Origin of the sequence: uncultured Vagococcus sp. (assembly GCF_963518325.1) — a bacterium.
Lineage (GTDB): Bacteria > Bacillota > Bacilli > Lactobacillales > Vagococcaceae > Vagococcus_D.
This window is the reverse complement of sequence record NZ_CAUQJB010000038.1, coordinates 1-45,059: the sequence shown is the minus strand read 5'-3', so window position 1 is coordinate 45,059 and position 45,059 is coordinate 1. Positions and strand designations below refer to the sequence as shown.

Sequence of the window (45,059 nt, the reverse complement as noted above, 5' to 3'; positions counted from 1 at the left end):
CTCAGATAAGCGCCATTAACATCTTGAAGTTCGAAGATCGCTCCCATTAGTTTTTTAGCTGTTTTTTGATCTAGCTTCTCCAATATGACAGAACCTGGCGTTTCTTGATTAGTTTTACTAACCTTAAGAGCTACTTTTTGATTTTTAACAATTTCAAATTTCACCGGGGTGGTATCTAAGTCATAACCTGTTGGAGCCTGAGTTTCCACTAATTGGTAGTGGCCTGGTAATAAGCCATCAATTGCTAGAAGGCCATCTTCCCCTGTTTCATAAGGGCCGCTCAGATAAGCGCCATTAACATCTTGAAGTTCGAAGATCGCTCCCATTAGTTTTTCAGATGTTTTAGCATCTGTTTTAGTCAATTCCACCTGACCTTTTAACAACTCATTTACCACATTGATTTCAATACCAGTAGTAGTTTGGGCGGTCATGCTGAAACGCTCACTAGGGGTATATATCGGCTCTCCATAACCATTTAGACCTTTAGTTTCGACAACCTGATACTCGCCATAAGTTAAACGCTTATAGGTCACAGTACCATCAGTCCCTGTTATTCTTTCAATGCCGCCTAAATTATCTTGCGGGAGATAATCTAAAAACTGATTTGTTTCCGTATTTAATTTTTGCAATTTAAATGACACGCCTTCTAAAGGAGTTAGTTTTTCATCAGTCTTCTTTATTACAACACTTCCAGGTTCGTTAGTTTCGGCCCCACCGTTAATATCATTGAATTCAATTTGCGTCCCTGAACTGGCAATTTCACTGTCGTTATACGTTAATGTAGCCGTGTTATTATAGGTATCTGATCCACCAACTACCTGTGTCGGGATCGTCACAACCCAACCGATGATTTCAGGATTAGTCGCATATTTTTGCTGTGTTTCATCGGCTTGTTTTTGACTAATTTTGTTCTCATCAACTAGCTCTTGTAACTTCTCCTTAATCCACTGACCATTGTTTGCTGTAACGTAAGCTGGGTATTTAATATTAGAACCAGGAAGATTCCCAAAATTAATCATCACTTTCCGATTCGCGTAAATACCATAGGCTGGATTAGGTGAGGTTTTTACCGCCAGTTCAAACTGGCTTTCACTCATCCCTTCAACATATGGAATCGGTACAAATAATTCCTTAAATGAGAACCAATCTAATGAGAGATTGGTCATTCGTCCCTCTTCATTAGCAACGTAAATAGAGGCCTCAATTCTCAGTTCACTGTCCTTAACTACCATGCCTGTGTCGATCTCATCTGTTAGTACAACATTATTAAAGGCTACAACGCTCTCATTATTAAACTGTTTACGAAAATTATCGTAATTAACAAAAATTCGCCATTCAAGATCGCCTTTCTCCTCAAACTTTGCACCAGACTTGAATAAATCACCAAAATCTTCTATCTCTTCACTTCCTGAAGAGCCCCCTGGATCAATCGTGATAGGTGGTAGCATAATCCCACCGGTCGAGAGGGTAATTTCATCTCCCTCAAGGACCGTATAGCCAATCCCTGATAAAAAGCCGTTTCTAATTTCATTTTTTGATGTTCCAAGTTCATTTAATGTCGAGACAATTTTATTATCCTTGACTGTAAAGTTACCAATAACTGCCCCATTTTGATCTTTCAAGTCATAGCTAATGAGGGTATCGTGAAATTGAAAGTAGGTATCTGGTAAACTCACTTCGAAAAAATCACCCGGTTGAAACTGACTCAAGTTCTCACTTGAAATATCCCAGGAATACTCAAACTTAATTCTCATCCCCTTGCTAAAAGATGGGATGTCAGGTTGCAACAAGTTATCTTTAATGATATAAACCCATTTACCACCAATATCTACTAACATATTAACACCCGTAATAACAACTAAATCACTGCGATTAACTGGTGCCGTTGATACGAGAGGAGCAGTCTCTTCTGTCTCTCCCCCTTGGTTCTCCTCAGTATCAATCTCGTCGGTCATTTCAGTTATTAAACTATCAGACTGGACTTCAGTTAAATTAGGAATATTCTCGGATTCCTCTGTTTCCTGCTGGCTCTGCTCAGTTTCTATGACTTGTCCCAGCTCTCCTTTATCACCTATTTCGGCAATTGCCGCCAGCGGTAAAACATTAACAACCATCATAATTGTAAGTAATAATGATACTATCTTTATTTTACATTGCGTCAGTTTCAACATATCTTCTCTCCTATTCCTAGCTAATAACGAGTGTCTCACTTTAATTACTACCACCAATCATAAAACTCACCTCAGGCCCCTTTATTGAAACCATCTCACTAAAAAATGTATTGAACAGGCATAAACGAACTGTTTTTTAACTATTGAGCACAACATGTCCGGATATAAGTTCCCATCAGCAAAACTACTTTAAAATGACCTAATGGTGCCTTTATTCACTATTGTATAATTAAGACAGCATATTCTTTAAAATGCTTCACCTGCCCTTCAGAAAGACTCTTTTTCAACAATAGAGTCATGTAGTTAAACCAATAATAAATGTTTAGTCTACTTAAATATCGGTCTAAGAAAAAGATTAAAATAACAAAAAAATAGTGTTAATAACATTAATCCCATTTTTTAAGACAACTATCTATAAATAGTCCGAAATTATATATTTATTATTGTACCATATCTCTGATTATTTTCATCATTTTTTTAAAAACAATAGAACTAATATCAAAAATAAGTCTAATAAAAACATTATAATAGAGCTTTACATCAGTTAGTGTACAGTTTTACTGCTTTATTGTGACAACAGAAAAATTATCACTTAACAAAGGTATATTAATCGTTCATTTTTCCCTGTATTTAATGACTTTTCCACAAAAAAGAGCGAGAGGACTTTCCTTAAGGGAAGGCCTCTCACTCTAAAATTTTAATCAGGACAGATAATCGGCTTAATTAAATAACACTAAAATAAATTAATACCATTCAAAACATTAATAGCTATGACTACTATCACAACTGTAATAAATATTTTCGAGACAACTTTGTCTGAGACCTTACCACTAACTCCCCCACCTAAATAACCACCTAATAAAGCCGCGGGAATAATCGCCAAAAGGATCGTTAAATCATACGATTCAAAGCCTGTCGAAAAAGCGATTTCGATTAATTTAGCTAATTGGGAGAAAAAAATCGTAATAATTGAATAAACGGTTGCATCTTTCATACTTAAGCCAAAACAAAAAACCAGTAAAGAAACATTTATCGGTCCACCACCGATCCCCAACAACGTTGAGAATCCGCCTAAAAACAAACCAACCAATAAATAAACAAAGGGGCTTTTTAAGTGCAGCATTTTAGGATTTCCAAGTGTATAGATGAGAACTAAGACCAATGAGACAATCGTAAGGACAATTTGAATCAGCTGAACCTGTTGTTCGCTGCCATAAAACTCCAGTAAGTAGCCAAATAATCGATTGCCAACAATCCCACCAATTATTGAACCGATTGAAATAAACAGTGCCTGTATCCAATTGACTTTTACGCCATTTTTTAATTGTTTATAGGTAGAAGAAATCGACATCGTAAAGACAGCTACACTGGAATAAAAAGTGATAGCAGCTAACGAATGAAACGCAAACGTATCAAAAACCGGTTTGATAATAACACCACCGCCCATTCCCGATACGGCCCCGACTGTATTAGAAAGTACGATGATGATAAAGTAAATTAAATAGACTCCCACTGACTGACCTCCTACTCTAGCAATTCTAGATCATAAATAGTATAATCACAACGATAAATAAAGAGGTAACTACCATCAATTAAAATTCCTGTACTTTTTGGGACATCTGTTTTGTATAAGGAGACCTTATCTCCCGCATATGTTGCCAATGGATAACCCCGTTGGCTGCGAATTAAGACAACTTTTTTCTTACCTGTAAAGGAATTTTTGAACTCGTCAACCATTTTATTGACAATCGGAATCGAACGATCCTGGTCAGCTAAGTCATATTTTTGGGCATAATCATCAAAAACATTTTCCAAGCCATTTTCTGCTACAACCATTGAAGAGCCCACGTGATGTAGCTCTTTTCCCCCAACACTAACTCGTAAAACAGAAGAATCTGCGCTATCTTCTTCGGAATCAAAATCTGTATCCCGTTCAATCGAAACCGACTTTCCAGTAATTTCATCTATAATTTGACTCTCATCATCATACGTCCGAATGGTCATGTTTAACCCCTTAAAGGATTGTTCAAAATCTTTAAACCACATCTGGGCATTTTGGCAGCCACTTAGGCCAATAACAGCAATCATTAATAGACTTATAATGATTATTTTCTTATTATGTTTGGTCATCTTAGTTCCCTCATTTCTCTATTATGTTCAATTTTACCTTTATTTTCTGACATTTCCTAGTCTATTTGCAAATTACCATTAATGTCCTCAGACTAGTCAGGCGCGAACATTGTTCAGGTATATCTTTTTAATATGATATCATTAATTTAAGAGTTACTCTATTTATTAAATATAACTAGGAGGCTGTTTCATGAGACAACTACTTTTTAACCTATATAATTTCCACGAGAAATGGGCTTATAAGGCTGTTTCCGCTTATATTAAATCCAATATGACGGTTACCATTCTCCCTTTTTCTTTTGCCGACGGTGAGATTCCCCTGGCTAATTGGAACTCTTTTTATGGGAACAACGGTCGCTTTTACCCTGAATTGATCGCACCATTCCAAACCTTTGGCCTCTCTGAAGCTGACATTGAGCATTCAATCGAACAACATCGTTCTATCTATCGGGTCCTAACTGAAACAGAAGTGCCCTTCCTTTATGCTATGGAAGATCAAGGTGGACTAATTGTTGATAACCAGACCGTCACCCCTCTGGGTAAGGTTCATTTGTATCAACGATAGCATTATTTTTCTTTATAAACTTGACCTTAACGTTACGTCATAGTTTATAGTAAACTTGTCAGCAACCATAAGGGAGGAAAAAGAATTGGAATATACTATTAATAAATTGGCAAAATTAGCTGGTGTCACCACACGAACCTTGCGCTATTATGATCAAATAGCTTTATTGACGCCTAGTTATACGACCCAATCAGGTTACCGCATCTACGGACAAGAGGAAGTCGACAAACTGCAGCAAATCCTTTTTTACCGTGAGCTTGACTTGACCCTCGAACAAATTGCCACCATTCTCAATCAGCCTAATTTGGATTATCTGACATTATTAGAAAGCCACCGGGAAGCTCTCGTTCTTAAAAATCAGCGCTTAAGCGCCTTGATTCATACGATTGATTCCACGATTTCGGCTCAAAAAGGAGAAATAACGATGACAGATACACAAAAATTTGAAGCATTCAAACAGGATTTAATTAAGGAAAATGAAGCAAGCTACGGTGACGAAATTCGCAAAAAATATGGCGATGAACGAATTGATGCTTCCAATGCCGCTTTAATGACTATGACAGAAGTGGCGTATCAAGCTATGCAAACAAATGAACAGCGTCTGCTGGTACTACTAGCTGATCACGGAACTATCGAGGTGCCATCAGAAAAGGCGGCTGAAATTTTCAGTTTGCATAAAGAGTGGCTCACTCAAGCTTGGAGTAAGAAAAAGTATTCTGCTGAAGCCCATAAAGGTCTTGCTGAGATGTACATTACTACGCCTGATTTTACGGCTTATTATGATTCAAAAGTCGGTGAAGGGGCAACCCGTTTACTGAACGCTATTATCCAGTACTACGCGTAACGATCAGTTTCCTTTGTCAAGTTCGCTCTTTTTCGCTATACTAGACTGGTAAAGAAAGAGAGGAACATTTCAATGATTAATGTTAAGTATTTTGTCACAACAGGACCTGCAGCAGAAAACTGCTATTTGATTTACAATGAAGAAAATTTACTTGTGATTGATCCAGGCAACGATGCTGATTTAATTAAAAGCTTTATCACAGAGCTTGATAGAACACCTGTCGCCATTTTATTAACCCACACTCACTATGACCATATTGGGGCGGTTGAAGAAATTCGTCAGGCATATGATGTTCCCGTTTATGTCAGTCCATTAGAGCAAGAATGGTTAGGCAACCCCCAGTTAAACTTATCTGGAATGGGTGGACAACCAATTATTGTCTCACCAGCTGAACAGGAATTTACGATGAAAGAATACACACTTGGAGGGATGACCTTTGAAGTCGTTCCAACACCTGGTCATTCCATTGGAGGAGTCAGTTTCATTTTCCACAGTGATAACTTTGTAGTGACTGGTGATGCCTTATTCGCTGGAAGCATTGGTCGAACAGATCTATTTACTGGTAATATGGCACAATTACTGGAAAGTGTGCAAACACAGTTATTGACATTACCAGCTGATTACACCGCTTATCCAGGCCATCGTGAACCAACAACAATCGGTCAAGAAATCGCCACAAACCCTTTCTTCAACTAAAAAAGTGCTCCTGAAATGCTCGATGGCATAACAGGAGCGCTTTTTTTAAGCGGCTTTCTGAGCAAATTGACTGTAATAAATATCAGCGTATTCGCCATTTTGAATAAGCAACTCTTGATGGCTGCCCATTTCAACAATCTGCCCTTCTTTCATGACTAAAATTCGATCTGCATCGTAAATCGTTGAAAGACGATGAGCCACCACAAAACTAGTTCGTCCTTTCGTCAGTTCCTTCATGCCTTTTTGGATTAGTAGCTCTGTCCGACTGTCTACATTAGATGTTGCTTCATCTAAAATCAGTATTTCCGGATTAGCGACAAATGCCCGAGCAATCGTGATTAATTGTTTTTGTCCCTGAGATAAATTATTGACTTCCTCATTAAGGATGGTTTGATAACCGTCAGGTAACATTTGTATGAACTCATCTGCATAAGCGGCTTTCGCTGATTGCTTTAGCTCTTCAAAACTAGCTTGATTATTGCCATACTGCAAATTTTCTAGAATTGTGCCAGAAAACAACCACGTATCCTGAAGAACCATGCCTAAGCGTTGTCGTAAATCCTGGTAACTTAATTGACGAGTATCGACACCATCTATTCGAATGACCCCACCTTGCAACTCATAAAAGCGCTCCAATAAATTAATTAAAGTGGATTTCCCAGCCCCTGTATGCCCGACAATGGCAACCGTCTCCCCGGGAGTAACGGCTAAATTGAACCCCTTAAGTAAAGGTTGATCATAGCCAAACGTTACGTCTTCAAATTCAACCTTGGCTTGACTTTCTTTGGCCGCCAAGTAAGCTGGCTGATCGGGAACTTCCGTCTCATCTAAAATAGCAAAAACCCGTTTAGCCGAAGCCGTCGCTGACAATAAATCATTCCAAATTTGGCCAGTTTGAATCAATGGATGAGAAAACTCACCTGAATATTGTAGAAAAGCTTGCATATCACCAATGGTTATAGTCCCACTCATGACTTTCAGCCCGCCTAAAACCGCAATTAGAATATAAACCACATTTTGCAAACTCAACAAAGTTGGCATCATACTCCCGCCAAAACTTTGAGCTTTCCAGCCAGCAACGGCCATTTGGTTGTTGGTTGTTCTAAAAGTTGCCAATTCCGCTTCCTCATGATTGTAACTTTTAAGTAAGGCAAATCCCTGATAAGTTTCTTCAATGTGGGTATTTAAATCCCCTTGTTTTGCTAAGTAAGTTTGATTGTGTTTTTGAGTATGAGGGGTCAGCCCTTTCATCACAAGCAAACTTGCAGGAATCAATAATACCGCCACTACGGTTAACTGCCAGCTAATTGTCAGCATAAAGAAAAACACACCAATTAGCATCACAAAACTGCCAATCATCTCCGTTAAACCCGACTGTAGTGTGTTAACAATATTTTCTAAATCGTTGACAGCAATCGACATCAATTTACCTTTTGCTTGTTGTTCCAGGAAACTAACAGGCAAACGATTCATTTTTGCTTTTAACTGACTGCGTAATTTAACTATCACCCGTTGACTAATGACTAACATTAGCCGCTGATGAGCAAACGTTGTCAGAAAGACCCCTACCATTAAGCTACCAACCAATAATAACTGCCGTAATAAAGGCGTAAATGAAAAAACAGGATTTCCTAAACTATTAAAAATAAGTGTCGTGCTGTTCCCTAACATCTTCGGCATTAACACTTGACATAATGTCCCAATAATAGCCAAGCTCAACGCAAGGATTAATAGGTAACGACTGCCTTTCAAATAACTTAATAACCGTTTCAATGTTACACTAATATCCTTGGCTTTGGCTGTCTCTTTTACTTTGTTCATGCTGCCACCTCTTCTTGTTGTGATTTGACTATTTCTTGATAGACTTTATTCGTTGCCAGTAAGGCCTGATGAGTCCCTGTTCCGACGACTTTCCCTTGGTCGAGAACCACAATCACATCTGCTTCGATAATGGTGTTAATGCGTTGAGCCACAATAACCGTTAGTTTATTGGCCAACTTCACTTTTAAACTATGCCGAATGGCCCGATCTGTTTTAAAATCCAAGGCTGAGAATGAATCATCAAAGAGATAAACTTCAGCCTCTTTTAAAAGTGTGCGAGCAATACATAGTCTTTGTTTTTGGCCTCCAGAAAAATTATCCCCTCCAGCTTCAACTTGGCTATCTAACCCCTTTGGCAACTGTAAAACAAATTCATTAGCCTGAGCTAAGGCCAAAACCTGCCACAACTCAGCATCACTTGCTTTCTCATTAGCTAACAATAAATTAGAACGAATCGTGCCTCTAAACAACGTGGCTTTTTGAGGGGTGATACTCATCAGCTCATTTAAGCGATATTTTTCTAAGGTGGACAACACTTGCTTCTGCCAATATATCATGCCATTAGTTGGTTCATATTGACGATTCAACAGATTTAGCAAGGTGGATTTGCCACCGCCTGTCCCTCCAATAATCGCTAGAGTTTGACCCGCTTGCACCTTTAAACTAACTTGCTCGAGAACTCCTTTTGACGCCCCAGGGTAACTAAAATTAACCTTGTCCAACACTAGCCCCTCCGAAACATCTTGGTCAATAGCGTCCTTTTTTTCAGCCACCTCATTAGGCATTTGAAGCACATTATTTAGTCGCTTGGCAGATACTTGGCCCTTTGGTACTGCCAAAATAACACTTGTCAAGATTCCAAAGCCCATTAAAATTTGGCCAGAATAAGTTAAAACGGCCATAATTGACCCGATTTCACTGATACCATTGACAACATCATGACTGCCAACCCAAAGTACCACCAGCGTTGTCACATTCATTAATAAGCTAATGAAAGGGATAAATGCGCTCATAATCGTCCCGGCTTTAATTGAGTATGTTTGATAGGCTTCATTGCTTTCCTGATATTTTTGTTCCTCTAACTTCTCCTGGTTAAATGCCCGAATGACTTTCACTCCTGTGAGACCTTCACGGAATATCCCATTTAAGCGATCGATTGTTCTCTGCATCTTTTCATAAAGCGGGTTGGCAATCTTATGAACAACGATTGCCGCTACAAAAAGAAACGGTAAGACCGCTATAAAAATAAAGGCAAGTTTTGGACTTAGCATATACGTTAAAGTTATTCCGCCAATTAAGTACAAAGGAGCTAATACTAAAAATTTTAAAAACATTGACAATAAATTTTGAACTTGACTGACATCGGTAATATTACGGGTAATTAATGTGGAAGTCCCAAAATGGTCATAGTCTTCCTTTGAGAAGCTCAGTACTTTTTGATACATTAGCTCACGTAATCGATTGCCAAAATTAAAAGAGACTTTGGCCGCAATCACCGTATTTAGATAAGCTGCTATTAAACTGACTGCCGTTAAGCCAAGCATTAAGCGCCCTTGGCTCCAGATAAACCCAATATCCCCTTGAAGAATTCCTTGATTTACCATCTTCGCTGTTAAATAGGGCAAATACAAGGTACAGCCCACTTGAATCACTAAAAATACTAAGGCAGACACAACCGCCCCTTTCGACACATGTTTAACTAATTTCATCATTCTTCATCACTCATTTCAGATAACTTAGCCATTGCCAAATTATCAGGTAATTAGACAGGTACCTTACTGAATTGAATTGTAAAGGTACCTGTCTAATTTGTCAAGGCTATTTCGATAATTACCTGCTTTGCTCCTCAGTTTATGTCTTCCCCTCTGCAGAGTTCTTCTATTAATGGCTTCTAAAAAAGAGTTAAATAAATTTCAGTAACCATCTTCCCCCTTTTTACTGCTGATTAAACTTCTTGACAAATTAATCAGGTACCTTTATAATAACGGATAGACAGGTACCTGATTAATAATATTAGCTTTCTTCAAAACGCGTTTGAAGGTAGCTAATCGTAAACACACTTTTTACGTTAACTAAGTGTGACTTTCTAACATCAAGGAGGAAATTATATGTCTCAAGAAACTTTTACAAATGAAGAATTAGTCGAACGTTTTATTACACTAGAGTCGTTATTGCACCGCCACTTCCAAAAAAATCGCCAAGGTCGTGGTCCAGCCAGTAATCCCCATAAAGGACAAGGCCGCGTTTTATCCTTACTAAAACTCCAACCTGTTATCACCCAAAAAGAATTATCATTCTTGCTGGATATGCGCCCTCAATCTCTAGGAGAACTATTAGGAAAATTGGAAAATGCCGGCTTTATTACCCGCAAGCCTGCTGAGGAAGATCGTCGGATTATGACCATCACCTTAACTGATGCCGGTAAGAAAGCAGCTGATGAATTAGCTGAACCACAAACTGAAACCTCTATTTTTGATCATTTAACCGAACTTGAGCAACAACAGTTTGGTCAAACAATGACGAAGCTGATTGTCGAGTTGGAAAAAGAAATCCCTCAAGATACTCGTCGTGGTTTTGGCCGTCGTGGCAGACCTGGACATTTTGATCCTCGAACAATGGCTGGTTTTGGTGGTCACCGTGGTGGCAGACCACATCCTGAGGCTCCTTTTCCACCAAATTTTGATCCTCGTGATTTCCCTTTCAGTGGGCCAGGATATGATGGTGCCAATTTTAACGAACCAGAATCAGAATTTCCTCGTCCTAGCGAGGATGACTAATCTAAAAAACCTCACCAACTTAGCTAACTACTAAGTGGTGAGGTTTTTCTTATTTTAGTTGAACTTTTTTCTCGTAGTAAAGATAACCTGCTAAGCAAAATAAAAAACAAATCAAGATAAAGATAGGCACGTAAGTATAGTTGGAAATAATTCCTCCTACAACAATCACCAGACTTCCTAAAATACCGAAAACAGGTGCTATCAATCCTTTAAAAGTGCTTTTTATCTCACCTTTGCGTTTCATTTGAATGATTTTCACGTACAAAATAGGGTAGCACATGTAACCAAAAACAATCGCTATCTCACTAATATCTCCCCCAGCTAAAATGCCAGTTTTTTGAGTCAAATAATGAATCGCCATCCAAAATAAAGAACAGGCCAGAGACACTCTAAATGACGCAAAAGACAACTGTTTCTTTAAATCCATCTTAGCAATTTTCTCGGACTGAGGTATCATCCCTTTGCTGGCTAACGCCTGAGGCATCCTTAAATTCCCCAATGTGACACCATTAGTAACACCAAGGACAGAGACGATCACAAATAAGGTAATGATTGTTCCGCCACTTGGCCCCAATAACCATTCTCCCACAGCATAAACCGCTTGGTCACCAGCAGCTAAAATGTACTCTGAGCCAAGTAGTTTGTTCATGCCTAAGAAATAAGTCACGTAAACCGCTAAAACAATCAGAGGGCCTATGGTTAAGGCTAAAGGCATCGTTCGTTTAGGATTTTTAATTTCATTGGTAATACTCGTTGAAATCGGCCAACCATCATATGAAAAAGCAACTGGAGCTAATGCTGCTAACCAGCCCCAGCCGACATTGGTCAGAGGAACAGCTGTTAAATTAGCGGGTATGTCTGGATGCCCTTTAGTCCAAAAGAAACCAATTACTGCAATTCCGATTAAGGGAACCAATTTAACATAAGTTGAGATTACTTGAAAATAGCCACCTAACCTCAGTGAGATAAAATTCATACCATAAATAATCAACAGATAGATCACGCCTATTAGGATCTGCCATTCTAATATATTAGGTAATCCCAAGATGATCAACGTATAAATACCTGCGGCCCAGGCAACTACCACATTAATTGTTGGAAAGTACAAAAACGTTTGAAACCAACCAAAAGCACTGGCCATCTTAGGTGAAATAAATGCTTCAAAATAACCGACTAAGCCACCGCTTTTATCGGTTCTAATCGATAGTTCTGTTAAACTAATACTACCAAAAATAATACTGAATGCACCGATACATAAGACGAGAACGCCAAGAAGGACACTTCCTCCAGTCATCCTTAAAATATCATCTGCTTTAAAAAAAATACCTGAACCAATACAAATCCCCACAATCATGGTAATAGCTGTCATTAGTCCGTAATGTTGCTCTTTTTTCATTTGTTTGTCTTCCCTTATCCCTTTAATATCGTTTGATTATAGCACAATTCCTACCATTTAATAACATTATGGTATTTTTTCATCCTATTCTCTCATTAAAGTAACGTCAGATGAGGCTGTTTTCTGCACACTTCTCTTTCATTCATAGTATACTAATAACAAACACTCATTACGTAAAGGAGATCACCTATGACTCAACGTTATAATTCGGAAGATACTATTAACGACATTCTAAATGCGGCTGCCCATCTTTTTATCCAGAAAGGCTATGAAAAAACTAGTATTCAAGATATCGTCAACGAATTAGATGGCTTGACGCGAGGAGCAATTTATCACCATTTTAACTCGAAAGATGAGATTGTTGATGCCGTTGTAAAACGTCTAGTCCTGAATCCTAAATACATCGATGTCATCATTCAACGGCAAGATCTAAACGGATTAGAAAAACTACAGCATCTATTTTTAGAAGGGATTTCCAATGATGAATCTCTGACTAACTTTACTGCCAGTTTTCCCTTGCTGGACAATCCCAAACTATTTTTGATGCATGTCAATAATAATAACAAAATTCTAGTTCCTTACGTTGAACAGATGATTATTACCGGTAATCAAGATGGTTCAATCAATGTACCTTATCCAAAACAAATCGCAGAAGTAGTTATTTTACTCCTAGTTACCTGGTATACACATGCCCTTTTCCCCACCCCAACAGAGGAAATTTGGGATAAAAATGAGGCGGCAAAATATGTCCTTTCTTCTATTGGTCTGGATATTTTAAGTGATGATGTGATGGTGGAAATCAAGCGAAAAGTAGCTGAAGCACAAAAAAAACCTGATTAACTTTTGCTACGTTCAAAGTTAATCAGGTTTTTTACAGTAGAATTCTCTACAAATTAGCTATACATTATGGAATATCCCCTTAACTCTTAAATATTACTAACTACGACGAAAGCCTTCAATGATAGCTGCCGTTTCTTCCACAGCTTTATCATCCACGACTACCACTTGAGCGCTCAATTTTTTGAAAACATCTTCCGCATATTGAACTTCTTCTTTAATCCGTTCAATATTTGCATATTTAGACTCTCCACTTAACCCTAAACCATTCAGGCGGGATTGCCTAATTGTTAAAATCCGCTCAGGATCTGCCGTTAAGCCAATAATCCGCTCAGAGGAAATCTCCAAAAGTTCCTCTGGTAAGGGAACTTCAGGTATTAAAGGCAAGTTAGATACCTTGTAACTTTTATTGGCTAGATACATGCTTAGTGGTGTCTTTGATGTACGCGAGACACCTAAAATCACAAAGTCTGATTGCTTAAAACCTCGGGAATCCTTGCCATCATCGTATTTAATGGCAAATTCGATAGCTGCTACCCGATTAAAATATTCTTGATTTAACTTGTGCAAAGCTCCTGGCTCTTCTTTGGGAATAACACCAGTCTTACCTTGAATTAATTCTGTCAACGGTGTCATATAATCAACATAATCTAAACCTGTCCGTTCTGAGAACTCTTCTAAAACCTTGACTAAATCACGGCTAACAAGTGTTGCCACAACAACAGCTCGTTCCTTTAGGGCATCAGCTAAAATCTTGGTTAAATCGGCTTCATTATTGATAAAGGGAAAACGACGAATGTCTGTTTCATCAATATCTGGAAATTGTGCCATTACAGCTGAAATAACTTTTTGGGCAGTCTCGCCGACAGAGTCTGAGACAATAAATAAGTTTGCTTTGGTCATTTTTTCATTCCTCTTTTACTCTTCTTTATTTTTTTCCACTTCGTAACCCGCTGCCACAAAATGGCTCAATAACTTGCTTTTTGACACCTTGCCAATCACTTTTGAACTACCTTCTTCTTCCACTACAGGCAAGGAATCAACTTGCTGATGAATAATCAAATATCCAGCATCAATAATGCGCTCTTTTGATGTAATCGTGATAATATTAGGGACCCGAGTCATTATCATAGCAACAGGAGTTTGGCTAATATGGCTATTATTAACGGTTGCTCGCAATAAATCCTTACGAGACAATAATCCGACAAAATCCCCTTCATCATCGATTACGTAAAGGCTGCCTGTGTTGTGCATAAATAAATCCGTTATGGCATCTTGAATAGATGTCCCTTGTTTAATAAAGACTGGTGGAACCATGATTTCCTGAACTTTTAAATGAAACAATTCTTCGTAGAGAAGAGGTTCGATGGTTTGACCAGAGTAAATATAACCTACTCTTGGTCGAGCATCAAGTATTCCTGTCATAGTCAAAAGTGACAAATCACTCCGCAGGGTTGGCTTAGTTAACCCCAGCTGTTCCGCAATCTTATCGCCACTAATTGGTTCATTTTCCTTGACTATCTTAATAATTTTTTTCTGTCTTTCTGATAGCTCCATGTCAATCCCTCGTCTTATTAGTTAATATACTCATTATATAAGACGTCTCATTTAATTACAATAGGGTTCATTGGAAAGTTTTAAAGAATATAAAAGAGTCATAAAACTTTTAGGCAATCCCCGTGGCTTTCTTTGAGACAATATCTTTTGCTCATATAATTGCTTCTTTCTACTGATTGTTTGCCTTAATGGCCGCTTGAGCAACTGCTAATCGCGCAATTGGTACGCGATAGGCTGAACACGAAATATAATTTAACCCGATTGCTTGAAAGAATGCAATTGATTCAGGATCTCCCCCCACTTCACCACACACGCCGATTTTTAAATCAGGTTTGCTTTGACGCCCTTTTTCCATAGCCATTCTCATCAATTGACCAACCCCTTCCACATCAACTTGTTGGAAAGGATCAATTGGCAAAACACCTTCCCGCTGATAGTGAGTAATAAATTTACCTGCATCATCTCGTGAATAGCCGTAGGTCATTTGAGTTAAATCATTGGTTCCAAAACTGAAAAAATCGACTCGTTCTGCTAATTGATCCGCAATCAAGCACGCTCTTGGCAATTCAATCATCGTACCAATGGTATAACTAATGCTCACCTGTTCTTCTGCTAAGACCTCTTCAATCACCTTGACTAGCATCTCTTGCAAACGTACGAGCTCTTCCTTAACACCGACTAATGGAATCATGATTTCTGGTTCCACCTTAATTCCCTCTTTCGCTAGCTGACAGCTACTGCGGATAATTGCTTTGACCTGCATCTCATAGATATCAGGAAAGGTTATTCCCAAACGACAACCACGGTGGCCCAACATCGGATTAGTCTCATGCAATTCTCTGATTCTGCTTTGTAGCATGCTAACATCCATATCAAGTTCGCTCGCCAGTTCACACTCTTCTTTGAGAGAATGAGGCAAAAACTCATGCAAGGGCGGGTCCAATAAACGAATCACGATTCCTCGCTCCCTCGTCACTTCAAATATCGACTGAAAGTCCTCAGTTTGCGTCTTCAGTAACATCTGTAAAGGGTCAACTCGTTGCTGCATATTTTCAGCTAAGATTAATTGACGCATGGCTTTTAGACGTGGGCCTTCAAAAAACATATGCTCCGTACGCGCCAACCCAATGCCTGTAGCGCCAAAATTAAATGCTGCTCTAATTTCCTGTGGGGTTTCTGCATTCGCTCGAACTTTCATGACAGCAACCTCATCGGCCCAGTTCATAATCTTTTGAAATACTTGACTTTCTTCATTGCTCTCAGTGGCAATCTGGCCCAAGTATATAATACCAAGACTGCCATCTACCGAGATGATGTCCCCTTCCTTAATCGTGCCACCTTGATAACGAATCCTGCGAACCGTCTCATTGACTTCCAAATCACCACAACCAGCTACACAACAAGTGCCCATCCCTCGAGCAACAACTGCCGCATGAGATGTCATACCACCACGACTGGTTACAATCGCTTCACTAATACTCATAGCCTCCACATCTTCTGGTGACGTTTCTTGTCGCACTAAAATAACATTATGGCCATCGTCAACCAACGCTTTTGCCCGCTGAGTATCAAAAACAACCATTCCTGTTGCTGCACCTGGACTTGCAGGTAATCCACGACCAATTTCTTGTGCCTTTTGCAAACCCTCTAACGTAAAAACTGGGTGGATCAGTTGGTCAATCATGGTTGGATTCAATCTTAAGAGTGCTTCCTCTTTCGTAATCAGGCCTTCCATTACCATATCATAGGCTATCTGAAAAGCAGCTCGTGGTGTTCGTTTGCCATTGCGGGTTTGCAGAAAATACAAGGTGCCATCTTCAACAGTAAATTCGATGTCCTGCATCTCACTGTAGTGGTTTTCCAATAAGCTGGCGGTCTTTTTAAACTCGTGAAAAACTTTCGGCAAACGCTCTGCTAATTGATTAATCGGTTCTGGAGTCCTAATTCCAGCTACGACATCCTCTCCTTGAGCATTCAATAAAAATTCTCCAAAAAGTTGCCGATCACCTGTAGCTGGATTTCGTGTAAACGCCACCCCTGTTCCGCTTTCCTGACCACTATTGCCAAAAACCATCGACTGAATGTTAACAGCCGTCCCTAAATCATGAGGCAAATTATTCAAATTGCGATAAACAATCGCCCGATGATTATTCCATGACCTAAAAACCGCTTCGATAGCTAAAAAGAGCTGCTCCAAGGGGTCTTGTGGAAATTCCTGATGAATCGTTTCCCGATAAATATCTTGGTAGGCTTTAACCACCTGCTTCAAGTCTTCCGCTGTCAGCTCTGTATCGGATTGATAGTCATACTGATCCTTCAAATATGCTAAATATTGTTCAAAACGATTTTTATCAATACCAAAAACCACATCACCAAACATCTGCAACAACCGTCGATAACAATCATAAGCAAAACGCTGATCCCCTGTTTTTCGCCCAAGACTTTCCACCGTTTGATCATTAAGCCCAAGATTCAAGATGGTATCCATCATACCAGGCATTGAAAAGACTGAGCCACTGCGAACTGAAACCAATAAGGGATCAATCTCATCATTCAGTTTTTTGCCATGTCTGTTTTCTAAAAGTCTTAAGCCATTCAAGATTTCTTCCTTCAACTCCTGTGATAATTGTTCTTGATGATTAAGATAAGTCATACAAGCATCTGTACTAATAGTAAATCCTGGTGGAACTGGTAAACCAAGATTAACCATCTCTGCTAAATTAGCCCCTTTACCACCAAGAATTGCTTTCATATCAGCCTTTCCTTCATGAAATTGATACACGTTTTTGATCATTAATAACTCTCCATTCTCAAATAAGACGTATTATTCTCGCTAAACACACTATATATGACGTCTTATTAAAAATCAATAGCTTTTTAATATTTTAACAATTTTTAATCTTTAGAAAAATCGGTTTGGCACATCTGCTTTCTCTCAAAAATTTGACCACTTTGCCACTTCCTGCTAAAACAGTTAGAAATCTTTCCTTATTATGCTATAGTTATAGGGAAGGTTTTTGCAATAACAGTCAGATAACAAACAAAAGATAGGAGAATTAAATGACTTCTGAGACAGTTTTATATATCACGAGACATGGACAAACCATGTTGAACGCAACAGAACGAGTTCAAGGATGGTCTGATGCCCCCTTAACACCAGAAGGCCGCCAAGGTATCAGGTCTCTCAGTAAAGGCCTTAAGGAGATTCCCTTCACGGTAGCTTATTCCAGTGATAGCGGCCGCGCTCAAGAGACCACTCGTTTAATCTTAGAGAAACAACCCCAAGGCATCCATCACTACACCGATCCTCGTATTAGAGAATGGAGTTTCGGAAGTTTTGAAGGCGAACTGGAATCCACTTGGTTTCAATTGATGGCAGAACGTTCTGGCTTTAAAAATGCTAAGGAACTATTAGCTTTACCTCTTTCCTATGAAGAAATAGCAGGAGCAATTCTTGATTTAGACGAACGAAACTGGGCGGAACCTTATGAGGTCATTAAAGAACGGATTTTGACTGGGATGACCGCTATTGCTGAAAAAGAAGCCGGGGAAGTCTTGGTTGTAGCACACGGGTTAACGATTGCCCACTTCCTGTCTTTAGTTTCTGGTGAAGTAGTTTTCCCTAAACTTCAAAATGGTAGCGTCTCAAAAGTCCGTTACTCAGCGGGGAAATTCGACGTCATAAGTATCAATGACATGAGTTATTTGGAACAAGGTAACCACTAAAAATATATCGGCAACCAGACAATCAATTGGAGAGACTTCTTTTATCATTCTTTTTGCTCATTTTTCTTATAATTAGACCACTCTCCCTCATAATTCGTTTTGAAATTCTATGATAAAAATAAAGCAGTCACCCCTAGATTAAGGGATGACTGCTTTATTTCTTAGTTCATTTTGATGGTTTCGCCAGTTTCGGCCGCTTTAAAAATCGTTTCAATTAAGACTAGACAATCACGTACTTCAGGGTTCTTGACAACTGCTTCAGCACTCTCACGGACCACTTGATAAAAGTTATCGTAAAATGAATCAAATTCCGCCGTAACTTTTGGCAATTCACGACGCTCGGTCATCTCTTCCGAAGGGGGGGCCATTGTCTTGGTTAACCCTTGACCCGCTTGAATCGGTGTTGGTTCGTGTTTAACATCTGTCTCTCTTTGCAAGACTAATTCTCCTGAAAGATCCCAGTCATTAATAATCCCGGTGCCTTTATAGCCTTTGACATACCAGCGAGGTAGTTTAATAAAATTACTTGTGCCGACTTCAATATGGGCACGAACACCATTTTCAAAAATAATGTAAGTCATAAAGCCATCGTCACAATCGTCACCTAAGACGTAGCTAAGGTCAGCTGAAACACTTTTAATGGGGCTGTCAACCATAAATAGTAATTGGTCCAATAGATGGACACCCCAGTCTAAAAGCATGCCACCTCCATGAACTTTTAAATGACGCCAGTCACCTGGAATGCCATTGGCGCCATGGACCCTGGACTCAATTTGGAACAAGGAGCCAATTTCTTCACTTTTATACAAATCGCGAATGATCAAGAAATCAGAATCCCAGCGACGATTCTGGTGTGTCATAAAAACCTTTCCAGTTTCTTCTGATACTTTAACGACCTCATCAAACTCAGCCACCGACATCATCACTGGTTTTTCACACACCACATGCTTGCCTGCTCTTAAGGCATCGATTACTAATTGTTTATGAGAATCGTTCGGGGTAGCCACTAAAACGGCCTCGACCGCTTCGTCAGCTAGAACTGATTCGAAGGAGCTATAGACCTTAAAGCCTTCTTCTTTTGCTGCCTCTTGTCTTTTCTGATCGATATCATAAGTACCATAGGTATTCACGAATTGATTTTCACCGATTAAACCACGAGCATGGTACCCGCCCATACCGCCAAAACCGACTACTACAAAATTTATTGGTTTCACAACTATTGTCTCCTTTATGGATTATTAGGATAGTCCTCGAAGCAACTGCTTGAGGACTAAGATTTTTATTTACAAGCAATTAGGGAATGGCTTATTAAACTTTTTACAACAGACAGGACAATCTTTTTATGCCCACCACATGTCGGTTGGCATGTCGTTAATCATGATTGATTTTAAGTTAGTAACGGCACGATTAAAGCCTTCGTCAATTGACATGATTGGATCCTCATGTTCAATACTTAAAACATAATCATAACCATATAAACGCAATGCGCTAATCATATCGGACCAGTCTTGCAAGCTGTGTCCACATCCAACTGAACGGAAGGTCCAGGCTCTTGTTTGAACGTTGCCGTATGGCTGCATATCAGTTAGTCCATACATGTTGATATTATCTTGATCTAAGTATGTATCTTTTGCATGGAAATGGTGAATTGCACCTGCTTTTCCAAGAATTTTAATTGCACCAACTGGATCAATTCCTTGCCACCACAAGTGTGACGGATCTAAGTTACACCCAATAGCTGGCCCAGTTGCTTCACGTAATTTCAACATGGTGTAAGGCGTGTGGCACAAAAAGCCACCATGTAATTCAATGCCAATTTTGACATCTGCTGCAACAGCAATGTCGTTAATTTCTTTCCAGTAAGGAATTAACTTATGTTCCCACTGCCATTCATAACTGTCGTTATACTCTGTTGGCCAAGGTAAGACTGGCCAGTTAACCGCTGTATCAGTAGCATTACCACCACTGACACCAGAGAAACAATTGACGACTGGTACATTCATTAACGAGGCTAGCTTGATGGTTTTACGTAATAGTTCATCCGCTTCCTTCGCAACAGCCGGATCAGGTGAAATCGGGTTGTGATGACAACTAAAAGCACTGACTGTTAATCCTTTTGCCTCTAATTTGTCAGCATATTCTTTGCGTGCTTCTTCACTAGCTAGTAAGCCATCGATATCACAGTGAGCTGTACCGGGTGAACCTCCTGTACCAATTTCCACAGTTTGTAAACCTGCTGCCGACACTTTTTCGATCATTTCATCAAAGTTCAAGTTATTGAATAAGGGTGTAAATACGCCTAGTTTCATGGTGATAGCTCCTTTGAAAAGCTTGATTCTACCTCAACCTTAAGCTAAAGCAAATCAGCTATTTTTTTATTTTGGTTTAATGCTGTTTAAAGGTTGGTGGTTGCCATAGGCTGGATAAGTATTAGCCGTTGGGTTTGCCCAGCGAACCGCGTTTTTTATGACTCGTTGGACATCTTTATGATAGTATGATGGATAAGTTTCATGCCCTGGTTGGAAATAAAATATCTTCCCGTTACCACGACGATACGTACAACCACCACGGAAAACTTCGCCCCCTTCATACCAGTTAATGAAAATCAGCTCATCCGGTGCTGGAATATCAAAGTGTTCGCCGTACATCTCTTCACGTTCCAGTTCGATGTATTCCCCAATTCCTTCCACAATCGGATGACTGGGATTGACACTCCACATGCGGCAAGTTTCATCGGCTTCTCGCCATTTAAGATCACAGCTTGTGCCCATTAATTTCATAAATATTTTAGACATGTGAGCCGAATGTAAGACGATTAATCCCATACCTTCTAGGACCCGTTGATGGACTTTATTGACGATGTCATCGCTAACTTCTTGATGAGCCATGTGCCCCCACCAAACCAACACATCAGTATTACCGAGAACATCTTCCGTTAAGCCATGTTCTGGCTGATCCAAGGTCGCTGTCTGAACGGTAAACTCTTCCTCTAAAAAGGATTGAAGTTGCCCGTGAATCCCATTAGGATAAACGGCACGAACTTCTTCACTTTCTAATTCATGTCGATACTCATTCCAAGCGGTTACGTTAATCATCTAAAATACCTCTTCGACAATTTTACGCAAGTTTGTGACATTGATTTTCGCACTTTCAATCGGTTCATACTCCTGAAAAGCTTCTTGTTCAACTACCAGCCACTCAATCTGATTTTCCTTGGCAAATTCCACGAAACTTCTAATTGGTAAAATCCCCGTGCCAATTTCAGTACTTTCAATAACATCACCGTCTCGGCGCATTTCTTTGATATGCAACCATTTAATGGCCTCTTTATTTTTAGACATCCATTTAATCGCAATTTCACCGGCAAATTCCACCCAGTACGTATCAACTTCTAATTTAATCCCTGGTACGGCTTCAATCATTGCCTCCAGCACGTTAACATCCGGTACCTGAGTAAATTCATGGGCGTGATTATGATACCCAAGAACTAAGCCTTCTTCTTCCAAACGCTTTTGAATAGTAGCAAATTTTGCAAAGTGTTCTTGCCAATCGGCTAATGTCTCCCCTTGTTCCCAAGGAATGATGACATGTGTATTACCTAAGGCTTTTTCATAAGCAATGGTATTCTCTAAATCATTGACCAATTTTTCCGATTGAACATGGGAACCAGAGACTTCCAAACCGATTTCATCTAAATGTGCTTTTAATGTGGCTGCTTCTGTCTCGTAATAACCAGCAAATTCCACCCCATCATAACCGAACTCTTTGACTTTTGTTAATGTTCCTAAAAAATCTTTGGCGCATTCTTCTTGAATGCTCCATAATTGTAAACTAATCTTCGCCATTTCGTATCACCTCAAGGTTATTTGTTTAAGAATACTGGTTCGCCTGTTTCAGACGATTTGTACATCGCTTCTAAAATTTCTGTCACCACTAGAGCTTGTTCTGGTAAAACAACAGGATCTGTGTCATTTATAATGGCATTGATCCACTGTTGGGCTTCAAGTACTTCTGGACTGTTTGTTGCGCCTTCGTAGAAAGCTACACCAGCTGCCTCTGTATCGATTTTCTTCTCGTATAATAAACCGCGGTCTTCACCGTTGATCTGCAAGCCATCTTTCATGCCTGCCCCACCTTTAGTACCTGACAAGGTTGTTGTTGCCTCAGAAACATCTAAGGTGTTAAGGGCCCAGCTAGCTTCTAGGAAGATTGTTGCACCATTTTCCATTGTGACAAAACCAAAAGCAGAATCTTCAACTGTGAATTTTTCTGGATCCCAAGGTCCCCAAGCATTGGCTGCATTTTTAGTTTGAGATAATTTATGATAAGCATTTCCAACGACATACTTAGGTTTATAGTTATCCATCATCCATAGAGTTAAGTCAAGAGCATGAGTCCCGATATCAATTAATGGGCCACCGCCTTGTGCTTCTTCATCTAAGAATACGCCCCACGTTGGAACGGCACGACGACGAATCGCATGAGCTTTCCCTAAGTAAATCTCACCTAATTCATTAGCTTCACACACTTGGTGCAAATATTGAGAATCTGTGCGGAAACGATTTTGATAGCCAATCGTTAATTTCATTCCTGTGCGTTTTGACGCCTCAATCATCGCCCTGGCTTCTGCTGACGTTTTAGCCATTGGTTTTTCACACATGACATGTTTTTTCGCTTCCATCGCATCGATTGAAATAAATGAATGAGAAATATTTGGTGTACAAACGTGAATCACATCGATTGAATCGTCTTTTAATAGTTCTTTATAGTCCGTATATGTTTTAGATTCTGCAGAGCCAAACTCTTCCTTGGCTTTTTCAGCACGCTCACCAATAATATCACAGAAAGCCACCATTTCTACCTCTTTAACTTGCTTTAAAGCTGGCATGTGTTTGCCATTGGCAATACCACCACATCCAATAATTCCTACTTTTAACGTCATAAAAAAATCCTCCACATCATTTTTGTATTTGTTGATACCACTACTATACAAAATAATGTAAAGGATTTCTTCCCAAGACTTACGGACTAATTCCCGAATATTGACTTTTGATACTTTAACGGGGACATGCCTACGTTTTCTTTAAAGACATGGTGAAAGGTTTTAACACTGTTAAATCCTGACCTTTCTGCAACCTCAATCATGGGCATCTCTTCGGTTCCCAAAATCGATTTAGCCATGTTAATGCGATACTCAGTTAGAAAACCAACAAAGGTCGTTCCTGTGTTCTTCTTAAAAAAACGAGTAAAGTAGTGAGGACTAAAGCCAACATATTTGGCCACTTCTTCCAAGGTAATCCCCTGATTATAATTAGCTTCAATTAAAGCAAACACTTTATCCATTCGTTCTAAAGTCTCTTTATTTTTCATGGAGTCATCATTTAAAGCTTTTTTCATCAAATGTGACTTTTCAGGAACTTTTCTTGAAAGTAACACTAAAATGCCGTAAAGATGTTGTTGTGCCGCAAAAACATACCCTGCTTCTCTACTTAGTGTTTCGTCGTAAAGTTTTTGCAAGTGTTGGCACATCGCGACCTCAATTTCTCGGGGCCAGTTCAGGCTCCAGTTTTCCCGACTGGCGAAAATTTCCTTGAGGGGTTGCCCATTTTCCATGGTTTCAATACCTTCATTAAACATCTTACTATCAAACTGGTAAACCAACCGTTCACTTTCTGGCGTGGCCAAAAAATAATGGGTGGCGCCACTGTCAAAGAAATAAATCTGGCCTTCATTAACGGTAATCAGCTCATCGTTAACCCCAATTTTAATCGTCCCCTTAATCACATAAATAATTTCTATCTCTTTATGCCAGTGAGGATAGACCAGCCCTTTACCATAATCGATAAAACAACGAAAGGGAAAGCGACTGTCCATCTTGGGAATTTCTAAATATTTACTAACGCTCACACTCACTACCTCCTAAAACATTTTGCTACATAGTTCCTACTAAATAATTCAATGGAACTATAGGTTGATTATTAACATGATGTCTATACCTTCTGCTATCCAGCTGTTAGCCATTCGAAATGGTCCAGTAAATTCTAACATGGTTAGTTGATATTCTGAAAAAACAACTATTCATCCCTTCCATTTTACATGAAAATCCTTAGAATTGCTGTTCTTTTTTTGTTGATATTAACTAATCACAAATTGCTTAATCCGTGTCACGATTTTATTCTTCATTCGATGTCCTCTCTAGAGATAATAGGTTTATCATTGACACCATTAATTATTTTAAGTTTTTTTCCTTTTACAAGCTTATTTTCAGCTATATTCCTGTATACTAGACTTATCTCTTTAGTCACCTATGTGCAAGATTTAAGTAAAGGAGTCCAACCATGGAAACAGCTTTTTACGAAACCGATCTTTGCCCAGATCCTGAGTTACCTCTATTACTTCACAATTGTTTAATCGACAATGAAGTGCTACCTCATTGGCACACCAATATCGAATTGCTTTACATTCAAGAAGGTGAGATGGTTATCTCAATTGATGGTCAGGAGTATCTCGCTTTGCCTGGGGACATTATTTTAATTAATTCTAATTGTCTGCACACCTTTAAAACCATCACACAGACTAGCCGCTATCGGTGCTTAATTATAGAAGAAACTTTTATTAACCAACATCAGTTGGACTACACGTCAGTCAACTTCGAAACTAAGATAAATCACTCGGAAATCCTGGCTCTTTATTTAAGGATGATGGCTGAATTCGATGGCTACAGAACACATTATAAAACCATGTTACAAGGCATGTGTCTGGAAATGATTTCTTTATTGTTTCGTGAGCTGGACTATTCGCCTTTGCCACTCTCCCAGCCTGTCCTCAGTCATTCAAAAGTTGAGTTAACTAAACTGGGGATTGATTACATCAGTCAACATTATCAGCACGTTATTTTAATCGACGATATTTGCTTGGCCATTGGTGTCAGCAAATTTCATTTTTGTCGTATTTTTAAAGAAGTCACTGAATTGACTGTCAATGAATTTATCAACCATTTTCGTTGCACCCGTGCTCAAGTTCTCTTATTAAAGAAAGACGCTGTAGTAGCTGATTGTGCCTTAGCTTGCGGGTTTAATGATCCTTCTTATTTTGCTAAAATGTATCGCAAGCACTTTGGCTACTTACCATCGGTTGAAATAGCTAGAAAGCAAACTACTTAATTAGTTTGCTTTTTTTAGTTATCATAGCAAGATTGTCTTATGAGACAGCAACTTTCCATCTTAAATACTAGACCAAAAAGAGCTACACTGGTAACAACAAACAAAAAATTTTAGGAGGATATCAGATGTACAAATTTCCCATAGGCGTGATGTTAGAATCGTTTAGAACAGATTACGAAACCGCTTTAAAGAAAGCGGTTGAAGTCGGGGCTCAAGGGATTCAAATCCACGCCCTGAATGGCCAACTGACTGCCCGTCATTTGACTAATGAAAAAACTGGATTATTTTTATCTCAAGTACGTGATTCAGGACTTGAAATCTCCGGTTTAGTAACCGATTTAATGCTCCATGATCGTAGCAAGTATCCAGCTATTATCGATGAAGCGAAACAAGTCCTTGATTTAGCAAAGGAATTAAATGCTAACATTGTCACGACTCATATTGGCGTTATTCCCAATGATCCCGCTCACGATCGTTTTAAGTTGATGCAGGAAGCCTGTTTTCAATTAGCTGAATATGCCAATAGCCTGGACGCACATTTCGCCATCGAAACTGGCCCTGAAATTGCAACTACTTTAAAAGCATTTCTTGATCCACTGCCTGGGAAAGGCGTCGCCGTCAATCTCGATCCAGCCAACTTTGTTATGGTCACTGGCGATGATCCAGTTGAAGCCGTCTACACGCTGAAGGACTACATCGTTCACACTCACGCAAAAGACGGACGTAAACTATTGGACCGGGACCCTGAAATTCTTTACGGCATGAGTGGCACAGTTGAAGATGAAATCCAAAGCGGTCAAGCCTTTATTGAACTCCCCCTTGGGAAAGGCGATGTGGATTTTCCAAATTATCTTAAGGCCCTAACAGACATTGGTTATACCGGATACTTAACCATCGAACGAGAAGTTGGCGACCAACCTGAAAAAGATATTGCGGAAGCCATTGCTTTCTTGAAACATCAAATCAATCAGTAAGAGAGGATACTTTATGATGACCCAAAAATTAAAAATCGGTATGATTGGAACCGGCTCTATCGCCCATGAGCATATTCAAGCTTATCAAAAAATGGACAATGTGGAACTTGTCGCATTTTGTGATATAAACCCACAGCAACTTGCCTTAATGGCTGACATGTACGGTATCACAAATACCTATACATCGAAAGAAGAACTCTTAGCTAATGAGGAAATTGACGCTGTCAGTGTCTGCACTTGGAATGCAGCCCATGCCGAGTGTGCCATTGCTGCTTTAAATGCCGGCAAACACGTGCTCTGTGAGAAGCCGATGGCCATTTCCCTGACAGAAGCCTTTGCCATGGAAGAAGCAGCCAAAGCAAATAATAAATTATTGATGATTGGTTTTGTCCGCCGCTTTGGTAATGACGCCAAGATTGTCACGGATTTCCGGGACAATGACTTTTTCGGTGAGATCTATTATGGTAAAGCGACTTACTTGCGACGTAATGGTAATCCCGGTGGCTGGTTCGGTGATAAATCCCGCTCTGGCGGTGGTCCATTAATTGATCTGGGCGTTCATGTCATTGACTTGTTAAACTACTTGATGGGCCAACCAAAACCAGTTTCAGTCTACGGCGCCACCTTCCACAAACTGTTTAATCGCCCAACTATTAAAGATACAGTCGAGTATTCCGCATCGGCAACCAGTGAAAAAGACAAGTGCGATGTGGAAGATTTAGCTAGTGCCATGATTCGTTTCGATAATGGTTCGGTGGTCTCCATTGAAGCTAGCTTTAGCTTAAATTTAAAGGAAGATCAAGGGAAAATCGAGTTGTTCGGTACAAAAGGCGGCGCCAGCCTGAATCCTCAGCTGGAACTTTACACGGATATCAATGGTTATATGACAGACGTACAACTTAAAACACAGACTGCTTTGGACATGAACGGTCTTTTCTACAATGAAGTCGACCATTTTGTTGATTGTATTCTAAACAATACTAAATGTTTAACACCTGCTACTGATGGCGTGACCATTATGCGGATTTTAGATGCCATTTATGAATCGGCAGAAACTGGTCACGAAGTTCTTATTTAATCCAAATAAACTAATTAATATAGGAGGTTATTATCCCATGAGACTTATTGCTGCAAGTACCTATAGTTTTAACCAATTAATTTCAGCTGGAACAATCACCCAACTGGAAAGTATTAGTCTAGCAAAGGAGCTTGGTTTTGACGCCATTGAAATCGTCGATCTGATTCATGATAATCAGCTGTCTGATCAAGAGTATGCTCAGGAATTGCGAAATGAGCTGAATCGCTTAGAATTTCCCATCACAAATTTTACATTTGGAGCTGATTTTTTAAATGGCTCCAATGGCAACTTTGATGAGGAGGTCGCTCATGTCAAGCAGATGATTGATATCGCTGATATCCTCGGTGCCAAAAGTGTGCGTCACGATGCCACCAGCGGTAAATCAGGTTACTCCTTTGAGCAAGTTCTGCCGACCCTTGTTAGAGGCTGTCTTGCCGTAACAGTTTACGGAGCCACCAAAGGGATTATGACCATGGTTGAAAATCACGGCCTCTTTTCCCAAGATAGCACGCGAATTGAGGCACTATACGCCGCTGTTAACCATCCCAACTTTAAATTACTGGTGGATATGGGCAACTTCTTATGTGTCGATGAAGATCCGACACTGGCCCTTAGCCGTCTTGCTCCCTATGCCGGTTATGCTCACGCCAAAGACTTTCATCTCAAGCCTGGGCAGGATTCTCATCCAGGTGAAGGCTTCTTTCAGACTCGAGGCGGTAATTTTCTGCGCGGCGCTATTATTGGCCATGGTAATGTGCCAGTTAAACAATGCTTAACCATTTTAACCTTGGCTGGTTATGAAGGGCCTCTTGCAATTGAATTTGAGGGCATGGAAGACAACATCGAAGGCATGCGCATTTCTTTAGCTAATTTAAAACGATACATGACATAACGATTCGAACCTGTTGACAATAACATCGCCAACAGGTTTTTTCTTATATTTATTGATAAATTTCTTAAATATTTTCAGTTTTATTTGGTTTTTAGTCCAAACATCGGTATACTGTTTCTATATAGACAGCTATGGGTTAACTAGGTCTATAGAATTTAATTTGGAAGGAATGAAATGATGGATTGGTATAATCTATTTAAAGCCGTTATTTTAGGGGTTGTCGAAGGTATCACCGAATGGCTCCCAATCAGCAGTACCGGCCACTTAATTTTAGTCGATGAATTTATTAAGCTAAATGCTTCAGCAGATTTTAAAGAGATGTTCAATGTGGTGATTCAACTTGGAGCCATTTTAGCCGTTGTGGTAATTTTCTTCCACAAACTAAATCCCTTCTCACCACAAAAAGATACGGTCGAAAAGAGAAACACTTGGGAGCTCTGGGCGAAAGTCATTATTGCTTGTTTACCGGCTGCTATCATCGGAATTCCTTTAGATGACTGGTTTGAAAAACATTTCCATAACTTTTTTTCAGTCGCCTTAATGCTAATTATCTACGGTGTCCTGTTTATTGTTGTGGAAAATTGGAACAAAGATCGGACACCTAAATGCACTGACTTAAATCGATTCACATATAAAGCCGCTGTGATTGTCGGCCTTTTCCAAGTGTTATCTTTAATGCCAGGAACCTCTCGTTCAGGTGCTACAATCATCGGAGCTCTTTTGATTGGCGCTTCCCGTTTCGTGGCAACTGAATTCTCTTTTTTCTTGAGTATTCCCGTCATGTTTGGTGCCAGCTTCCTGAAAATTCTTAAATTTTTATTAAAGGGAAACAGATTTCAGTTTGATGAAGTCATGATTTTACTAATCGGCAGTATCGTTGCCTTTTTCGTATCGATTGTCGTTATTAAATTCTTGTTAAGCTATATTAAAACAAACGACTTCAAACCTTTTGGCTGGTATCGAATCATCCTTGGTGCTATTTTAATCGGTTATTGGTTAATTCAAATGTAACACAGTCTGTGACAAGCTTTGATGCCCCATAACTCTAGCATTTAGGAGGAAGGGGCAACCAGTTGAAGATTGAAGAGAGCAGACTTTTGGAGTGTGTCTATCTCAAAATATTCTTAAAGAGAGTGGGACTGTTGTCCCCCTCTCTTTTTATCTTTTTCAGTTTATAATAATTATATTTTGATTGATAATGATAATCGTTCTCTAAATTCATATTTACAATCTAAAGAAGCTAACTAAACAACTTTATCATTTAACTTATAATAAAAGAAAATAGTTCTCATTATCAATTAGTTATTATTCATTATCATTCACAAAGGGACTCTGCTATTCTATGGGTGTAGAGGAGATGATTTAAATGAAAAAAATAACCCATGAACATAAAGTGATTTTAGCCACTGTTATCTGTGGTATATTAATGGCCACAGGTTGGCTAATAGAAAAAAGCGGCGCAAGTTACTTTCCATTCATCTATGTGGCCGGGATGATTATTGGCGGGTTTTACCAAACAAAAGAAGGCTTAGTGGAAACCTTTGAAGATAGACACTTGAGTGTTGATTTATTAATGGCTTTAGCCGCAATTGGTGCCTGTACGATTCACTATTGGTTTGAAGGTATTATGTTAACCTTCATCTTTTCCCTTAGTGGCTCTTTAGAAGAATACACGACCAATAAAAGTAAACAAGAAATTTCAAGCTTGCTTGAAATGCAGCCAGAAGATGCCTTCCGCTTATTAGCCGATGGCTCAACGGAAAAAGTCCCAGTGGAAACCTTACAAGTTGGCGATGTCTTACTGGTTCCTAAAGGAGCCAACATCCCCATTGACGGCAAGGTCAGTAAGGGCTTAGCCATCTGTGATGAAGCCTCCATTACTGGCGAGTCTTTCCCTGTTGAAAAAAACATCAGCGAAGAGATTTTTGCCGGAACGATTAATGTTGGCAATAGCTTTGAAATGATGGTCTCTAAAGAAAGCAAAGACACACTCTTTAGTAAAATCATTCAGTTGGTTGAAGAAGCACAAAATACCCCATCTAAGACAGCTAGTTTCTTAAATAGAATTGAAAATACTTATGTTAAAATCGTTCTTTTAATGGTTCCCTTAATGATTTTTCTTCCTTACTTTTTTCTTGATTGGTCTTGGAATGAAAGTTTCTATCGCGGAATGGTTCTTCTAGTTGTCGCCTCACCTTGTGCCCTTGTGGCCTCGGCTACGCCTGCCACCTTGGCTGCCATCTCATCTGGGGCTCGTAATGGGGTACTCTTCAAAGGCGGTGTTTTCCTGGAATATTTGGCAGATTTAAAAGCTATCAGTTTTGATAAGACAGGGACGTTAACTGAAGGAAAACCTGTCGTAACAGACGCCTTCTTTTTAGATGATAAGCTAAAAGAACAAGCCATCAACACGGTTGTGGCAATTGAACGAACCAGTACTCACCCATTGGCAACGGCACTTACCGACTACTTTAGAAAAGAGGTTACCGACTCACTGCCATCTTTAGTCGTTGAGGATTTGACCGGTTCAGGTATGTTAGGTCACCAGGATGGTCATGAATGGCGAGTTGGCAAAGCTGATTTTACCTCAACAACCATTTTTTCCGACAGTTTAAGTGAAGCAGTTGACAAACTGCAACAAAAGGGAAAAACAGTTGTCTTTCTCTCTCGGGACAATCAAATTATTGGCTACTTTGGTCTCTTAGATCTACCAAAGGAAGCTGCCAGAGCAACTATCAAATACTTTCACGAAGAAGGTATCCACACTACCATGATGACTGGTGACCACGAACAAACAGCTCAAGCCATTGGTCAACTGTTAAAAATTGATGAAATTCATGCTGGCTGTACCCCAGAAGAAAAAACTAACTTGATCAAAAAACAGCTCAATCATTATCCCGTTACGGCGATGGTCGGTGACGGGGTCAATGATGCGCCTGCCCTCGCAAATGCTTCAATCGGGATTGCCATGGGTCAAGGAACGGATATTGCCATTGATGTTGCGGATGTGGTTCTAATGAAAGATGATTTAGAAAAACTTCAGATGGCTCATATGCTAGCCAAGAAATTAAAACGAATCATCACTCAAAATATTATTTTCTCTGTCTCCGTGATTCTTTTATTGATTCTCTCTAATTTTATGAAAGTGGTGAGTCTACCTCTCGGTGTAATCGGTCATGAAGGAAGCACTATTCTAGTTATTTTAAATGGCTTGAGATTGCTTCGAACGGTCCATCCTAAGTACATAGCGGACCTAGGGACTAAGGTTACCCACAATAAAATTAGCCACCAACATTAAGGAAAAGGCCTGCGAGCATGCTCACAGGCCTTTTTTTATGTATTTTTAAGAACCAGTCCTGCTAAGCCGTCAGCGGCTTTCTCAGACATATCAATGGCATCTTCAAATCGTTTGAACACTTCTTTCCATTTAACCACTTCTAACACATCTTTCTCATTTGAAAATAAATCCTTAATCAACGAACTGTATAACTGATCTGCCTTCGCTTCAATCGTATTAACGTGAACAATCATATCACCTAATGTTTTGGAATTCTTAAACTTAGCAAATTCATGGGCAACCACGGCTAATCCTTCTGTTGCTTCAACCAGATATTGAGCCATTTTATCCGTTTTAGGTCGCATTTCGGTAATTAAATAATTATCAAATTGATAAGGAATTGAATTAATACCATCAAGGACATCATCAATCAATTCTGTAATAACGACGATATCTTCTCGGTCTATCGGAGTGATAAATGATCGATTTAGCTCATCCATTATTGTATCAACAATTACGTCACCTTCGCGTTCCAATACATGAATTTCTTCAGCCAATCCTTCAACTGTAGTGACATCATAATTTTGCACAATATCTAACAGTTTAGCACCAGATAGTTTAGCCTTGTCTGCTAACTCCTCAAGTGCCTTAAAATAATCAAACCCTTTTCTCTTTGCCATCCAATACGTCCTCCTTAAAATCTGCTGGTTCTGTCTTTAATCTGAACTCCAAAAGTCTTTACCTAGAATATAGCTAAAAATATTTTTGACATGATGAAGGCAATTAAGCCGCAGCCTGGAAAAGTCAGCACCCAAGCAAGTATCATTTCTTTGACAATCTTCCAATCAACACTTGATATACGCCGAGCTGCTCCAACACCCATAATAGCAGTTGTTTTTGTGTGGGTTGTGGAGACAGGAATCCCAAAAAGAGAGGCTCCTAACAAACAAATTGCGGCACTTAGATCAGCCGCAAATCCTTGATATTTTTCAAGCTTAACCATATCCATTCCAACAGATTTAATGATTCTCATACCCCCAACAGAGGTTCCGAATCCCATGGTTAAGGAACAGAGAGCCATCACCCAAATAGGGATAATAAAAGCTCCAGAAGCACTGGCCTGAACAAGTCCATTGTATGAGAGACCTAACATAAAGACTCCCATAAATTTTTGGCCATCTTGGGCACCGTGAAGAAACGCCATAGCTGCTGCACCAAACCCCTGGCCGGCAGTAAAAACTTTATTGGCTTTTTGGCGGTCCATGTTACTAAAGAACTTTTCGATAAACTTAACAACTAAAAAGCCGCCAAAAAATCCAGCAATCGTCGACACGACCAACCCAACAATCACTTTAGACCACTCGTTCATATTAACCGCTTCAAGTCCACCTAACGCCATGGCTGACCCTGTCAAACCAGCTATTAAAGCATGACTTTCACTTGTTGGAATTCCAAAATACCATGCCGCGACAGCCCAGACGACAATGGCAAACAAGGAAGAAGCCAATGCGACTTGGGCTGAATTGTTTGCGCCTTCAAATGTCACAATATTACTAATCGTCTCTGCTACTTGGGAATTGATTAAGGTCATCACCAAAGCGCCAAAAAAGTTCATCACCACAGCCATGCGAATCGCGGTTTTCGGCCTTAACACTCTCGTTGAAATAGCTGTTGCAATTGCATTTGGTGCATCTGTCCAACCATTTACAAAAATAACACCCATCACCAACGTGATTGTCACTAATAGAGCAATGTTCAAAAATTCCACCCACCTATTCTGATAGTCTATTTAAGTATATGATAACATATTTTCAGGAAAGTAAACCTCTTTTTTGAGAATGTTTTCACTATTCAATTAACAATCTATATTTATGTCCGTTATTAAGAAAAAAAATCACCAGATAGAGATAAACTTATTGCAAACTCAAAAATCATTATGTATAATGGATAATGTTGAATTACGTTCAGTTTCGACTGAAGGTAAAACTAAAGTTATCGGAGGTGAAATACATGCCAAACATTGAATCTGCAATTAAACGCGTACGTACTGCTGAAAAGTCTAACGAATTAAACTCAGGCCAAAAAGCTTCAATGCGTACTGCTATTAAAAAATTCGAACAAGGTTTAGAAGCTGGTGCTGATAACGTTGAAGAGTTATACAAAAAAGCGAGTCGTGCAATTGATATGGCTGAAACTAAAGGTCTAATCCATAAAAACAAAGCGAGCCGTGACAAATCACGTTTACACGCAAAATTAGCTAAATAATAAACAAAACCCTAGTGACGATTACGTCTACTAAGGTTTTTTTATTTGTTATTTTTTACGGCTGTAGTTTAAAATAAACAACTCAAAAATCAGTTCTTTATCCATTTGGCCTGTTTTTATTCGATAATCATTTTCCACTAATTCGGAAAAAGTTGCTTTTAAGGCCCCTAACTCAAATTTCCGAGTTTGTTGCATGGCCATCTTAACCCGATAGGGGTGTATTTTCAAGACGTCCACTATATTACTTTGCTGATAACCTGAGCCTACCATTATTTTAATTTGCAGCATTAAACGGAATTGACTAATGAGAATCGCGTTGATTTTAATCGTTTCCTCCCCTTGCAACAGTAGATCCTGATAAAGAGAGAGTGCTTGTTCTGTGCGCCCCTCCATAACATAGGTCACCATGTCAAAAATATTATGCTCCAAGGATTTTGGCACTAGGCTTTCAATCATTGGTTTTAAGATTTTTTTAGAATCTGAGGCATACAATAGAATCTTGGTCATCTCTCCCATGAGTTTTGACAAGTCCATGTCCGTCAGTCGCAATAATAAATCAAAGGCCTCTGGCGTGATCTCGTAGCCTTCATTTTTAATATACTGTTGCATGTATTGACGGACATCCTTTTCCTCCATCGCCTTCACATCGATTAGCACAGCTTCTTTTTTTAGTAACTTCACAATTTTTTTGCGCTCATCCAACTTTTCATAGTTGGCATAAAAAACCAAAATAGTCGTATCCGAGGGAGCACCTAAATAGGCTGTCAGTTCTTCAATATTATGTTCCAACCCGCCAGTCCGTTTCTCCCCCGTTAAAAAATAAGGATTTTCAACAGCGACTAACCGATAATCCCCAAAAAAAGGAATCGTATTTGCTTCTTCCACGGCTTGAGAGAGATTTGTATCATTCATATCAAATGACGCAAAATTTAACTCATCATCTTCTGTCCGAATAATTTGCTTGGTAATTTCCCGCTTAAAGGTATCACTTAAAAAGCGTTCCTCACCTAAAACCAAATAAATGGGCGCTAGCTGACCCGTTTTAATTTTCTTTAATTCTTGTTGTAAACTCATTTTATCATCCACTCTTTTACGTTCTTTTACTCTCTCTATCCTATCATTATCAGCGTCTTTTTCCTAGTAACTTTTCCTGATTGTTTGAACATCTGATAACTCCGAATCCCAGATTGACCACTGATAGTAAATCATACCCTGTTGGTCAGTTTGATAAACTTTCATTCCAGCGTCCCTTAAACGACTAAGTGTTTCATCATGGGGATGGCCAAAACGATTGTTAATTCCACAAGAAATAACCCCAGCCTTACCTTTAAGCTGTTTGAGAAAGGCCTCTGTTGAAGAGCTTCGACTACCATGATGAGCAACTTTTAGGATATCCGCCGAAAGTCCGGGAAAGTGAGCCAATAAATCAGTCTCGCCAAGTGCTTCTAAATCCCCTGTAAACATTATTTTCTTTCCCTTGAGGCCCAACAACAAGACCATTGAATCATTATTTCCGCCATCACCTATTTCCTGAGGAGACAAAACTTCTAAGCGATAATCCTGATTTTGCCAAACATCCCCTACTGCAGTTACACTTTGTTTTATTTGTTTCTCTAATTGCCCCAAGGCCTTTTGAAAATTACTTTGTCTGGCAGTGCCTGCTGGGTATAGAAGTTCTTTTATTTCAAAAACCCGATTGATCTCTATAAGATCACCAAAATGGTCTTCATCTCCGTGAGAAATAAAGACTTGATCCAAGGTCTTCACGCCCCGACTCTTTAAAAACGGCACTAAAGTATAACTGGCCTGACTGGAAATATTTACCTTTTTCTGCCAAGCTTCTGCTACTTCAAAAGGTAAACGACCTCCTGTATCAATTAAAATTATTTCTTGACGAAAGGGTCGCTGGATTAAGATACTATCCCCTTGCCCCACATCAACAAAAGCCACGATCCCCTTAGTTTCCATAAACTTAGCTGAACTTGGTAGACAGATAATAAGCAACAATAGACCCCACCTCGTCACTTTTTTCTGATAAGGCTGTGACAACCATTTGAAACTTATAATCAAACAAGTTAAGTAAAGAATTGGCTGTAAACTGCCTGTCACCACCTTCAAGGAATCGATTGAACTAATCCTTCCTAAGACTTGTTGGAAGACCTTTAAAGTTGATTCTATGAACTCTGAGAGCCTCCCTGCCTGATGAAGGAAACTAATCCCTAATAGAAAACTAAGTAGTGGCAACAAAAGGCGACTAAAAACAGGTAGTAGGATAAACGTTAGGACCATTCCTAAGAGATGCCATTCATAAAAATTCGCACTTATTATGGGAATAGCCAGCATTGACATCACCAGTGAAAAAACTAACTGCCGAAACGGCGGTTTTACGTTAGCTACAAGGGGTCGTAGATAAATAATATAAAAGGAAAGGCCAAAGGATAGCTGGCCGGCTGCCTGAAAGAGCACATACGGGTTAATGACAAGGCTGAGGACCAAGGTAGCTGACCAACTATCCAACTCTGAAAACTGCCAATTAAATCGGCGATTAAGAGAGCTTAGCCCGATAAAAACCACACTACGGCCCACACTCGTTGAAAAGCCGGCTAAAAACAAATAAACAAACAGAAAAACCAGCTCTAGCCAAAAAACGGTCTCCACTGTTATTCCCAGACGTAACAACATGTACCTAAAGTGGCTGATAAAGAAAAAAATATGCATCCCTGAAATACTGAAGAAGTGTAAAATTCCCAGTTGACTCCAAACCTCTTGTTGACTCTTGAAAGTAGAATCTTTAATTCCTAAAAACAAACTCTTCATATAAGAGGCTGTCACAGCTGAAAAGGTCTGATCAATGTATACCGACAAATGACGGCGCCAAACCTTTAGTAATTGGATCATCGTCTTAATTGAATAATCGCCTTGTGCCCTGATGGTTACCAGTTTCCCAACACGATAAATGCCCTTCTCCAATAAAAACTGCTGGTAGTTAAAACCGTCTAAATTTCGTTGGCCAACTGGTTCTTCCAATTCAACTTCTCCCACTAGCTCAAAGAACGCCCTTTGGTTCGCAAAGGCCTCTTTTTCTAACTCCGACTGCAGTTGATAATGAAGGGCGTACGATTCGCCCGTTTTTTGGTTACGTCCTTCAAACTTTAAACTATCTCCATCACTAATTAGACTGTTAGGGTCGACTAACAGAGTCAGCTGACTTTTTTCTGCTAGCGGACTTTCTTGAGAGGAAGGTGATTGCCAATAAAAATAAGCACCAAAGATCATCGACACAAAAAAACAGCTCACTATTAAAAGGAGCTGTTGACTTCGATATAAGCGTACCAAAAAAAAGAGGGCGATCAGTATGACTAGCCAACTGTTTCTGAAAAATAACCAAGTCGTAATGGTCGCACTTAGTGCCATAAAGATAAGATAGCCCTTTAAGGTTTCCAGTTGTTTCATTTCTTGCTTGTTCTTAATCGATTGTTTCTCCATCATGCCCGAATTGTATTTCAGTAAAATACTGAGGTGACAGTACCACTTGGTCCACAGTAGCCCCTGTTTTTTCAATCAAATTAAGGGCATAGGAATCATTACGATAATCTTTCAAATAATGAATTTTACGGATTCCCGCCTGCAAAATCATTTTTGTACATTGTAAGCAGGGAAAGTGAGTGACATAAATCTCAGCATCTTCTGTTGGCACACCGAATTTCGCACACTGTAAAATGGCATTCATTTCCGCGTGAATCGTTCGTACGCAATGATCGTCTACAACGTAGCAGCCTTCATCAATACAATGGATATCACCACTAACCGATCCATTATACCCTCCGGCAATGATCCGTTTATCTCGGACGATTGTCGCTCCAACTGCTAATCTTGAGCAAGTACTTCTTAAAGATAATAAGACACTTTGGGCCATGAAATATTGATCCCAAGGAATTCGTTCAAAGGTCACACCAATCGACTCACTTTCTATTTCTGGTTTTCTTTATTGTATAGGTTGACCTTGGTAAATTGCAACTATTATCTGAAATTATCTCTAAATCCTCTAGTAGTTTCTTTTTCTGTATTTAACTGAAAAATCCCCTTTCTTCATTTATAGGTCAATCTCATCTTTTAGATTCTCAACCGTTTTATCTCCAATTCCACTGACTTTTTTCAAGTCTTCGACTGTTTTAAATGAACCGTGTTCTTCACGATAAGCAATAATAGCCGCCGCTTTTTTTTCACCGATGCCATTTAACTGTTGCAATGTCAATGAATCGGCCGTATTCAAATTGACTTTGGAAGAAGCTGTTTGTTTAACCCCGTTAGCCCTTTCACCGGCTTGTCTCTCTTGCCACTGCTCTAAATCTTCAGCAGATGTCGGTATGTAAATAACCATCTGATCTTCCACAATCTGGGCAAAATTGACTTGATTTTGATCTGCTTCTTCAGTGAACCCTCCTGCCATATTTACCACATCCAACACTCGCGCTTGATTCCCTATTTGATACATCCCTGGTTGCAAGACCGCCCCTTTTACATCAGCATAAATCACTGTTTCGCCACTTGTCTCTGTTGTTTCTTCCTCACTCATCTTTTCAATAGAGCTCTCTGTCTGCGTGACGGTCTCTCGTTTTCCTAAGAAAATTACGCCCATTACCAGAACAGCCACACTGCTAATAACTAACATAATAGCTGCTTGCTGATTTACTTTAATCCACCTGACAATATTAGTCATTTTGATTCCCCCTAATTGCATCTTGTGCTCTCATTATATAAGTACGTAAAAACCTGCTTTTCATTTTTATTTGCTTATCTTTTTTTTCAGGATTACACTTTAATTAAAAGAAAACCACGAATGAGGATAGAAAAAGATTACTTGAAACGTATATTAAGATGAAGATAGGAGGAAGGACCAAATGAATGAGGATGATATGGCGATGTTAGCACTCGTAAAAGCTGGTGATTACCTTGGCTTAGAGTATTTAATTGAGTTGTACGGGACAGATATCTTAAGAACTATTCATTATATTTTGAATCATCCTGCTGAAAACAGTTTTATTGAAGACGTTCAAAACAAAGTTTTTTATCGATTATGGCAAGAGTTAAAACAGTACAACCCAGAAAAAAGTAGCTTAAAAACCTGGATAACAGTTATTGCAAGAAATCAGGCTTTAGACGAAAAACGACGAATTATTCGACAATTGAAAATCACACCGACTGATTCCCCTGACACAGATGAACAAATTGAAGAACATTACTTTGAACGGGAGAACTTTTTAGCATTGCTGGTTGCTCTTAGTACGGAAGATCAAGTTATTTTTTTAAAACATTATTTTTATCAAGACAAAATTGCGGATATCGCCAATGACCTGTATTTATCACCTGAGATCGTTTATAACCGGCTATCGCGTGGTCGTAAAAAATTACGCCAACATTTACAAAAAAAGAAAGGACAGGAATACAATGAATAGCAAAAACATCTTTAAACAAGCTGTGAACAACATGTATCAACGCCAGACTATCACGCCTAATGATACTCACGAATTAACCGCTGAAGAAAAGAAACAACTCTTCACTCAAACTCAAATGTATATTCAACTGGAAGAAATCGTGGATGACTTATCAAAGGATCTTGCACGTGGGGAAGAAATTGCTGGTTATATTCCCTTTACCAATGAAGGCAACTCTGCCGTAGCAACTAGTGGCATTATGGGGATGACATATGTGACTACGGCTAAAGCAAAAAAATACCGAGATAATTTTCATGACTTACGTGGGAATCGTTTGTTAATTTTTACTAATCAACGAATGATTTTCACCATCTTGATTGAATTTCTAGAAGAACGTCGCTACTACTCTTATCCCTATGATAAGATTCAGGCCATTCGCTTTGAAAAACACGCCATCGGCTATTTCGATCGACCTAAAGGTAAATTCCTGCCTAAACGGCAAAAAACTTACTGGTACACCCTTGATTTCCAATCTCAAACAAATATTTTTACTGAAGTACTACAGCTATCAGAGGTGAAAAAATTCCAAGAATTAGTTGATACCTTACCGGCATTAAAAGCAATCACAATCGATGAGAACATGCATCGAGATACCCCCTTTAATTATCTTTTTAGTAATACTAAACTTGCCATTTGGCTGTTTAATGGGATTTGGATAACTATTCTTATATTCTTTATCTTAGCTATTACCATTCAGATAATACGCGGCAACGGACCTTGGTCTCAATGGTTTGAAGAAATAAAACGGCTAAATACTGCTTTTCTTTATATAGTGCCTATTGAGTAATCACTAAGGATTGAAGACTGACGAATCATTAAACTTTCAGCTGAGAAAAACTGAAAACGTCTCTGAAGCTTGATTACGGGCATGATCCAATGGAACCATCTGTTTGATTATTGAACAAGAGGTCTTTATCAGTCATTTCTAACAAAATTCCTATAAATTGAAATGAATCCATAATTCCGTTCAGATCCATCAAAGATTATGGGAAAGCAGCTCGACTTAATAAAAAGTCGAGCTGCCTTTTTTCATATACATGTCTCATATATCTCCCTTTAATCTACCACACGCGGCTTCACCTACATCTGGATTCTTAGAATTTGCCTTGCGGTTCACAAGAAAATCTAAAAAAAAGCCAAGCTTTTCAGCTCGGCTCGGAAAGATTTATTTTTCTTCCTCTTCTTCTTCATCAAGATCGTAATCAATGTCGTCTTCATCAATGATAGTTAATTCGTCCTCAACACCTACTGGGACTTCTTCTTCATCAATATCATCGGCACCAATTTCAGATAAATCTTTATTATATTCAGCGATTTCTTCTTCGTCTTCTTCCTCTTCGTCGTCGATGTAATCATCGTCTTCATCGTCAACCAAGTCGGCATCTTCCGGATCATCATCATTGTAATCAATGGCGTCTTCATCGTTCATATCTAAGAAAGCATTGACTTTTTTACGTTTCTTACGACGTGGCGTATCCTCGTCTTCGTCTTCTCCCATATGAGAAACTTCTTCGTCAATTGAATCGATTGGATACCATGAGCGTAAGCCCCAACGGTTTTCTCCAAGAGAAATAAAACTACCATCCAGATTTAAATCTGTATAAAATTGTGGCAAGATTTCGCGAATATCGCTATCAGCTTTACCTAAAAAGTTTTGGATTTGGTTAACTAAATCTGAAAATTCCATGACATCAGCGCGTTGTTCCAAGATTGCATGAGCAACTTCAATCATTGATAATTCATCTTTGTCGATACCTTCAAAAGCTTTTATTTCCAAACGGCACACGTCCTTTCACAGTCTACTCCTTATCATACAATAATATGCTTATAAAAAGCAATGAAAACATGCATTTTCTCATGAAAACTACTGGAAAAGTCAATCTTCTATCAGGCTGTAAAAGCTAAACGCAAATGGTAAACCCCAAGTTTTTCCTCGCCAGCATATAAATCGTAATCAATTGATACTTGTCCTGATGTAGGTTGATCTTTTAAAGTAACACGCAAATTATTAGTAAACGTTCTGACTTCCATCATGCCATAAGGAGTCCGATAGTTTGAGTGATTCTCTTTTTGATAGTTAAACCGTAAACGAGTACGCGTTTTGCTTGCACGGATTAGCTGAACGGTCCCATCGGCTTCAATTTTGATCGTTACAGGTATTGGCTCTTCCCCTTCTTCCCCATCCTCCTGATAACGCAGATAGAGGGTGCTTCCCATCTGGACAAGTTGACCTGCAACATCAAAAAAGTGTTCTTGTTTGTCGTTATTTTGATAAATTTCTGTTTGCAACTGAATTTGTACCGGTGTTCCATTTTTCACTGTTCATTGACCCCTTTGTTTACTTATTTAATCAGCTAATAATTCTTCTGCTAAAGCCCGATCGACAACTAACAGATTGGCGCACCTACCTGACAATAATGCCTGAATAGCCCTTGCCTTCTGACTACCTGCAGCGATTAACATCGTATTGGGAATAGCTTCTAACGCTTCCACTTTTATCCCAATCATGCGCTCTGTCATTTTATTGTCAATCGTTTTGCCATTTTTGTCAAATAAAGAACCTACAGCATCCCCTATAATTGCGTCATCTCTTAAACACTCAGCTGTCATATACCCAAGCTGGCGCCAGGTTGAGGACTGTTGAGGATTGCCTACGCCTATTAAAGCTAGATCAACGGCTTCGGCTTCTCTCAGTGCCCTTTGGACCAATCGGCTTTGATTGAGAACCTTGGCTAATTCTTTAGTTTCAGCCAAAGCTGGTGCATACAAATAACTGCATCCTGCCCCTAGCTTTTCACTTAAACGAAAAGCTAAATGATTGGTATCGTAGTAAACATGCTGACTAGCCACTCCACCAACTAACGGCCGAACCATAATCTCAGAAAATCCTTCATAAGGCATAGCATCAACCACTTTTGCCAATGTAGTCCCCCAGGATATGCCAATTGATTGAATATTAGGTAGATAACTGCTCACAAGCCCTGCCGCTCCTTGGGCAAGTCCGCGCTGAGTCTCAGCATAGTCTGTCTCACTAGGTACGACAATAGCGTCTCGTAAACCATACTTTCTTGTTAAATCATTAGCCAACTGAACGACCTCAGCATTTTCGTCTTTAATGTAGATGGTGACAATCCCTTGCTCTTTAGCTGACTGTAACATCTTGGAAATAACTGGTCGCGAAATCCCTACCTGTCTTGCAATGTCAGATTGAGTCAACCCCTCTCGATAATACAAACTGGCGACTTTTAACAGTTTCCGATGGTCTTCAGTTAACTTCATGCTCATCCTCGCCTCCTTGCGACATCTGGTAAAGTGCTTCGACAATCGTGGTCACCTGTGGGATAGCCAGTTGCTCCAATTCTGCCGCAACTGGCATTGGAACAGCCTCCCCACCTAATCGACGGATCGGTTGCTTAAGAGTCCTTGCAACATCACTTTCGGCAATCTGTGCCACAATCTCGCCACCAAAGCCACCTCTTTTAACAGATTCTGTCACCACTATAACCCGACGCGTTTTAGCCACACTGGCTAAGAGTGTTTCGATGTCTAAAGGAACCAGGGTTCTAGGATCAATCACTTCCACCGAGATATCATTTGCTACCTGTTCCGCCGCTTCAAGGGCTTTATAAACCATGATGCTTGTGGCAACCAGGGTCACATCAGTTCCTTCTCGTTTGATATCTGCCACACCTAAAGGAATTTCATAGTAGCTTTCTGGTACTTGAGACATTTCTTGATAACAGAGTTTGTGTTCATAAATGATTACTGGATTGTCGTCTGCAATTGCCGCATGAAGCAATCCCTTGGCATCATAAGCAGTTGCTGGTTGAACTACTTTCAGCCCCGGAATATGAGCCAGCCAGTTTTCTAAACTTTGAGAATGCTGAGATCCAGCACCAGTTCCAGACCCTCCTGCAGTTCTTAAAACAAGAGGAACTTTAAGTTGACCACCTGACATATAGTGAACTTTAGCTGCTTGATTGACCAACTGATCCATGGCAATCGTAATAAAATCAGAAAACTGCAACTCAACAATCGGACGTAATCCTGTCATAGCGGACCCGACAGCAACGCCTGTCAATGCGCTCTCGGAAATCGGCGTATCTCGAACCCTACTTTTCCCATACTTAGCTTGTAATCCTTGTGTCACACCAAAACCCCCACCATAAATGCCTATATCTTCTCCAATAAGGTATACTCTCTCATCGGCGGCCATGGCTTCATCCAAGGCTTCGTTTAAAGCATCCCGATAACTTAGTTGTCTCATAGTCGTCCTCCTGCATAGACGTCTTTATATAAATCAGCAGCACTCGGTCGTGGGTCATTTTTGACACTAGTGACCAGTGCTGTCAATTCTATTTTTAATCCCATGACCAGCTCATCCAATGCCCTTTCTGTGATGAGTTGTTCCTGTAATAATCTAGCTGTTAAGCGCTCAATCGGGTCTCGTTCTTGCCACTCCCGTTCTTCCTTAGAAGTTCGATATAGTCGTTTATCCGATTTAGAGTGACCCCGATGACGATAGGTTAAAGCCTCAATTAAGGTCGGCCCTGCTCCTTGACGGCACCTCTCAATCGCCTTGTGAGTCTCATCAATAACTGCTACAATGTCATTGCCATCGATTGTGACACCTGGAATCCCATAGCTACTCCCTCGCTCAGAAACCTGGGAGACGTTCATCATCTCTGTGATCGATGAACTCATCCCATATTGATTATTTTCGATAAAAAAAATAACAGGCAACTGCCAGATGCTTGCTAAATTAAGGGCTTCATGGAAACTACCTTCATTAACTGAACCATCGCCGTTATACGCCATGACAACTTGGTCCGTCCCCTTCATTTGTGCTGTCAGGGCGGCACCAGTTGCTAAAGGATAATTTCCTCCAACAATCCCATTGGAACCCAGATTCCCAACTGAGGTATCTGTAATATGCATGCTTCCGCCTTTGCCGTGATTGAGGCCGGTCTTACGACCAAGTATCTCCGCCAGCATCCCACGCATATCGGTGCCTTTTCCTAAAGAATGTCCATGATTTCGGTGAGTCGACATCATCCAGTCATCCGTCTTCAATAAGTAAGCACTACCGACTGCTGTTGCTTCCTGGCCGATACATAAATGCATCGTACCGTGAATTTCACCTTCTTGATAAAGTCGCTCAAGTTCCTCTTCAAATAAGCGAATCCGCCACATTTCTCTAAGTAAAACAACAAACTCCTCATCTTTCAACTGAGCCTTATTCACTAATATTTGCCCGCACTCTTTCAAATTAAGCTCTCCTTTTACTTTGGAGGTCCGATGTCCCTTACTTCTAAGCAATCATAGATTGTAAGAGTAACGGCTCTCCTTTTACTTTGGAGGTCCGATGTCCCTTACTTCTAAGCAATCATAGATT

At 39.6% G+C, this 45,059-nt stretch carries 41 protein-coding genes; 15 read left to right on the top strand and 26 right to left on the bottom strand.

What is annotated here, in order from left to right:
- The 3 genes from RWN13_RS20775 to RWN13_RS20765 all read right to left on the bottom strand — a co-directional run.
- Positions 1-2,171: SpaA isopeptide-forming pilin-related protein (locus RWN13_RS20775; protein WP_314067644.1), on the bottom strand; the 2,171-nt coding region annotated here is incomplete at its 3' end.
- 733 nt (positions 2,172-2,904) lie between these two features.
- On the bottom strand, positions 2,905-3,684 hold the full coding sequence (locus tag RWN13_RS20770) for a sulfite exporter TauE/SafE family protein (RefSeq protein ID WP_314067643.1): 780 nt from the start codon (positions 3,682-3,684) through the stop codon (positions 2,905-2,907).
- Between the two features lie 11 nt (positions 3,685-3,695).
- Positions 3,696-4,301, bottom strand: coding sequence for a DUF5052 family protein (locus tag RWN13_RS20765; protein WP_314067641.1), 606 nt, complete (start codon positions 4,299-4,301; stop codon positions 3,696-3,698).
- 190 nt (positions 4,302-4,491) lie between these two features.
- On the opposite strand from RWN13_RS20765, the gene RWN13_RS20760 reads away from it, so the two are divergent.
- The 3 genes from RWN13_RS20760 (at position 4,492) to RWN13_RS20750 (ending at position 6,406) form a co-directional block, all read left to right on the top strand.
- The gene (locus RWN13_RS20760) at positions 4,492-4,866 is read left to right on the top strand and encodes a hypothetical protein (protein WP_314067640.1); all 375 of its coding nucleotides are present in this window, start codon (positions 4,492-4,494) and stop codon (positions 4,864-4,866) included.
- An 85-nt stretch (positions 4,867-4,951) separates the two neighbouring features.
- Entirely contained in the window at positions 4,952-5,710 is a 759-nt protein-coding gene (locus RWN13_RS20755; RefSeq protein ID WP_314067639.1) for a MerR family transcriptional regulator, read from the top strand.
- Positions 5,711-5,782: 72 nt separating this feature from the next.
- Positions 5,783-6,406 carry an MBL fold metallo-hydrolase gene (locus RWN13_RS20750; protein WP_399553708.1) on the top strand — a complete coding sequence of 208 codons (624 nt, stop codon included), beginning with the start codon at positions 5,783-5,785 and terminating at the stop codon, positions 6,404-6,406.
- Positions 6,407-6,451: 45 nt separating this feature from the next.
- Here RWN13_RS20750 and RWN13_RS20745 read toward each other — a convergent pair whose 3' ends face one another.
- Positions 6,452-8,227, bottom strand: coding sequence for an ABC transporter ATP-binding protein (locus RWN13_RS20745; RefSeq protein WP_314067638.1), 1,776 nt, complete (start codon positions 8,225-8,227; stop codon positions 6,452-6,454).
- Positions 8,224-9,939, bottom strand: a complete 1,716-nt coding sequence (locus tag RWN13_RS20740; RefSeq protein ID WP_314067637.1) for an ABC transporter ATP-binding protein — start codon at positions 9,937-9,939, stop codon at positions 8,224-8,226. Before RWN13_RS20740 ends, RWN13_RS20745 begins: the two co-directional genes overlap by 4 nt.
- A 396-nt stretch (positions 9,940-10,335) precedes the next feature.
- Between RWN13_RS20740 and RWN13_RS20735 the strand changes: the two genes are divergently transcribed.
- Positions 10,336-11,004 (top strand): MarR family transcriptional regulator, encoded by a 669-nt coding sequence (locus RWN13_RS20735; RefSeq protein WP_314067635.1) that lies wholly within the window; start codon positions 10,336-10,338, stop codon positions 11,002-11,004.
- 49 nt (positions 11,005-11,053) lie between these two features.
- Here the strand turns inward: RWN13_RS20735 and RWN13_RS20730 are convergent, their stop codons facing one another.
- Positions 11,054-12,400 (bottom strand): APC family permease, encoded by a 1,347-nt coding sequence (locus tag RWN13_RS20730; protein WP_314067633.1) that lies wholly within the window; start codon positions 12,398-12,400, stop codon positions 11,054-11,056.
- A 189-nt stretch (positions 12,401-12,589) separates the two neighbouring features.
- On the opposite strand from RWN13_RS20730, the gene RWN13_RS20725 reads away from it, so the two are divergent.
- The gene (locus tag RWN13_RS20725) at positions 12,590-13,240 is read left to right on the top strand and encodes a TetR/AcrR family transcriptional regulator (RefSeq protein WP_314067632.1); all 651 of its coding nucleotides are present in this window, start codon (positions 12,590-12,592) and stop codon (positions 13,238-13,240) included.
- A gap of 96 nt (positions 13,241-13,336) precedes the next feature.
- On the opposite strand, the gene RWN13_RS20720 is transcribed toward RWN13_RS20725, so the two are convergent.
- The 3 genes from RWN13_RS20720 to ppdK form a co-directional block, all read right to left on the bottom strand.
- The gene (locus tag RWN13_RS20720; RefSeq protein WP_314067630.1) at positions 13,337-14,140 is read right to left on the bottom strand and encodes a pyruvate, water dikinase regulatory protein; all 804 of its coding nucleotides are present in this window, start codon (positions 14,138-14,140) and stop codon (positions 13,337-13,339) included.
- A 15-nt stretch (positions 14,141-14,155) separates the two neighbouring features.
- Positions 14,156-14,794: a helix-turn-helix transcriptional regulator gene (locus RWN13_RS20715; RefSeq protein WP_314067629.1), complete on the bottom strand. Its 639-nt coding sequence runs from the start codon at positions 14,792-14,794 to the stop codon at positions 14,156-14,158.
- 169 nt (positions 14,795-14,963) lie between these two features.
- Complete coding sequence (gene ppdK, locus RWN13_RS20710; RefSeq protein ID WP_314067626.1) at positions 14,964-17,588, bottom strand: pyruvate, phosphate dikinase; 2,625 nt, start codon at positions 17,586-17,588, stop codon at positions 14,964-14,966.
- 266 nt (positions 17,589-17,854) lie between these two features.
- On the opposite strand from ppdK, the gene RWN13_RS20705 reads away from it, so the two are divergent.
- Entirely contained in the window at positions 17,855-18,520 is a 666-nt protein-coding gene (locus RWN13_RS20705) for a histidine phosphatase family protein (protein ID WP_314067625.1), read from the top strand.
- 161 nt (positions 18,521-18,681) lie between these two features.
- Here the strand turns inward: RWN13_RS20705 and RWN13_RS20700 are convergent, their stop codons facing one another.
- The 6 genes from RWN13_RS20700 to RWN13_RS20675 form a co-directional block, all read right to left on the bottom strand.
- Positions 18,682-19,734 (bottom strand): Gfo/Idh/MocA family oxidoreductase, encoded by a 1,053-nt coding sequence (locus tag RWN13_RS20700; RefSeq protein ID WP_314067624.1) that lies wholly within the window; start codon positions 19,732-19,734, stop codon positions 18,682-18,684.
- A 126-nt stretch (positions 19,735-19,860) separates the two neighbouring features.
- Positions 19,861-20,829, bottom strand: a complete 969-nt coding sequence (locus RWN13_RS20695) for a sugar phosphate isomerase/epimerase (RefSeq protein ID WP_314067623.1) — start codon at positions 20,827-20,829, stop codon at positions 19,861-19,863.
- 66 nt (positions 20,830-20,895) lie between these two features.
- Entirely contained in the window at positions 20,896-21,615 is a 720-nt protein-coding gene (locus tag RWN13_RS20690; RefSeq protein WP_314067622.1) for a ThuA domain-containing protein, read from the bottom strand.
- Positions 21,616-22,365 (bottom strand): sugar phosphate isomerase/epimerase, encoded by a 750-nt coding sequence (locus RWN13_RS20685; RefSeq protein ID WP_314067621.1) that lies wholly within the window; start codon positions 22,363-22,365, stop codon positions 21,616-21,618. It lies immediately after the preceding gene.
- 17 nt (positions 22,366-22,382) lie between these two features.
- Positions 22,383-23,462 carry a Gfo/Idh/MocA family oxidoreductase gene (locus RWN13_RS20680; RefSeq protein ID WP_314067619.1) on the bottom strand — a complete coding sequence of 360 codons (1,080 nt, stop codon included), beginning with the start codon at positions 23,460-23,462 and terminating at the stop codon, positions 22,383-22,385.
- Between the two features lie 86 nt (positions 23,463-23,548).
- On the bottom strand, positions 23,549-24,427 hold the full coding sequence (locus tag RWN13_RS20675; RefSeq protein WP_314067618.1) for an AraC family transcriptional regulator: 879 nt from the start codon (positions 24,425-24,427) through the stop codon (positions 23,549-23,551).
- A gap of 431 nt (positions 24,428-24,858) precedes the next feature.
- On the opposite strand from RWN13_RS20675, the gene RWN13_RS20670 reads away from it, so the two are divergent.
- From RWN13_RS20670 to RWN13_RS20645, 6 genes are all read left to right on the top strand, one after another.
- Positions 24,859-25,683: an AraC family transcriptional regulator gene (locus tag RWN13_RS20670; RefSeq protein WP_314067617.1), complete on the top strand. Its 825-nt coding sequence runs from the start codon at positions 24,859-24,861 to the stop codon at positions 25,681-25,683.
- A gap of 125 nt (positions 25,684-25,808) precedes the next feature.
- Complete coding sequence (locus RWN13_RS20665; RefSeq protein ID WP_314067615.1) at positions 25,809-26,657, top strand: sugar phosphate isomerase/epimerase family protein; 849 nt, start codon at positions 25,809-25,811, stop codon at positions 26,655-26,657.
- A gap of 13 nt (positions 26,658-26,670) precedes the next feature.
- Positions 26,671-27,735 (top strand): Gfo/Idh/MocA family oxidoreductase, encoded by a 1,065-nt coding sequence (locus RWN13_RS20660; RefSeq protein ID WP_314067613.1) that lies wholly within the window; start codon positions 26,671-26,673, stop codon positions 27,733-27,735.
- Positions 27,736-27,772: 37 nt separating this feature from the next.
- A complete protein-coding gene (locus tag RWN13_RS20655; RefSeq protein WP_314067611.1) occupies positions 27,773-28,627 on the top strand; it encodes a sugar phosphate isomerase/epimerase family protein in 855 nt (284 codons plus the stop codon).
- Between the two features lie 177 nt (positions 28,628-28,804).
- Positions 28,805-29,638: an undecaprenyl-diphosphate phosphatase gene (locus RWN13_RS20650; RefSeq protein WP_314067646.1), complete on the top strand. Its 834-nt coding sequence runs from the start codon at positions 28,805-28,807 to the stop codon at positions 29,636-29,638.
- A 355-nt stretch (positions 29,639-29,993) separates the two neighbouring features.
- On the top strand, positions 29,994-31,925 hold the full coding sequence (locus RWN13_RS20645; protein WP_314067609.1) for a heavy metal translocating P-type ATPase: 1,932 nt from the start codon (positions 29,994-29,996) through the stop codon (positions 31,923-31,925).
- A 35-nt stretch (positions 31,926-31,960) separates the two neighbouring features.
- Here RWN13_RS20645 and RWN13_RS20640 read toward each other — a convergent pair whose 3' ends face one another.
- Positions 31,961-32,584, bottom strand: coding sequence for a DUF47 family protein (locus tag RWN13_RS20640; RefSeq protein WP_314067607.1), 624 nt, complete (start codon positions 32,582-32,584; stop codon positions 31,961-31,963).
- A 62-nt stretch (positions 32,585-32,646) separates the two neighbouring features.
- On the bottom strand, positions 32,647-33,627 hold the full coding sequence (locus tag RWN13_RS20635) for an inorganic phosphate transporter (RefSeq protein WP_314067645.1): 981 nt from the start codon (positions 33,625-33,627) through the stop codon (positions 32,647-32,649).
- A 287-nt stretch (positions 33,628-33,914) separates the two neighbouring features.
- Between RWN13_RS20635 and rpsT the strand changes: the two genes are divergently transcribed.
- Positions 33,915-34,169, top strand: coding sequence for a 30S ribosomal protein S20 (gene rpsT, locus RWN13_RS20630; protein WP_314067605.1), 255 nt, complete (start codon positions 33,915-33,917; stop codon positions 34,167-34,169).
- A 48-nt stretch (positions 34,170-34,217) separates the two neighbouring features.
- Here the strand turns inward: rpsT and holA are convergent, their stop codons facing one another.
- From holA to RWN13_RS20610, 4 genes are all read right to left on the bottom strand, one after another.
- Entirely contained in the window at positions 34,218-35,243 is a 1,026-nt protein-coding gene (gene holA, locus RWN13_RS20625) for a DNA polymerase III subunit delta (RefSeq protein ID WP_314067604.1), read from the bottom strand.
- Positions 35,244-35,306: 63 nt separating this feature from the next.
- Positions 35,307-37,658: a DNA internalization-related competence protein ComEC/Rec2 gene (locus RWN13_RS20620; protein ID WP_314067603.1), complete on the bottom strand. Its 2,352-nt coding sequence runs from the start codon at positions 37,656-37,658 to the stop codon at positions 35,307-35,309.
- Positions 37,636-38,121: a ComE operon protein 2 gene (locus tag RWN13_RS20615; RefSeq protein ID WP_314067601.1), complete on the bottom strand. Its 486-nt coding sequence runs from the start codon at positions 38,119-38,121 to the stop codon at positions 37,636-37,638. The genes RWN13_RS20620 and RWN13_RS20615 overlap by 23 nt, the downstream gene beginning before the upstream one ends.
- A 141-nt stretch (positions 38,122-38,262) precedes the next feature.
- A complete protein-coding gene (locus RWN13_RS20610) occupies positions 38,263-38,889 on the bottom strand; it encodes a helix-hairpin-helix domain-containing protein (RefSeq protein ID WP_314067599.1) in 627 nt (208 codons plus the stop codon).
- Positions 38,890-39,070: 181 nt separating this feature from the next.
- Between RWN13_RS20610 and RWN13_RS20605 the strand changes: the two genes are divergently transcribed.
- On the top strand, positions 39,071-39,625 hold the full coding sequence (locus RWN13_RS20605; RefSeq protein WP_314067597.1) for a sigma-70 family RNA polymerase sigma factor: 555 nt from the start codon (positions 39,071-39,073) through the stop codon (positions 39,623-39,625).
- Positions 39,618-40,451, top strand: a complete 834-nt coding sequence (locus tag RWN13_RS20600; RefSeq protein ID WP_314067596.1) for a PH domain-containing protein — start codon at positions 39,618-39,620, stop codon at positions 40,449-40,451. The genes RWN13_RS20605 and RWN13_RS20600 overlap by 8 nt, the downstream gene beginning before the upstream one ends.
- 378 nt (positions 40,452-40,829) lie before the next feature.
- Here RWN13_RS20600 and rpoE read toward each other — a convergent pair whose 3' ends face one another.
- From rpoE to RWN13_RS20575, 5 genes are all read right to left on the bottom strand, one after another.
- Positions 40,830-41,441 (bottom strand): DNA-directed RNA polymerase subunit delta, encoded by a 612-nt coding sequence (rpoE, locus tag RWN13_RS20595; protein ID WP_314067594.1) that lies wholly within the window; start codon positions 41,439-41,441, stop codon positions 40,830-40,832.
- Between the two features lie 110 nt (positions 41,442-41,551).
- Complete coding sequence (locus tag RWN13_RS20590; RefSeq protein ID WP_314067593.1) at positions 41,552-41,983, bottom strand: DUF1934 domain-containing protein; 432 nt, start codon at positions 41,981-41,983, stop codon at positions 41,552-41,554.
- A gap of 27 nt (positions 41,984-42,010) precedes the next feature.
- A complete protein-coding gene (locus tag RWN13_RS20585; protein WP_314067592.1) occupies positions 42,011-42,949 on the bottom strand; it encodes a sugar-binding transcriptional regulator in 939 nt (312 codons plus the stop codon).
- The gene (locus tag RWN13_RS20580; protein WP_314067591.1) at positions 42,930-43,931 is read right to left on the bottom strand and encodes an alpha-ketoacid dehydrogenase subunit beta; all 1,002 of its coding nucleotides are present in this window, start codon (positions 43,929-43,931) and stop codon (positions 42,930-42,932) included. The genes RWN13_RS20585 and RWN13_RS20580 overlap by 20 nt, the downstream gene beginning before the upstream one ends.
- Complete coding sequence (locus RWN13_RS20575; RefSeq protein WP_314067588.1) at positions 43,928-44,932, bottom strand: thiamine pyrophosphate-dependent dehydrogenase E1 component subunit alpha; 1,005 nt, start codon at positions 44,930-44,932, stop codon at positions 43,928-43,930. The genes RWN13_RS20580 and RWN13_RS20575 overlap by 4 nt, the downstream gene beginning before the upstream one ends.
- Positions 44,933-45,059: the final 127 nt, after the last annotated feature.

What these genes read in the sequence shown, in the direction of transcription:
- RWN13_RS20690 (WP_314067622.1), bottom strand. Translation starts at nt 21,615, where the DNA reads ATGATTAACGTAACCGCTTGGAATGAGTATCGACATGAATTAGAAAGT.
- RWN13_RS20715 (WP_314067629.1), bottom strand. Translation starts at nt 14,794, where the DNA reads ATGGAGCTATCAGAAAGACAGAAAAAAATTATTAAGATAGTCAAGGAA.
- RWN13_RS20725 (WP_314067632.1), top strand. Translation starts at nt 12,590, where the DNA reads ATGACTCAACGTTATAATTCGGAAGATACTATTAACGACATTCTAAAT.
- RWN13_RS20655 (WP_314067611.1), top strand. Translation starts at nt 27,773, where the DNA reads ATGAGACTTATTGCTGCAAGTACCTATAGTTTTAACCAATTAATTTCA.
- RWN13_RS20665 (WP_314067615.1), top strand. Translation starts at nt 25,809, where the DNA reads ATGTACAAATTTCCCATAGGCGTGATGTTAGAATCGTTTAGAACAGAT.
- RWN13_RS20620 (WP_314067603.1), bottom strand. Translation starts at nt 37,658, where the DNA reads ATGATGGAGAAACAATCGATTAAGAACAAGCAAGAAATGAAACAACTG.
- RWN13_RS20735 (WP_314067635.1), top strand. Translation starts at nt 10,336, where the DNA reads ATGTCTCAAGAAACTTTTACAAATGAAGAATTAGTCGAACGTTTTATT.
- RWN13_RS20645 (WP_314067609.1), top strand. Translation starts at nt 29,994, where the DNA reads ATGAAAAAAATAACCCATGAACATAAAGTGATTTTAGCCACTGTTATC.
- RWN13_RS20740 (WP_314067637.1), bottom strand. Translation starts at nt 9,939, where the DNA reads ATGATGAAATTAGTTAAACATGTGTCGAAAGGGGCGGTTGTGTCTGCC.
- RWN13_RS20600 (WP_314067596.1), top strand. Translation starts at nt 39,618, where the DNA reads ATGAATAGCAAAAACATCTTTAAACAAGCTGTGAACAACATGTATCAA.
- RWN13_RS20760 (WP_314067640.1), top strand. Translation starts at nt 4,492, where the DNA reads ATGAGACAACTACTTTTTAACCTATATAATTTCCACGAGAAATGGGCT.
- RWN13_RS20660 (WP_314067613.1), top strand. Translation starts at nt 26,671, where the DNA reads ATGATGACCCAAAAATTAAAAATCGGTATGATTGGAACCGGCTCTATC.
- RWN13_RS20705 (WP_314067625.1), top strand. Translation starts at nt 17,855, where the DNA reads ATGACTTCTGAGACAGTTTTATATATCACGAGACATGGACAAACCATG.
- RWN13_RS20730 (WP_314067633.1), bottom strand. Translation starts at nt 12,400, where the DNA reads ATGAAAAAAGAGCAACATTACGGACTAATGACAGCTATTACCATGATT.
- rpsT (WP_314067605.1), top strand. Translation starts at nt 33,915, where the DNA reads ATGCCAAACATTGAATCTGCAATTAAACGCGTACGTACTGCTGAAAAG.
- RWN13_RS20605 (WP_314067597.1), top strand. Translation starts at nt 39,071, where the DNA reads ATGAATGAGGATGATATGGCGATGTTAGCACTCGTAAAAGCTGGTGAT.
- RWN13_RS20610 (WP_314067599.1), bottom strand. Translation starts at nt 38,889, where the DNA reads ATGACTAATATTGTCAGGTGGATTAAAGTAAATCAGCAAGCAGCTATT.
- RWN13_RS20720 (WP_314067630.1), bottom strand. Translation starts at nt 14,140, where the DNA reads ATGACCAAAGCAAACTTATTTATTGTCTCAGACTCTGTCGGCGAGACT.
- RWN13_RS20685 (WP_314067621.1), bottom strand. Translation starts at nt 22,365, where the DNA reads ATGGCGAAGATTAGTTTACAATTATGGAGCATTCAAGAAGAATGCGCC.
- ppdK (WP_314067626.1), bottom strand. Translation starts at nt 17,588, where the DNA reads ATGATCAAAAACGTGTATCAATTTCATGAAGGAAAGGCTGATATGAAA.
- RWN13_RS20650 (WP_314067646.1), top strand. Translation starts at nt 28,805, where the DNA reads ATGGATTGGTATAATCTATTTAAAGCCGTTATTTTAGGGGTTGTCGAA.
- RWN13_RS20640 (WP_314067607.1), bottom strand. Translation starts at nt 32,584, where the DNA reads ATGGCAAAGAGAAAAGGGTTTGATTATTTTAAGGCACTTGAGGAGTTA.
- RWN13_RS20580 (WP_314067591.1), bottom strand. Translation starts at nt 43,931, where the DNA reads ATGAGACAACTAAGTTATCGGGATGCTTTAAACGAAGCCTTGGATGAA.
- RWN13_RS20670 (WP_314067617.1), top strand. Translation starts at nt 24,859, where the DNA reads ATGGAAACAGCTTTTTACGAAACCGATCTTTGCCCAGATCCTGAGTTA.
- RWN13_RS20745 (WP_314067638.1), bottom strand. Translation starts at nt 8,227, where the DNA reads ATGAACAAAGTAAAAGAGACAGCCAAAGCCAAGGATATTAGTGTAACA.
- RWN13_RS20695 (WP_314067623.1), bottom strand. Translation starts at nt 20,829, where the DNA reads ATGAAACTAGGCGTATTTACACCCTTATTCAATAACTTGAACTTTGAT.
- RWN13_RS20680 (WP_314067619.1), bottom strand. Translation starts at nt 23,462, where the DNA reads ATGACGTTAAAAGTAGGAATTATTGGATGTGGTGGTATTGCCAATGGC.
- holA (WP_314067604.1), bottom strand. Translation starts at nt 35,243, where the DNA reads ATGAGTTTACAACAAGAATTAAAGAAAATTAAAACGGGTCAGCTAGCG.
- RWN13_RS20585 (WP_314067592.1), bottom strand. Translation starts at nt 42,949, where the DNA reads ATGAGCATGAAGTTAACTGAAGACCATCGGAAACTGTTAAAAGTCGCC.
- RWN13_RS20635 (WP_314067645.1), bottom strand. Translation starts at nt 33,627, where the DNA reads ATGGGTGTTATTTTTGTAAATGGTTGGACAGATGCACCAAATGCAATT.
- RWN13_RS20765 (WP_314067641.1), bottom strand. Translation starts at nt 4,301, where the DNA reads ATGACCAAACATAATAAGAAAATAATCATTATAAGTCTATTAATGATT.
- RWN13_RS20750 (WP_399553708.1), top strand. Translation starts at nt 5,783, where the DNA reads ATGATTAATGTTAAGTATTTTGTCACAACAGGACCTGCAGCAGAAAAC.